This is a genomic window from Microbacterium sp. Soil_C_42 (assembly GCF_057656735.1).
The window spans coordinates 1-55990 of sequence record NZ_JBDGJU010000002.1 but is presented as its reverse complement, the minus strand read 5'-3'; the positions used below and the strand labels follow the sequence as shown (position 1 = coordinate 55990).

55 protein-coding genes, 1 tRNA gene and 1 pseudogene (1 of these 57 cut by a window edge) are annotated in these 55990 nt (G+C 69.4%); 20 read left to right on the top strand and 37 right to left on the bottom strand.

Annotated elements, in window-relative coordinates:
- The 10 genes from AC3A46_RS01875 to AC3A46_RS01830 all read right to left on the bottom strand — a co-directional run.
- Positions 1-1999, bottom strand: the 5' portion of a protein-coding gene (locus tag AC3A46_RS01875) for a lamin tail domain-containing protein (protein WP_487663548.1). 1247 nt of this gene lie to the left of the window's left edge; 1999 of the gene's 3246 nt are visible here — the first part of the coding sequence; its start codon is at positions 1997-1999; its stop codon lies off the left edge, out of view.
- Between the two features lie 79 nt (positions 2000-2078).
- Positions 2079-2795 (bottom strand): copper homeostasis protein CutC, encoded by a 717-nt coding sequence (locus AC3A46_RS01870; RefSeq protein WP_487663547.1) that lies wholly within the window; start codon positions 2793-2795, stop codon positions 2079-2081.
- Positions 2796-2877: 82 nt separating this feature from the next.
- The gene (locus AC3A46_RS01865) at positions 2878-3084 is read right to left on the bottom strand and encodes a hypothetical protein (RefSeq protein ID WP_487663546.1); all 207 of its coding nucleotides are present in this window, start codon (positions 3082-3084) and stop codon (positions 2878-2880) included.
- A 118-nt stretch (positions 3085-3202) separates the two neighbouring features.
- Positions 3203-5038: a 5'-nucleotidase C-terminal domain-containing protein gene (locus tag AC3A46_RS01860; protein ID WP_487663545.1), complete on the bottom strand. Its 1836-nt coding sequence runs from the start codon at positions 5036-5038 to the stop codon at positions 3203-3205.
- A gap of 172 nt (positions 5039-5210) precedes the next feature.
- Positions 5211-6236, bottom strand: a complete 1026-nt coding sequence (gene ilvC, locus AC3A46_RS01855; RefSeq protein ID WP_487663544.1) for a ketol-acid reductoisomerase — start codon at positions 6234-6236, stop codon at positions 5211-5213.
- 92 nt (positions 6237-6328) lie between these two features.
- Positions 6329-6838: an acetolactate synthase small subunit gene (gene ilvN / locus AC3A46_RS01850; protein ID WP_045297961.1), complete on the bottom strand. Its 510-nt coding sequence runs from the start codon at positions 6836-6838 to the stop codon at positions 6329-6331.
- Positions 6839-6841: 3 nt separating this feature from the next.
- On the bottom strand, positions 6842-8647 hold the full coding sequence (locus AC3A46_RS01845) for an acetolactate synthase large subunit (RefSeq protein ID WP_487663543.1): 1806 nt from the start codon (positions 8645-8647) through the stop codon (positions 6842-6844).
- Positions 8648-8694: 47 nt separating this feature from the next.
- Positions 8695-10413, bottom strand: coding sequence for a dihydroxy-acid dehydratase (ilvD, locus tag AC3A46_RS01840; RefSeq protein WP_487663542.1), 1719 nt, complete (start codon positions 10411-10413; stop codon positions 8695-8697).
- Between the two features lie 61 nt (positions 10414-10474).
- The gene (gene otsB, locus AC3A46_RS01835; protein WP_487663541.1) at positions 10475-11266 is read right to left on the bottom strand and encodes a trehalose-phosphatase; all 792 of its coding nucleotides are present in this window, start codon (positions 11264-11266) and stop codon (positions 10475-10477) included.
- Positions 11263-12729, bottom strand: a complete 1467-nt coding sequence (locus AC3A46_RS01830; protein ID WP_487663540.1) for an alpha,alpha-trehalose-phosphate synthase (UDP-forming) — start codon at positions 12727-12729, stop codon at positions 11263-11265. Before AC3A46_RS01830 ends, otsB begins: the two co-directional genes overlap by 4 nt.
- A 136-nt stretch (positions 12730-12865) precedes the next feature.
- Here AC3A46_RS01830 and AC3A46_RS01825 point away from each other — a divergent pair, with 136 nt between their 5' ends.
- The gene (locus tag AC3A46_RS01825; protein WP_487663539.1) at positions 12866-13120 is read left to right on the top strand and encodes a hypothetical protein; all 255 of its coding nucleotides are present in this window, start codon (positions 12866-12868) and stop codon (positions 13118-13120) included.
- Positions 13121-13188: 68 nt separating this feature from the next.
- Here the strand turns inward: AC3A46_RS01825 and AC3A46_RS01820 are convergent, their stop codons facing one another.
- The 3 genes from AC3A46_RS01820 to AC3A46_RS01810 are packed head-to-tail and all read right to left on the bottom strand — an operon-like array spanning position 13189 to position 15825.
- A complete protein-coding gene (locus AC3A46_RS01820; RefSeq protein ID WP_487663538.1) occupies positions 13189-14373 on the bottom strand; it encodes an acetyl-CoA C-acetyltransferase in 1185 nt (394 codons plus the stop codon).
- On the bottom strand, positions 14370-15023 hold the full coding sequence (locus AC3A46_RS01815) for a CoA transferase subunit B (protein ID WP_310291401.1): 654 nt from the start codon (positions 15021-15023) through the stop codon (positions 14370-14372). Before AC3A46_RS01815 ends, AC3A46_RS01820 begins: the two co-directional genes overlap by 4 nt.
- Before the next feature lies 1 nt (position 15024).
- Positions 15025-15825 (bottom strand): CoA transferase subunit A, encoded by an 801-nt coding sequence (locus AC3A46_RS01810; RefSeq protein WP_487663537.1) that lies wholly within the window; start codon positions 15823-15825, stop codon positions 15025-15027.
- 109 nt (positions 15826-15934) lie between these two features.
- Between AC3A46_RS01810 and AC3A46_RS01805 the strand changes: the two genes are divergently transcribed.
- Positions 15935-16723 (top strand): IclR family transcriptional regulator, encoded by a 789-nt coding sequence (locus AC3A46_RS01805; protein WP_487663536.1) that lies wholly within the window; start codon positions 15935-15937, stop codon positions 16721-16723.
- A gap of 83 nt (positions 16724-16806) precedes the next feature.
- Here the strand turns inward: AC3A46_RS01805 and AC3A46_RS01800 are convergent, their stop codons facing one another.
- Genes AC3A46_RS01800 through AC3A46_RS01760 form a run of 9 tightly spaced genes read right to left on the bottom strand, consistent with a single transcriptional unit; the run spans position 16807 to position 25572 of the window.
- On the bottom strand, positions 16807-17727 hold the full coding sequence (locus AC3A46_RS01800; RefSeq protein ID WP_487663535.1) for an alpha/beta hydrolase: 921 nt from the start codon (positions 17725-17727) through the stop codon (positions 16807-16809).
- On the bottom strand, positions 17712-18464 hold the full coding sequence (locus AC3A46_RS01795) for a 3-hydroxybutyrate dehydrogenase (protein ID WP_487663534.1): 753 nt from the start codon (positions 18462-18464) through the stop codon (positions 17712-17714). Before AC3A46_RS01795 ends, AC3A46_RS01800 begins: the two co-directional genes overlap by 16 nt.
- A complete protein-coding gene (locus tag AC3A46_RS01790; protein ID WP_487663533.1) occupies positions 18464-19150 on the bottom strand; it encodes a TetR/AcrR family transcriptional regulator in 687 nt (228 codons plus the stop codon). The genes AC3A46_RS01795 and AC3A46_RS01790 overlap by 1 nt, the downstream gene beginning before the upstream one ends.
- The gene (locus AC3A46_RS01785; RefSeq protein ID WP_487663532.1) at positions 19147-20784 is read right to left on the bottom strand and encodes a class I adenylate-forming enzyme family protein; all 1638 of its coding nucleotides are present in this window, start codon (positions 20782-20784) and stop codon (positions 19147-19149) included. Before AC3A46_RS01785 ends, AC3A46_RS01790 begins: the two co-directional genes overlap by 4 nt.
- Positions 20781-21929 carry a branched-chain amino acid ABC transporter permease gene (locus AC3A46_RS01780; RefSeq protein WP_487663531.1) on the bottom strand — a complete coding sequence of 383 codons (1149 nt, stop codon included), beginning with the start codon at positions 21927-21929 and terminating at the stop codon, positions 20781-20783. The genes AC3A46_RS01785 and AC3A46_RS01780 overlap by 4 nt, the downstream gene beginning before the upstream one ends.
- Positions 21926-22801: a branched-chain amino acid ABC transporter permease gene (locus tag AC3A46_RS01775; protein ID WP_056367694.1), complete on the bottom strand. Its 876-nt coding sequence runs from the start codon at positions 22799-22801 to the stop codon at positions 21926-21928. Before AC3A46_RS01775 ends, AC3A46_RS01780 begins: the two co-directional genes overlap by 4 nt.
- Positions 22798-23541: an ABC transporter ATP-binding protein gene (locus tag AC3A46_RS01770; RefSeq protein ID WP_487663530.1), complete on the bottom strand. Its 744-nt coding sequence runs from the start codon at positions 23539-23541 to the stop codon at positions 22798-22800. The genes AC3A46_RS01775 and AC3A46_RS01770 overlap by 4 nt, the downstream gene beginning before the upstream one ends.
- Complete coding sequence (locus tag AC3A46_RS01765) at positions 23538-24353, bottom strand: ABC transporter ATP-binding protein (RefSeq protein WP_487663529.1); 816 nt, start codon at positions 24351-24353, stop codon at positions 23538-23540. The genes AC3A46_RS01770 and AC3A46_RS01765 overlap by 4 nt, the downstream gene beginning before the upstream one ends.
- Before the next feature lie 19 nt (positions 24354-24372).
- Positions 24373-25572 (bottom strand): substrate-binding domain-containing protein, encoded by a 1200-nt coding sequence (locus AC3A46_RS01760; protein WP_487663528.1) that lies wholly within the window; start codon positions 25570-25572, stop codon positions 24373-24375.
- Between the two features lie 214 nt (positions 25573-25786).
- Between AC3A46_RS01760 and AC3A46_RS01755 the strand changes: the two genes are divergently transcribed.
- A complete protein-coding gene (locus tag AC3A46_RS01755; protein ID WP_487663527.1) occupies positions 25787-26245 on the top strand; it encodes a MarR family winged helix-turn-helix transcriptional regulator in 459 nt (152 codons plus the stop codon).
- Positions 26242-27474, top strand: coding sequence for an MFS transporter (locus tag AC3A46_RS01750; RefSeq protein WP_487663526.1), 1233 nt, complete (start codon positions 26242-26244; stop codon positions 27472-27474). The genes AC3A46_RS01755 and AC3A46_RS01750 overlap by 4 nt, the downstream gene beginning before the upstream one ends.
- A gap of 78 nt (positions 27475-27552) precedes the next feature.
- Here the strand turns inward: AC3A46_RS01750 and AC3A46_RS01745 are convergent.
- Positions 27553-27625, bottom strand: a tRNA-Lys gene (locus AC3A46_RS01745).
- A gap of 94 nt (positions 27626-27719) precedes the next feature.
- Here AC3A46_RS01745 and AC3A46_RS01740 point away from each other — a divergent pair.
- Positions 27720-28547, top strand: a complete 828-nt coding sequence (locus tag AC3A46_RS01740) for an inositol monophosphatase family protein (protein ID WP_487663525.1) — start codon at positions 27720-27722, stop codon at positions 28545-28547.
- A gap of 52 nt (positions 28548-28599) precedes the next feature.
- On the top strand, positions 28600-29178 hold the full coding sequence (locus AC3A46_RS01735; protein WP_487663524.1) for a hypothetical protein: 579 nt from the start codon (positions 28600-28602) through the stop codon (positions 29176-29178).
- 19 nt (positions 29179-29197) lie between these two features.
- Here the strand turns inward: AC3A46_RS01735 and AC3A46_RS01730 are convergent, their stop codons facing one another.
- From AC3A46_RS01730 to AC3A46_RS01715, 4 genes are read right to left on the bottom strand one after another with little or no spacing between them, the layout of a single operon-like run.
- Positions 29198-30769, bottom strand: a complete 1572-nt coding sequence (locus AC3A46_RS01730) for a peptide ligase PGM1-related protein (RefSeq protein WP_487663523.1) — start codon at positions 30767-30769, stop codon at positions 29198-29200.
- Positions 30766-31902 (bottom strand): response regulator, encoded by a 1137-nt coding sequence (locus AC3A46_RS01725; RefSeq protein ID WP_487663522.1) that lies wholly within the window; start codon positions 31900-31902, stop codon positions 30766-30768. Before AC3A46_RS01725 ends, AC3A46_RS01730 begins: the two co-directional genes overlap by 4 nt.
- Positions 31892-32284 carry a response regulator gene (locus AC3A46_RS01720; protein ID WP_487663521.1) on the bottom strand — a complete coding sequence of 131 codons (393 nt, stop codon included), beginning with the start codon at positions 32282-32284 and terminating at the stop codon, positions 31892-31894. The genes AC3A46_RS01725 and AC3A46_RS01720 overlap by 11 nt, the downstream gene beginning before the upstream one ends.
- On the bottom strand, positions 32281-34530 hold the full coding sequence (locus AC3A46_RS01715; RefSeq protein WP_487663520.1) for a hybrid sensor histidine kinase/response regulator: 2250 nt from the start codon (positions 34528-34530) through the stop codon (positions 32281-32283). Before AC3A46_RS01715 ends, AC3A46_RS01720 begins: the two co-directional genes overlap by 4 nt.
- Before the next feature lie 182 nt (positions 34531-34712).
- Between AC3A46_RS01715 and AC3A46_RS01710 the strand changes: the two genes are divergently transcribed.
- On the top strand, positions 34713-35252 hold the full coding sequence (locus tag AC3A46_RS01710; protein WP_487663519.1) for a YaeQ family protein: 540 nt from the start codon (positions 34713-34715) through the stop codon (positions 35250-35252).
- A gap of 9 nt (positions 35253-35261) precedes the next feature.
- On the opposite strand, the gene AC3A46_RS01705 is transcribed toward AC3A46_RS01710, so the two are convergent.
- Positions 35262-35675: an NUDIX hydrolase gene (locus tag AC3A46_RS01705; protein WP_487663518.1), complete on the bottom strand. Its 414-nt coding sequence runs from the start codon at positions 35673-35675 to the stop codon at positions 35262-35264.
- Positions 35676-35724: 49 nt separating this feature from the next.
- Here AC3A46_RS01705 and AC3A46_RS01700 point away from each other — a divergent pair, with 49 nt between their 5' ends.
- Positions 35725-37206 (top strand): SDR family NAD(P)-dependent oxidoreductase, encoded by a 1482-nt coding sequence (locus tag AC3A46_RS01700; RefSeq protein WP_487663517.1) that lies wholly within the window; start codon positions 35725-35727, stop codon positions 37204-37206.
- Entirely contained in the window at positions 37200-37430 is a 231-nt protein-coding gene (locus AC3A46_RS01695; protein WP_487663516.1) for a putative acetyltransferase, read from the top strand. The genes AC3A46_RS01700 and AC3A46_RS01695 overlap by 7 nt, the downstream gene beginning before the upstream one ends.
- A 37-nt stretch (positions 37431-37467) precedes the next feature.
- Here the strand turns inward: AC3A46_RS01695 and AC3A46_RS01690 are convergent, their stop codons facing one another.
- Positions 37468-38445: a zinc-binding dehydrogenase gene (locus AC3A46_RS01690; protein ID WP_487663515.1), complete on the bottom strand. Its 978-nt coding sequence runs from the start codon at positions 38443-38445 to the stop codon at positions 37468-37470.
- Positions 38446-38543: 98 nt separating this feature from the next.
- Positions 38544-38951 (bottom strand): VOC family protein, encoded by a 408-nt coding sequence (locus AC3A46_RS01685; RefSeq protein ID WP_487663514.1) that lies wholly within the window; start codon positions 38949-38951, stop codon positions 38544-38546.
- Positions 38952-39052: 101 nt separating this feature from the next.
- On the opposite strand from AC3A46_RS01685, the gene AC3A46_RS01680 reads away from it, so the two are divergent.
- Positions 39053-39403, top strand: coding sequence for a LysR family transcriptional regulator (locus AC3A46_RS01680; RefSeq protein WP_487663513.1), 351 nt, complete (start codon positions 39053-39055; stop codon positions 39401-39403).
- Positions 39404-39413: 10 nt separating this feature from the next.
- On the opposite strand, the gene AC3A46_RS01675 is transcribed toward AC3A46_RS01680, so the two are convergent.
- The gene (locus AC3A46_RS01675; RefSeq protein ID WP_487663512.1) at positions 39414-41078 is read right to left on the bottom strand and encodes an ABC-F family ATP-binding cassette domain-containing protein; all 1665 of its coding nucleotides are present in this window, start codon (positions 41076-41078) and stop codon (positions 39414-39416) included.
- Between the two features lie 452 nt (positions 41079-41530).
- On the opposite strand from AC3A46_RS01675, the gene AC3A46_RS01670 reads away from it, so the two are divergent.
- Positions 41531-41848 carry a hypothetical protein gene (locus tag AC3A46_RS01670; protein ID WP_487663511.1) on the top strand — a complete coding sequence of 106 codons (318 nt, stop codon included), beginning with the start codon at positions 41531-41533 and terminating at the stop codon, positions 41846-41848.
- Positions 41849-41965: 117 nt separating this feature from the next.
- Positions 41966-43312, top strand: a complete 1347-nt coding sequence (locus tag AC3A46_RS01665) for a vanadium-dependent haloperoxidase (RefSeq protein ID WP_487663510.1) — start codon at positions 41966-41968, stop codon at positions 43310-43312.
- Positions 43313-43374: 62 nt separating this feature from the next.
- Here the strand turns inward: AC3A46_RS01665 and AC3A46_RS01660 are convergent, their stop codons facing one another.
- Positions 43375-44589, bottom strand: a complete 1215-nt coding sequence (locus tag AC3A46_RS01660; protein WP_487663509.1) for an ROK family protein — start codon at positions 44587-44589, stop codon at positions 43375-43377.
- A gap of 117 nt (positions 44590-44706) precedes the next feature.
- On the opposite strand from AC3A46_RS01660, the gene AC3A46_RS01655 reads away from it, so the two are divergent.
- The 4 genes from AC3A46_RS01655 (at position 44707) to AC3A46_RS01640 (ending at position 49594) form a co-directional block, all read left to right on the top strand.
- Positions 44707-45975 carry an ABC transporter substrate-binding protein gene (locus AC3A46_RS01655; protein ID WP_487663508.1) on the top strand — a complete coding sequence of 423 codons (1269 nt, stop codon included), beginning with the start codon at positions 44707-44709 and terminating at the stop codon, positions 45973-45975.
- Positions 45976-45997: 22 nt separating this feature from the next.
- Positions 45998-46930, top strand: coding sequence for a carbohydrate ABC transporter permease (locus tag AC3A46_RS01650; RefSeq protein WP_487663507.1), 933 nt, complete (start codon positions 45998-46000; stop codon positions 46928-46930).
- Between the two features lie 95 nt (positions 46931-47025).
- Positions 47026-47847, top strand: a complete 822-nt coding sequence (locus tag AC3A46_RS01645; protein WP_487663698.1) for a carbohydrate ABC transporter permease — start codon at positions 47026-47028, stop codon at positions 47845-47847.
- Between the two features lie 64 nt (positions 47848-47911).
- Positions 47912-49594, top strand: a complete 1683-nt coding sequence (locus AC3A46_RS01640; protein WP_487663697.1) for a glycoside hydrolase family 13 protein — start codon at positions 47912-47914, stop codon at positions 49592-49594.
- A gap of 102 nt (positions 49595-49696) precedes the next feature.
- Here AC3A46_RS01640 and AC3A46_RS01635 read toward each other — a convergent pair whose 3' ends face one another.
- Positions 49697-50002, bottom strand: a complete 306-nt coding sequence (locus AC3A46_RS01635; protein ID WP_487663506.1) for an NIPSNAP family protein — start codon at positions 50000-50002, stop codon at positions 49697-49699.
- Between the two features lie 543 nt (positions 50003-50545).
- On the opposite strand from AC3A46_RS01635, the gene AC3A46_RS01630 reads away from it, so the two are divergent.
- The 3 genes from AC3A46_RS01630 (at position 50546) to AC3A46_RS01620 (ending at position 52718) form a co-directional block, all read left to right on the top strand.
- Positions 50546-50824 (top strand): hypothetical protein, encoded by a 279-nt coding sequence (locus tag AC3A46_RS01630; RefSeq protein WP_487663505.1) that lies wholly within the window; start codon positions 50546-50548, stop codon positions 50822-50824.
- A 484-nt stretch (positions 50825-51308) separates the two neighbouring features.
- The gene (locus AC3A46_RS01625) at positions 51309-51734 is read left to right on the top strand and encodes a hypothetical protein (RefSeq protein ID WP_487663504.1); all 426 of its coding nucleotides are present in this window, start codon (positions 51309-51311) and stop codon (positions 51732-51734) included.
- A gap of 123 nt (positions 51735-51857) precedes the next feature.
- Positions 51858-52718: an NAD-dependent epimerase/dehydratase family protein gene (locus AC3A46_RS01620; protein WP_487663503.1), complete on the top strand. Its 861-nt coding sequence runs from the start codon at positions 51858-51860 to the stop codon at positions 52716-52718.
- 317 nt (positions 52719-53035) lie between these two features.
- Here AC3A46_RS01620 and AC3A46_RS01615 read toward each other — a convergent pair whose 3' ends face one another.
- The gene (locus tag AC3A46_RS01615) at positions 53036-53374 is read right to left on the bottom strand and encodes a VOC family protein (RefSeq protein ID WP_487663502.1); all 339 of its coding nucleotides are present in this window, start codon (positions 53372-53374) and stop codon (positions 53036-53038) included.
- Positions 53375-53404: 30 nt separating this feature from the next.
- Positions 53405-53962, bottom strand: coding sequence for a helix-turn-helix domain-containing protein (locus AC3A46_RS01610; RefSeq protein ID WP_487663501.1), 558 nt, complete (start codon positions 53960-53962; stop codon positions 53405-53407).
- Positions 53963-53993: 31 nt separating this feature from the next.
- Between AC3A46_RS01610 and AC3A46_RS01605 the strand changes: the two genes are divergently transcribed.
- On the top strand, positions 53994-54974 hold the full coding sequence (locus AC3A46_RS01605; protein WP_487663500.1) for a DMT family transporter: 981 nt from the start codon (positions 53994-53996) through the stop codon (positions 54972-54974).
- 198 nt (positions 54975-55172) lie between these two features.
- Here AC3A46_RS01605 and AC3A46_RS01600 read toward each other — a convergent pair whose 3' ends face one another.
- Together AC3A46_RS01600 and AC3A46_RS01595 are read right to left on the bottom strand one after the other, a co-directional pair.
- Positions 55173-55652 carry a class I SAM-dependent methyltransferase gene (locus AC3A46_RS01600; RefSeq protein WP_487663499.1) on the bottom strand — a complete coding sequence of 160 codons (480 nt, stop codon included), beginning with the start codon at positions 55650-55652 and terminating at the stop codon, positions 55173-55175.
- A gap of 176 nt (positions 55653-55828) precedes the next feature.
- Positions 55829-55990, bottom strand: a pseudogene (locus AC3A46_RS01595) (IS256 family transposase); the annotation flags it as partial.

The following is a 55990-nucleotide window of genomic DNA, read 5'->3' as shown; positions in this document are numbered from 1 at the left end:
GGCCCGTGGCGGCGGCCGCCGGAGCCCACACCGACAGCCGCACCTCGGCCCGCCCGACGGTGCGGCCCTGCCACGAGATGGCGCCACCGCCGTCGGGCAGCCGCACGCGCATCCGCACATACGGCAGGTCATACCTGTCGTCGCGCGCCGTCAGTCCTGCGGCAGAGACCTCCCGCTCGCCTGGTGCCGTCCTGGTGGCGAGCGGCGAAGGCCAGGAGCCGGCGTGGGCGGTCAGCACCTCCAACGGCGTGCCGTCACCGGCCTGCGGGGCGACCGCGACCGCCGCGGCCCGGCCGACGGCCGCATCGACCGCGTCCGATCGGGCATCGTCGAGCGCGCGTCGGATCACGTCGTCCGCAGACGCCGCACGGCGCACGGCGAGCGCGCCCGGGGTCGCGGGGGCGGGGACGAAATCGCTCGCGTCATCGCCGGTGAACGCGGCGCGCTGCAGTGTCTCGCCGCGCATCCGATCCACGGCGAAGGTCGACAGTGCGAGTCCCTTCGTGCAGGGGCTCGGGACGTCCACGCTGCTGTCCATCTCGTTGCGGTGGAAGACGCCGACGCTGTCGACGCGGCGGCCTTCCGCGTCCTGCACCCACACCCCCGCGCCCGCAAGCTCGAGCGGGTCTGGGTACGCCGCGTCGGCGGTGCCGGCCGCCGGTGTTCCTTCGAGGGCGGCGGTCCACGTGTCGTCGGGGCCCAGCACCGTGCCCGCAGCCACGACGGCGAGGTGGTCGAACCTGCGGAAGCCGTCAGCACCGCACGCGACCAGCGTCCAGCCCGAGATGTCGACCTCGCGTGCTCCGAAGTTCGCGAGCTCGACGAAGTTGCGCCGAGGCACCCCGTCGATGTCGGGGTCGGTCGCGATCTCGCTCACCGCCACCCCCGGCCGATCGTCGTACGCGAACGCCGTCGCGATCGAGGAGGCCGCCGAAGGCGACCGCTGCGCGTTCGGGGCGCCCGGCGTGCGCCGCGCGGTCGCGAAGCCGCCATCGGCCTGCCGCTGCCAGCTCTCCCCGGTGCGGTAGTCCAGCGTCGAGGGCAGCTTGTCGCGGCCGGTCTGACAGGCGGTGTCCTCCCGGGAAGACACCCCGACTCCGTCGACCCGGCGTCCGTCGGCATCGACGAGGAGCACACCGTGCACGGGGTCGGCCAGCGACGCCTCGACGCGGATGTCCGCGTCTTCCGCGAATCCGGGACCGCCGATCACCAGACGCTCCCCCGGTCGCAGCGCCGCGCTCGCGCCGAACACGTGCTGCAGCGCCTCGCTCGGGGCGGCCCCGGTGGCGGTGCAGCGGTAGAGCCGCCAGCCGTCGAGGTCCACGACCACCGGCCCGTCGTTCTCGAGCTCGACGAAGTCGTCGCTGCGCCCGGCCGGGCCTGCCGCAGCGATCTCCGACACCCGCACCGGCTCGTCGCCGGCCACGGCGAGCACGTTCGGCCCGCCCGGAGTCGCGACGGCGCGCACCCAGCGCCCGTCGGCGGACGCGCCGGCCCGCTGCCAGCTCTCGCCGAGCGCCGCCGCGGTGGTCACCGGCAGCTCGGCACCCCCGCATTCCGACGTCGTCGGCGCGGGATCGTCCGAGTACGCGGCGAGAGCGTCGACGGTCTCGCCCGACGGGGCGATGACGATGAGCCCGTACCCGCGCTCAGAGAGACGGGTCGTCGGGAACGCCCGCCGCTCCCCCGCCGCGAGGATGACTCCACCCAGGTCGGCCTCGGGATCCGACGGGCGGGACCGCAGCCCCTCGTCGTCGCAGCGGAAGACCGCGTACCCCGTGAGATCGACCGGGCGGTCGCCGGGATTCGCGAGTTCGAAGAACCCGGAAGCCGAGCCGCGAACTCCTGCCGGCGCGACCTCGACGATCGACACCGCGCCCGTCGCCGTGACGATGCGGGGCGATTCCGCCGCACCGGCGGGACCGCCGACCGCGGCCGCGACCCCGACGAGGAGAACGGAGGCCGCAAGGAATGTGGTCACACGTTTCGTGGCGCGCACGCCTCGACGGTGACGCGGCGAGGTGAACCGCCACCGGCGCGGCGGCGATCATCCGGTGTACGGCTGCGGGACGCTTGCCTCAGCCGGCGGCGGCGACGGCCGCCACTACGACCGCAGGGTCGGTGACGTCGTGGCCCGGCGACCCGCCGCCCGGGCCGGACGGCGCATCGTGGCCCGCGCGCGCTCGCGCCGACAGGTGCACCGCGTCGACCCCGGCCGCGAACAGTGCCGGGATATCGGCGGGCTGCACTCCGCCGCCCGCCATCACCTCGACAGCTCCCGAGCGCTCCGCGAAGGCCGCCAGCATGGCGAGGCCGTCGATCGAGCGCGGAGCACCGCCCGAGGTCAGCACGCGGTCGACACCCTCGGCCACCAGCGCGTCGAAGACGGCGGACGGATCGGCGGCGGCGTCGACGGCACGGTGGAACACGAGCGTCGCGGGGCCTGCAGCATCCCGCCATCGGCGCAGCGCCTCGACGTCCAGGCCGCCCGCCGGGGTCAGCGCGCCCACGACCACACCGCCCGCGCCACGATCCACGCACGCGCGGATGTCGGCCGCCACGAGCGCGACCTCCTCGGGGTCGTAGACGAAGCCGCCTCCGCGAGGACGCACGAGCACGTTCACGGTCGCGGGGTCGACGGCTGCGAGCACGGCCTCGAGGGTCGCGAGCGATGGGGTCAACCCGCCCACGTCAAGGGCCTGGCACAGCTCGAGACGGGCGGCCCCGGCCGCGATCGCGGCGCGGGCCCCTGCAGGGTCTTGGACGGCGATCTCGACAGGGCGCGGTGCGGACATGCCGTGAGCCTAGTCCGACGGTGCTCCCCGCCGCAGACATGGTGAGACCCGCCGCGCTCCCGGGCGGCGGGTCTCTACGGATTCACGCGAATCGCAGCTGCCGCGGCCTCATGAAGAGGTGCCGGAACCACATGCCGATCCCGGCTGAGACGCGTGACGCCGGGCTCTCGGGTGTGATCGTCGCGCCGCGGTCGGCGATGCTGCGGAGAATCTCGTTCTCGCGATCCAGGGCGGCCGCCCGCTCGCGATCGAGCCGGTCGGCCGTGAAGGTCAGGGTGCTCCCGCCCATGGCCGTTCCTTTCATGATCCTCGCCCGGGTTGGCGAGTGTTGTGTGTGGGGAGTCGCGGTCGCGGCGCCGTGATACGCCGGACACGCCCTCGAAGGAACGGACTCTGAGCGACCAGGGTCAGAACGCCGGCGCTCCCGCACGCACCAGCCGCCAGTTCTCGACGTGGAAGTCCGCGGGGTCGATCACTCCCGTCGCCGAGGCGTACGCCACGATCGCCTCGCGGATCGCGACCTGCGCGTTGTAGACCACGGGCGCCGTCGCGACATGCGGGAACCCGCCGCCACCTGACTGCCGGTAGTTGTTGATCGCCACCACGAACCGCTGGTCGGCCGCCACCGGCGCCCCGCCGAAGGCGAGGTTCCCGATGCGCGAGCCCCGCGGCTGGGAGATGTCGATGTCGTATGTGACGCCCGAGAACTGGTCGAAGTTGTAGTCGGGCGTGTTCAGCGCGTTCGTCCAGGTCGCGGGCGCGACCGGAGCGTCGGGTGCCACCTGCTGGAAGTACTTCGCCGAGTACTCGAGGTAGTCCCTGATCTGGGCGCCGGTGATCACCGACGCGAGCAGCGTGTTGTCGTAGATGTACAGCCCCGCGACGTCCTTGATCGTGACCTGCCCGGCCGGGAACGTCGCGGCGCGGTTGAACGGCGCCGCGAGGGAGATCAGCGGAAGGGATGCCTCGGCGGTGCCTGCGATCGCCTTCGACACGGTGTCGATCTGCACACGGTGGATGTAGTCGAGGATTGCAGTGTCTTTCCAGCACGACTCGGCGGCGGAGAGCACCTCGGTCGACGTCGCGACCGGCGTGTTGACGTACGCGACGACGGCGTCGTGCTGCGCCTTGACGACCTGCACGAGGGCGGGGTCGTCGGCGACCGTGTTCGTGTTGACGGTGAGGGATTTCGCCCCGGTGACCGCCCACTTGCCACGGTCGATCGTGAGCGTGAGGTCGAATACGCTGAGGCGCTGACCCCAGTTCTTCGGCTCGCTCATGACGACCTGCTTGCCCGTGGCCTTGTTCATCACGAACCGCTGCGGGACGTCCTGGTGGGCGTGGCCGAAGAGGACCGCGTCGATGCCGGGCACCTGCTCGGCCAGCAGGGCCGACGCGTTCTCGACCGGGATGTCGCTCCCGTACGACGACAGGCCGCTGTCGCCGGCGTGGACGCTCACCACGACCACGTCGACGCCTTCCGCGCGCATGACGGGCACCCAGCGGGCGGCGGTCTCCACGACGTCGAGCACGTCGATGCGTCCGCTCACGTTCGCCTTGTCCCAGAGGACGACGCCGGGGTTGGTGAGGCCGAGCACGCCGACGCGGATCGGCTTGTAGCCCGGGATGTTCATCTTCTTGACGACATAGGGCCGGAACGCGGGATCGGTCGTGCCCGCGTGCACGGCGTTCGCCGCCAGGGCCGGGGCATCCAACTGCGAGATCCAGTTGTCGAGGAAGTCGAGCCCGTAGTTGAACTCGTGGTTGCCGAGGGCCACGGCGTCGTAGCCGATCGCGTTGAACGCGGCCGCGATCGGATGAACCGCGCCCGATGCGGTGACCGGGTCGACGGTCGCGTAGTAGAAGCCCAGCGGCGACCCCTGGATCGTGTCGCCGGCGTCGAACAGCAGCGTCCGGCCGCGCCCGCGGTCAGCGCGGATCTGGTTCACCAGGCTCGACACGCGAGCCAGCCCGATCGTGTTGCCCGCGCTGTCGCTGTAAGCGGCGTCCTTGTAGTAGTCCCAGTTGAGCGCGTTGGCGTGGATGTCGGATGTGCCCATGACGGTGATGGTCACGGACTTCCCGCCGGGTGCGGCCGACGCCTGCGGCGACTGCACCCATCCGGCCGCGGCGAGCACGCTCGCCGCGGAGACGCCGACGAGGAAATTGCGGCGACTCAGACCCGAGCGGGGCGGGTTCTCCGCCGTGGTCCCGAGGTCGCGGTCAGACGCGTGATCAGGCATGTTTTCTCCCATGGCGAGGATCGAACCACGCTCGCGGGCGCGGCGACAAGAGTTCGCGGATGAGGAAACTCTCAGCAACCTCTCCGCCCGCCCGGTACATGCCGAGAGCCCGGCCCCTCTCGGGACCGGGCTCTGCGTGACGATCGCGCGTGGCGCGGTCAGCGGGTCGGGATCAGCGCGCGGCCGAGCCCTCGACGTAGTCCGCGTCCTGCTGCTTCCATGCGAAGAGCGAACGCAGGTCCTTGCCGACCGACTCGATCGGGTGGGCGGCGGCCTTCTCACGGAGCTCGAGGAACTCGACGGCGCCGTTGTCCTGGTCGTCGATGAAGCGCTTGGCGAACGCGCCCGACTGGATGTCGGCGAGCACGGCCTGCATGTTCTCCTTGACGCGCGGGTCGATGACGCGCGGGCCCGACACGTAGTCGCCGTACTCGGCGGTGTCGGAGACCGACCAGCGCTGCTTGGCGATGCCGCCCTCCCACATGAGGTCGACGATGAGCTTGAGCTCGTGCAGCACCTCGAAGTAGGCGATCTGCGGCTGGTAGCCCGCCTCGGTCAGCGTCTCGAAGCCGTACTGGACGAGCTGCGACACACCGCCGCAGAGGACGGCCTGCTCGCCGAACAGGTCGGTCTCGGTCTCCTCGGTGAAGGTCGTCTTGATGACGCCGGCACGGGTGCCGCCGATGGCCTTCGCGTACGAGAGCGCGGTCGCCCAGGCGTCACCGGTGGCGTCGCGCTCGACGGCGATGATGTCGGGGATGCCGCGGCCCGCGACGTACTCGCGGCGCACCGTGTGGCCCGGCGCCTTCGGCGCGACGAGGATGACGTCGACACCCTCGGGCGCCTCGATGTAGCCGAAGCGGATGTTGAAGCCGTGCGCGAACGCCAGCGTCTTGCCCGGGGTCAGCTTGTCCTTGATGCTGTCGTTGTAGATCCCGCGCTGGTGCTGGTCCGGCGCGAGGATCATGATGACGTCGGCCCACTCGGCCGCGTCGGCGACCGACTTGACCTCGAAGCCCTCGTCCTGCGCCTTCTCGATCGACTTGGAGCCGTCCTTGAGCGCGATGACGACCTCGACACCCGAGTCGCGAAGGTTCTGGGCGTGTGCGTGGCCCTGCGAGCCGTAGCCCACGATCGCCACCTTCTTGCCCTGGATGATGCTCAGGTCGGCATCGGCGTCGTAGAAGATCTCAGCCATCTTCGTGTTTCTCCTTGATTGATTTCGGTCGTTGTTGTTCGTTGAGCGAGCTTGCGCGTCGAAACGCAGAGACGAAACGCTCGGAGGGTATGTCAGCCGCGCAGCACGCGCTCGGTGATGCTCTTGCCGCCGCGGCCGATGGCGACGAGGCCGGACTGCGCCAGCTCCTTGATGCCGAAGGGCTCGAGCGCGCGCAGGAACGCGTCGACCTTGCCCTTGTCGCCGGTGACCTCGACCACGAGCGCGTCGGGCGCGTAGTCCACGATCTGGCCGCGGAACAGGTTCACGACCTCGAGCACGTTCGAACGGGTCTGGTTGTCGGCGCGCACCTTCACGAGCATGTGCTCGCGCTGGACGGATGCCGCGGGGTCGAGCTCGACGATCTTGATGACGTTGATGAGCTTGTTGAGCTGCTTGGTGACCTGCTCGAGGGGCAGCTCGTCGACGTCGACCACCACGGTAATGCGCGAGAGTCCGGGGACCTCGGTGACACCCACCGCAAGCGACTCGATGTTGAAGCCGCGCCGGGCGAACAGGCCGGCGACGCGCGTCAGCAGACCCGGCTTGTCCTCCACGAGGAGGCTCAGCACGTGACTCGTCATGACTCAGTCCTCCTGCTCGTCGAAGGCGGGCGAGTGGTCCCGCGCGTACTGGACGAAGCTGTTGCTCACGCCCTGCGGCACCATCGGCCACACCATCGCGTCGGCGCTCACGACGAAGTCGATGACCACCGGACGGTCGTTCGTCTCGAGCGCCGTCTGGATCGCAGCATCCACGTCCTCTTCCTTCTCGACGCGGATCGCGAGGCAGCCGTACGCCTCCGCCAGCTTCACGAAGTCCGGGATGCGCACCGTGCCGTGGCCGGTGTTGAGGTCGGTGTTCGAGTGGCGGCCGTCGTAGAACAGCGTCTGCCACTGGCGCACCATGCCCAGCGACGAGTTGTTGATGATCGCGACCTTGATCGGGATGTTGTTGATCGCGCAGGTGGCGAGTTCCTGATTCGTCATCTGGAAGCAGCCGTCGCCGTCGATCGCCCACACGACCCGGTCGGGTTCGGCGACCTTCGCACCCATCGCGGCCGGGACCGAGTACCCCATCGTGCCCGCGCCGCCCGAGTTGAGCCAGGCGTTCGGGCGCTCGTACTTGATGAACTGCGCGGCCCACATCTGGTGCTGGCCCACGCCGGCGGCGTAGACGCCGTCGGGGCCGGTGAGCTCGCCGATGCGCTGGATCACGTACTGCGGTGACATGTGGCCGTCGGTGGGCTGGGTGTAGCCGAGCGGGAACTCGTCGCGCAGCCCATCGAGGAACGACCACCACTCGGCGATGTCGGGCGCGGTGCCGCCGCTGACCGCGCGGAACGCCACGTCGAGGTCGACGAGCACGTCCTTGAGGTCGCCCACGATCGGCACGTCGGCGGTGCGGATCTTCGAGATCTCGGCGGGGTCGATGTCGACGTGCACGACCTTCGCGTGCGGCGCGAACAGGGCCGCCTTGCCGGTGACACGGTCGTCGAAACGGGCCCCGAGGGCGACGATGAGGTCGGCCTCCTGCAGCGCGAGGACCGCCGGCACCGTGCCGTGCATGCCGGGCATGCCGAGGTGCTGCGGGTGCGAGTCCGGGAACGCACCGCGAGCCATCAGCGTGGTCACGAGGGGCGCACCCGTCGTCTCGGCGAGCGAACGGAGCTCCTCGGAGGCCCGGGCGCGGATCACGCCGCCGCCGACGTACAGCACCGGCTTCTTGGCGTCGGCGATCAGCTGAGCCGCAGCCTGGATCTGCTTGCCGTGCGCCTTCGTGACCGGCCGGTAGCCCGGGAGGTCGATGTTCGGCGGCCACACGAACGGCGCCTCGGCCTGCTGGGCGTCCTTCGTGATGTCGACGAGCACGGGGCCGGGGCGACCGGTCGCGGCGATCTCGAAGGCGGCCGCGATGGCACCCGGGATGTCTTCCGCGCGCTTCACCAGGAACGAGTGCTTGGTGATCGGCATCGTGATGCCGACGATGTCGGCCTCCTGGAAGGCATCCGTCCCCATCAGGGTGGAGAAGACCTGGCCGGTGATGCAGACGATCGGCACGGAGTCCATGTAGGCGTCGGCGATCGCGGTGACGAGGTTCGTCGCGCCGGGACCGGACGTCGCGATCGCGACGCCGACACGACCCGATGCGGCGGCATAGCCTTCGGCCGCGTGCCCGGCGCCCTGCTCGTGCCGGACGAGGATGTGGCGCACGGACTCGTCGTCCATGAGGGGGTCGTACACGGGCATGATGGCGCCGCCCGGGAGACCGAAGACATCGGTCACCCCGAGCAGGTCGAGAGAACGGACGACCGCTTCCGCGCCCGTGAGCACGGGCGTCGAGGCGGTGCGGGCTGGCGGCCGGGGAACGGCCGCGGCGGTGTCGGCTGACATGGTGATTTCCTCTGAAATGGGTCGGAGGCGGATGTCGGAAGCCAGGCTCAACCGGTGGTCGCGCCCTCCGCAGCGGAGCGCACGAGTCGGGAGTACTTGGCAAGGACGCCACGGGTATAGCGCGGGGGAAGCGGCTCCCAGCCAGAGCGGCGGGAGTCAAGCTCAGCCTCGTCGACGAGTAGGTCGAGAGTGCGAGCCGCGATATCGACCCGTATCAGATCACCATCGCGCACGAAGGCGATGGGACCTGCGTCCACCGCTTCGGGTGCTATGTGGCCGATGCACAGGCCGGTTGTGCCGCCTGAGAATCTGCCGTCCGTCAAGAGTAGTACATCTTTTCCGAGCCCCGCGCCCTTGATGGCCGCGGTGATCGCGAGCATCTCGCGCATGCCCGGGCCGCCCTTCGGGCCCTCGTAGCGGATCACGACGACGTCGCCGGCGGCGATCTCACCGGCCTCGAGCGCGTCCATCGCGGCACGCTCGCGCTCGAACACGCGGGCAGGTCCTTCGAACACGTCGGCGTCGAAGCCGGCCGACTTCACGACCGCGCCCTCGGGGGCGATCGAGCCGTGCAGGATCGTGATGCCGCCCTTGGCGTGGATCGGGTCGTCGAACGAGTGGATGACGGTGCCGTCGACAGGGTCGGGATCCAGGTCGGCGAGGTTCTCGGCCAGCGTCTTGCCGGTGACGGTGAGCGCGTCGCCGTGGAGCAGACCCTCGTCGAGCATCGCCTTCATGATCACCGGGATGCCGCCGTGCCGGTCGACGTCGTTCATGACGTACTTGCCGAACGGCTTCATGTCGGCCACGTGCGGCACCTTGTCGCCGATGCGGTTGAAGTCGTGCAGGCTCAGGTCGACATCGGCCTCGCGGGCGATCGCGAGCAGGTGCAGCACGACGTTGGTCGAGCCGCCCAGCGCCATCGCGAGCGCGATCGCGTTCTCGAACGCCTCCTTGGTGAGGATGTCGCGCGTCGTGATGCCCTGACGCAGCAGGTTGACCACGGCCTCGCCCGAGCGGTGCGCGAAGTAGTCGCGGCGGCGGTCGGCCGACGGCGGCGCGGCCGAGCCGGGGAGGCTGAGTCCGAGCGCTTCGGCGACGGAGGCCATCGTGTTGGCGGTGTACATCCCGCCGCACGCACCCTCGCCCGGGGCGATCGCGCACTCGATGCGCTTGAGGTCGGCCTCGCTCATCTTGCCCGCGAGGCACGCGCCCACGGCCTCGAACGAGTCGATGATGGTGACGTCCTTCTCGGTGCCGTCCGAGAGCTTGACCCAGCCGGGCGCGATCGAGCCGGCGTACAGGAAGACGCTCGAGAGGTCCAGGCGCGCCGACGCCATGAGCATGCCGGGGATCGACTTGTCGCACCCGGCGAGCAGCACCGATCCGTCGAGGCGCTCGGCCATGATGACGGTCTCGACGGAGTCGGCGATCACCTCACGGGAGACGAGCGAGAAGTGCATGCCCTCGTGGCCCATCGAGATGCCGTCCGAGACGGAGATGGTGCCGAACTGCAGCGGATAGCCGCCGCCGGCGTGCACGCCCTCCTTGGCGCCCTGCGCGAGCCGGTCGAGGCTCAGGTTGCAGGGGGTGATCTCGTTCCAGCTCGAGGCGATGCCGATCTGCGGCTTGTCCCAGTCCGCGTCGCCCATGCCGACGGCGCGGAGCATGCCGCGCGACGTCGTGGCTTCGATGCCGTCGGTGACGACGCGACTGCGGGGCTTGATGTCGATGGAGTTGTCAGCGAGCGAATCGGGCTGGGCCATTGACTCAGTGTATTCCCGTGTCACGACCCGCTCGCCCCGAGTGACGGAGCCCGGGCGATCTTTAAGCCCGACGCTGCGAGCGCTCAGCGGCCAGGCGCTTCAGCAAGGCGGCGAGCCCCGCGATGTCGGGCGCACGCACCGCTGCGGCGGTCTCGCCCTCCCCCACCCGCACGCCGAGGTCGCCGTCTCCGAGGCTCGCCAGCGCGTCCTCGTCGGTGACGTCGTCGCCGGCGAACAGCACCGCCGTGGCGCCCACGCGCTCGCGCAGCTCGGCGATGGCGGAGTCCTTGCCCTCATGCCGGAACGCGAACTCGACGATGTTGTGTCCCGTGCGCCGGCGCCAGTGCGGGGCCTCGGCCGCGACGATCTCGTCGACGACGCGGTTCGCCTCGGCCGCGGCCTCGGCGGTCGCCCGGCGCGTGTGCACCCCGAACCCGAAGGTCTTGGGCTCGATCCAGACGCCCTCGAGGTGCGCTGTGGCCTGCTCGGCATGCCCGCGGAGGGCGTCGCGCAGGGCGACGTCGGCGTCTTCTTCGCCGTGGCTCGCAAGGCCCTCGCCGGGGAGCCAGAACTCGGCGCCGTGCGACCCCGCCAGCAGCACCTGCGACGAGTCGTCGTGCTCGGCGATCACGCGGAGGTCGACGAGGCTGCGCCCCGAGACGAAGGCGACGATCGTGTCCGGCGCCGCGACCAGCGCGCCGACCGCTTCGCGCGCAGCGGGCAGCATCCGTGCGTCCATCGGCTCGTCCTCGAGCGGCGACAGCGTGCCGTCGAAGTCGAGGGCTGCAAGAAGGCGATCGGATGCTGCGAGCTTGTCGATCGCCGCGGCAGCGGCGCGCGAGTCGAGGGTCATTCGCGGGACCCCGCAGCCTTGTTGAGCGCGGGGAACCTGTTGCGCTCGCGCGCCCCGTCGAGCGCGTCGAGGAACGACTGCGACCATCGCGCGACATCGTTCTCGAGCACCTTCCTCCGCAGCGCCCGCATGCGACGCCCCTGTTCGGCCGGCGGCATCTCGATGGCCCGCATGAGGGCGTCCTTCATCCCGTCGATGTCATGGGGATTGATCCGCACCGCGCTCGACAGCTCGTCCGCGGCGCCGGCGAACTCGCTCAGCACGAGCACGCCGCGGTTGTCGATGCGCGCTGCCACGTACTCCTTCGCGACCAGGTTCATGCCGTCGCGCAGAGCGGTGACCAGCATGACGTCGGCAGCCATGAACAGGGCCACCATCTCCTCCCGCGGGTACGCCTGGTGAAGGTAGCGGATCGCGGTGTGCCCCATGGTGTCGTGGTCGCCGTTGATGCGACCGACGGTGAGCTCGATCTCGTCGCGCAGCTGCATGTAGGCCGCGACCCGCTCGCGGCTGGGGCTCGCGACCTGCACGAGCGTCACATCCTCGACCGTGATGCGGCCGTCCTCCAGCAGCTCGCCGAAGGCCTTCATGCGGTGACGGATGCCCTTGGTGTAGTCCAACCGGTCGACGCCGAGCAGGATCTTCTTCGGATTCCCCAGGCTCTCGCGGATCTCCTTCGCGCGCGCCTTGACGTCATCGCGCTGAGCGAGCTCCACGTACGAGGAGGCATCGATCGAGATCGGGAACGCCTTCGCCAGCGCGCGGCGGGTGGTGCCGTCGGGGTTGGGCACGGTGATCCCGGACGCCTTCGTCTCGTAGCGGAACTGCCGGCGCACCGCGCGGGCGAAGTTCCCGGCGTCGGCGACACGCTGGAATCCGATGACGTCCGCCCCCAGCAGTCCTTCAAGCACCTGCCGGCGCCACGGCAGCTGCGAATAGAGGCCGTATGCCGGGAAGGGAATGTGGTGGAAGTACCCGATCGTCAGGTCGGGTCGCACCTCGCGGAGCATCTGTGGGACGAGCTGAAGCTGATAGTCCTGCACCCACACGGTCGCGCCCTGCGCCGCGACCTCCGCGGCCGATTCCGCGAACCGCCGGTTCACCTTGACGTACGAGTCCCACCACACACGCCGGTACCGGGGCTCGGCGATGACGTCGTGGTAGAGCGGCCAGAACGTGTCGTTCGACATGCCCTCGTAGTAGAGCTCGACGTCTTCGGCGCTGAGCTTCACGGGCACCAGGTACGTGCCCTCGAACTCGAAAGGATCGACCTCGATGTCGGGCTGCCCCGGCCAGCCGACCCACGCACCGTCGGTGCGGCGCATCATCGGCTCGAGCGCCGTCACGAGGCCGCCGGGCGAACGCCGCCAGCCCGGCTCGCCGTCTCCGTCCACGACACGGTCGACCGGCAGCCGGTTGGCGACGACGACGAGTTCGGCGGTGTGGGCGGCGGGCTCTGTCACGCGGTCTCCTGACGGTTTCGTGGACTCGGCACGCCCAGGCTACCGCGCGCCGGGTCGCGTCCGAGTCCCCTTGACTCATCGGACGGCCCCATGTCAAGGCGCGCGGCGCCCGCATGCCCCGCGCTAACGTGGCCCCATGCGCAAGTACCTCTTCGGCACCGGCCTCCTCACCGCGATCACCGGCGGGCTGACGTTGATGAGGGGACTCCGCGAGAACGAGCCGTTCACGTGGCGCATGGCGCTCGGGTGGCTCAGCTGGGGCATCTCCCTGGCCCTCGCGATCGGCGCGATCGTCGACGTGCGCCGCGCCGCGCGCGGCGAGCTCATCGCGAACGACTCCCCCGTCCACGGCCGTGAGAAGAAGCTCCTCAAGCGCCGCATCCAGCCCTGACCTGCACAGGCCAGCGCCACGTTACCCATCCGGGTCCCGTGGCGCTTCCGTTCGGGGGTCGGCGGTGATCAGCGCGTGAGGATGAGCGCGTCGCCCTGACCGCCGCCGCCGCACAGCGCCACCGCCGCCGTGCCGCCGCCGCGCCACACGAGTTCGTGCACGACGTGGACGACGAGGCGGTTGCCGGAAGCCCCGATCGGGTGTCCGATCGCGATGCCGCCGCCGTGCGGGTTGACGACGTCGTCCGAGAGGCCGAGCTCGGCCTGCGAACGCACCACCACGGCGCCGAACGCCTCGTTGATCTCGACGATGTCGAGGTCGCTCGCGGCGAGGCCCTGCTTGGCCAGAGCCTTCTCGATCGCGCGCGCGGGCTGCGAGTGGAGCGAGTTGTCGGGGCCGGCCACCTGCCCTGACGCGCCGACGACCGCGAGCACGTTCCAGCCGTTCTCGTCGGCGTGCGAGCGCGTCGTCAGCACGACCGCGGACGCGCCGTCCGAGATCTGCGACGAGTTGCCCGCGGTGATCGACCCGCCGGACGCGAACGCCGGGCGCAGGCCCGCGAGCGTCTCCACGGTGGTCTCGGGGCGCACGCCCTCGTCCTTCGTCACGACGACCGGCTCGCCCTTGCGCTGCGGGATCTCGACCGGCACGATCTCGGCGTCGAGGCGCCCCTCGGCCTGCGCGGCGGCCGCGCGCTGATGCGACCGCGCGGCCACAGCATCCTGAGCCTCTCTCGTCACCTCGAGCCGTTCGTTGTGTCGCTCGGTGGATGCGCCCATGCTCTCGCGGTCGTAGGCATCGGTGAGCCCGTCGAACGCCATGTGGTCGAGCACCTCGATCGAGCCGTAGGCCCAGCCGTCACGCGAACCCATGAGCAGGTGCGGGGCGCGCGTCATCGACTCCATGCCGGCGGCGACCACGACCGTCGCGTCGCCCACCGCGAGCATGCGCGCGCCGTCGATGATGGCCGTGAGGCCGGAGAGGCACACCTTGTTGACCGACCCGGAGTGGACGTCCCACCCGATCCCGGCGCCCACCGCCGCCTGACGGGCGGGGTTCTGCCCGCTTCCGGCCGCGAGCACCTGGCCGACGAGGACGGCGTCGACAGCGTCGGCGGGGATGCCGCCCTTCTCGAGTGCGCCCTTGATCGCGGCGCTGCCCAGCTGCACCGCCGTGAGCGGAGCCAGCTGGCCCTTCAGCCGCCCCTGCGGAGTGCGCGCAGCGGCGACGATGACGACGTCGTCGTGGTTCATGCTTCGATTCTCTCTCCGACGGCGACCGTCAGCTCCGGTTCGGTGGCCGCGATGACCTCTTCCACAGTGACGCCGGGGGCCGTCTCGACCAGCACGAGTCCGGCATCCGTCACATCGATGACCGCCAGGTCCGTGATGATGCGGTCGACCACGCCGCGTCCGGTAAGGGGCAGCGAGCACTCGTTCACGATCTTCGCCGAGCCGTCCTTGGCGACGTGCTCCATCAGCACGATCACCTTCGCGGCGCCGTGCACCAGGTCCATCGCGCCGCCCGGCCCCTTCACCATCTTTCCGGGGATCATCCAGTTGGCCAGGTCGCCCGTCGCCGACACCTGCATCGCGCCGAGGATCGCGGCGTCGATCTTGCCGCCGCGGATCATCCCGAAGCTCGTCGCCGAGTCGAAGAAGGCGGCCCCGGGCAGGGTCGTCACCGTCTCCTTGCCGGCATTGATGAGATCGGGGTCGACGTTCTCCTCGGTCGGGTACGGCCCGACACCCAAGATGCCGTTCTCGGACTGCAGCACCACGGTCACGCCTTCGGGCACGAAGTTCGGCACCAGGGTCGGCAGGCCGATGCCCAGGTTGACGTAGGCGCCGTCGGCGAGCTCCTCGGCCGCGCGGGCGGCCATCTCATTGCGGGTGAGCGGCATGTCAGGCTCCTTCCGGCATCTCGCGCGCGGCGGCCTGTGCGACCGAGACCGTGCGCCGTTCGATGCGCTTGTCGATGTCGGATCCGACCTCCACGATGCGGTGCACATAGATGCCGGGGAGATGGATGCTGTCGGCCTCCAGCTCTCCCGGTTCCACGAGCTCCTCGACCTGGGCGATGCACACGCGCCCCGCCATCGCGGCGAGCGGGTTGAAATTGCGCGCGGACTTGTTGAAGACGAGGTTGCCGTGCCGATCGCCCTTCAGCGCGTGGACGAGCGCGAAGTCGGTGACGATCGCCTCCTCGAGCACGTAGTCGCGCGCGGCGCCCGAGACCTCGAAGCTGCGGACGTCCTTCACGGGCGACGCGACGGCGATCGAGCCGTCGGCGGCGTAGCGACGGGGCAGCCCGCCCTCGGCGACTTGGGTTCCGACGCCGGTCTGCGTGTAGAACGCGGCGATGCCCGATCCGCCGGCACGGAGCTTCTCGGCGAGCGTGCCCTGCGGCGTCAGCTCGAGCTCGAGCTCACCCGAGAGGAACTGCCTCTCGAACTCCTTGTTCTCGCCGACGTACGACGACGTCATCTTGCGGATGCGCTTGGCGTTCAGCAGGATCCCGAGACCCCAGTCGTCGACGCCGCAGTTGTTGCTCACGATGCTGAGATCGCTCGTGCCCTGTGCGAGCAGCGCCTCGATGAGGGCGATCGGATTGCCCGAGAGCCCGAACCCGCCCACCGCAAGAGACGCCCCGTCGGGGATGTCGGCGACGGCTTCCGCCGCCGAGCCCCAGGTCTTGTCGATCATTGTGCTCCTTTGCAGTCAGGTCGCTCCGCCTCCATCGTCCGGCTCGATGGGGCTGCACCGCCACCTTGCCGCTTGCCATGTGGCCACTGTGCGCCGTAGCGTCCATATTGTGGACACCGCAGCCAAGCGCACCGTTCCCGGAGCCCAGTCGATCGCCCGCGCCGCCCAGCTCCTGCGACTGGTGACCTCGGGAGGAGACGAGGGGATGCCGGTGGCCGAGCTCGCCCGCCGCGCCGAGCTCACCCGCCCGACGACGCATCGACTCCTCACCGCACTGCGCCACGAGGGCCTGGTCGATCAGGACGAGCGCACCGGCCGCTGGATGCCCGGACCGGAGCTGTACCTGATGGGCACGGTCGCAGCATCCCGCTACGACATCACCACTGTCGCGCGCGACATCGTGCGCTCATTGGCCGTCCGCACCGAAGAGAGCGCGTTCCTGTCCGTCCGACGGGGCGACGAGACCGTGTGCCTGCTGCGCGAGGAGGGCAGCTTCCCGATCCGCTCATTCGTGCTGTCGGAGGGCGTGCGGTTCCCGCTCGGCGTGGCGTCCGCGGGGCTCGCGATCCTGTCGTTCCTGCCTCCCCACGATGTGGACGCCTACTTCGAGCGTCACCCCGAAATCTCACAAGGGTGGGGTGCGGCCCACAGCGAGCCGCGGCTGCGCACGCGCCTTCGCGACACCCAGGAGCGCGGCTACGCCGTCAACCCCGGGCTCATCGTCGAGGGCTCCTACGGCATCGGGGCGGCGGTCTTCACGCGCGAGGGCCACCCGCAGTGGGCCCTGAGCCTCACCGGCGTGGAGTTCCGCTTCGGCCCCGAGCGCCTGCCCGAGCTCGGTCGCACACTGCTCGCCCACGCGCACCAGCTCACGACCCGCATCGCCGCGTCGCGCTGACCAGCTCGATCCCTGCTATCCCCGCGATCCCACTCACCTGTCGCGACGTGCCTGAGCACGCGGCAGATCGTGACCCGCGAGCGTCAGCGGGTGGGGGCCGCCGCGAGCTCCTCGCGCACCGCGGCGGCGACCACATCCGCCCCATCAGGCGACATCACGATCGTGTAGTGGTTGAAGCCGTCCACGCGCTCGTGCTCGACCGCGGGGTACTCCAAAAGCAGTCGTTCGAGGTGGTGCGGGGCGTACAGCCCGGGCGGCTCGTTCTGCAGGCCGCGGGGAACGGTGATGAGGCGGGTCGGATGCTGGAGCCCGGCCAGCGCCGCCGGCAGCGCGTCGCCCGCGTTCATGTCGAGGGTGTCGTCGGCGGTCGTCGCGTAGCTCGTCGCTGGGCGGAACGCGCCCGTCCCGTCGTCGACCAGGTCGTACGCGAGATAGCGTTCGAGCTCGGGCGTCCAGGCGCCGGCGAAGGCCGGATGCTGCTGCCAGAAGTCCATGTACTCCCCCGTGTCCGCGAACCTCATCGACAGCCGCGCCGCGGTCGGGCCGAGGATGCCGGCGACGAGTTCGTCGGTGCTGAGTCCTGCCGGGACGTCGAGCGGCAGCCCGCCGTCGACGAGCAGCAGCCGCGAGACGCGCTCGGGGTACCGGTGCGCGAACACGACGGACACGAACCCGCCCATCGAGTGCCCGACGACCACGGTGCGGTCGATGCCGAGCGCATCGAGCAGCGCCCTGAGGTCCGCCGCGTGTGCGGCCATCCCCGCGGAGCCGCCGATGCCGTTGCTGCGCCCGCGGCCTCGCAGATCGGGCGCGACGATGCGCACTCCCGGCAGACGGTCCACGACGAACGGCCACGCCAAGTGGGAGGCCGTGACGCCGTGCACCAGCAGCACGGCCGGCGCGTCGGCGGCGGCGTCTATCGGGTCCCAGACTCCTGCCCGCAGCGGCCCGCCGTCGACGGGCACGTCGACCGTCCGATACTCGTGGCTCACCGTGCCGTCCATCCGCCGTCCATCGTGTACGAGGCTCCGGTGACCATGCCGGCCTTGTCGGATACCAGCCAACCGGCCAAAGACGCGACCTCGTCGGCTTCGACGAGCCGCTTCACCGCGCTCTCGGTCAGCATGATCTTCTCGACGACTTCGCTCTCCGCGATCCCGTGCACGGCGGCCTGGTCCGCGATCTGCTTCTCCACGAGCGGAGTGCGCACGTAGGCGGGGTTGATGCAGTTGCTGGTCACGCCGTGCGGGGCGCCCTCGAGCGCCGTCACCTTCGACAGGCCTTCGAGCCCGTGCTTCGCGGAGACGTACGCCGACTTGAACGCGCTCGCCCGCAGGCCATGCGCGCTCGAGATGTTGATGACACGCCCCCATCCGCGCTGGTACATCGCCGGGAGCGCCGCACGGATGAGGAGGAACGGGGACTCCAGCATGAGCCGCACGATGAGCCGGAACGCCTCCGGATCGAACTCCGTGATCGGCGCGACCCGCTGGATGCCGGCGTTGTTCACGAGGATGTCGACGTCGAGGGCCAGGTCGTCGAACGCGGCGGTGTCGGCGAGGTCGACGGCCCACGACTCACCGCCGACGGCGGTGGCGGCATCCGTCGCGGCATCCGCGTTCAGATCGGCGATGATGACGTGCGCGCCTCGCGAGGCGAACTCGTGCGCGCAGGCGAGGCCGATGCCGCTCGCTCCGCCGGTGACGAGTGCGCGCTTGCCGGCGAGGTCCTTCTCCACCATCAGGATTCCTTCCGTGCGTCGTCCGCTCGCGGCGCGAGGGCGTTGTCGATGAAACGGGTCATGCCGGCGAACACCACCGGGTCGAGCTGCGCAGGCGGGTTGCCCTCGGCATCGCGCTCCCACAGCAGGAACCGCATGCCGATGAGCTCGCCCATGCCCATGAGGGCCCACGCGGTCGTCTCGGGATCGAGGGCGCGGTCGACGTCGCCCGTCGCCTGCGCGGCGCGCAGGCCTGCCTCATACCCCTCGACGATGCGCGTGTAGTGCGTGCGCAGCACCTCGGGCGAGACGAACTCCGCCTCGCGCACGACGCGGTAGAGCGCAGGGTGCTCCGCGGTGAACCGGAAGAACCCGGCGAACCCCGCACGCTCCGCCTCCAGGCGACCGGATGCGCCGACCATCGCCTCCGACATGGAATGGCGCACGCGGCGGTTGAGGTCGAGTACGAGCGCCTCGAAGATCGCCTGCTTGCTGTCGAAGTAGAGGTAGAAGGTGCCGAGGCCGATCCCCGCGCGCTCGGTGATCTTGACGATGGATGCCTCGTGGTACCCCTGCTCGGCGAACACGATCTCCGCCGCCTCGAGCAGGCGGCGCCGGGTCGCCTCACCGCGCTTGGTGAGGGGGCGTCCGGTGGCGGAGGACACCAGCTCCTCTTCCCGGTCGACGAGTTCGTCGGACATGCTCATCGGAAATCCCCCTTCGCACGCTCGCGCACCACTCGGTGCGCGCGCTCACCAGCACGATCTTCCTGCTCCCGCCGCAGTTCGACCAGCAACCTGGCCTCTTCGCGCAGACGCGATCGTGCGAGCTTCTCGATGGTCGACCGCGGCAGCGCGTCGACGAACTCCACGTGGACCGGGATCTTGAAGGCGGCGAGGTTGCGCCGCGCGTGAGCCAGCACCTCGTCGACCGACAGCGCAGCCCCCGTCACGGGCACCACGAACGCGACGCCCCGCTCCCCCCACACTGCATCTGGTACGCCGACGACGGCGGCCTCCTCGATCAGCGGGTGCAGACACAGTGCGTGCTCGACCTCCGCAGGAGCGACGTTCTCGCCACCCGAGATGAAGATGTCCTTCAGACGGTCGACGATTCGGTACACGCCCGCCGCGTCCCGCGACGCCAGATCGCCGGTGCGCAGCCACTCGCCGCTCATCGCTCGGGCCGTCGCATCGTCGTCATCGAGATAGCCCGCGAAGACGCTGGGGCCGCGCACCCACAGCTCGCCGGTGGCCTCGCCCTCCAGCACGAGCCCCGAGGCGGGGTCGACGATCCGCACCGACACATGCGGGTACGGCCGGCCGACGGCGCCCGGCGCCTCGATCGACTCGGCAGCCGGCAGGTGCAGCACGTTGGGTGCCGCTTCGGTGAGCCCGTACCCCTGCGTGAGCGGGATCCCCCGCGCTGTCCACTCCTCCTGCAGCTCCACCGGCATCGTCGCGCCCCCGACGAGCGCGAGGCGCAGGGATGAGGCTGGGGCCGTGGGGACGGTCCTGCGCCACTCGCGGTCGCCCGCGAGCAGCGCGTACTGCGTCGGCACGCCCATCATCGCGGTGACCTTGCGGTCGGCGATGAGCTGCAGCACGCGCGCCGGCTGGAACGACCGCTCGAGCACGACCGTCGCGCCGACCCACCACGCGAGCAGCGGCTGGCAGTTCCACGCCGCGACGTGGAACTGCGGCAGCATCGCGAGCACGACATCGTCCTGCGTGAGCGGCAGCGCCTGCGCCAGGGCCAGGTTGTTCCAGAAGCAGTTCGCGTGCGTCAGCACGACGCCCTTCGGCGCGGCTTCGCTTCCCGACGTGAAGATCACGAGCAGCGGGTCGTCGTCGCGCACCGGCCGGCGAGTCCCCGGGTTCGCTGCGCGCGGCACGGATGCTTCGACCCCTGTCGTGCCGAGACCTGCGACCGGCGCTGCCACCGCCGCGATCCGCAGCGCTTCGCCCGCGAGCGCGGCGTGCTCGTCCTCGATCAGCGTCAACGCCGGCCCGGAGCGGGTGAGCACGTCGGCGAGCTCGCGCGGCGTGAGCCGCCACGACAGCGGCACGAAGGCGATGCCCGCGATCGCGCACGCGAAGAACGCGACGACGTGGTCGGTGGAGTTGCCGGACACGGTCGCGATGCGGTCACCCGGCCCGTAGCCCGCCCGGCGCAGTCGGTCGGCAAGCTCCGAGGAGCGGGCGGCGAGGGTGGCGTAGTCCGTCGTGACTCCGCGGTCGTCGATCGCGATGCGCCCAGGCGAGCGGGTCGCGCGGTCCAGGATCCACCGGCCGACCGTGTGCGGCCCGTCGTCGATGTCGGGGTCGGCGGTCCAGCTCATGCGCGCACCTCGGCCGGCGTCTCCACGGAGTCATCGGCGTCGTCGAGTCGGCGGAGCGACCCGCGGACCTTCTCCCCGCGCCGACGGCGGACGGCTGCGTCGATGGTGCCCGCGATGCCGCCCGGGAGGAACATCACCACGACGATGAACAGGACGCCGAGGAGGAACAGGGGCTCCGACAAGGGAATCCGCAGCACGTCGGGAAGCCCGGCGATCGCCTCGGAGCCCGCGAGCACCGTGAGCCGCTGATCGAGCAGCGTGTAGAGCACACCGCCCACGATGGCACCCCAGCGGAATCCGACGCCACCCAGCACCACCATCACCAGAACCGTGATCGTGAGGTCGGCCGAGACCGACCGCGGAACCGTGCCCGACTGCAGGAGCATGTACGCGACTCCGGCGAGGCTCGCGAGCCCCGCCGCGATGACGAACACGATGAGCCGGACGCGGTAGGGCGACAGACCCAGCACACGCACGCGCTGCTCGTTCTCGCGCGTCGCGCGGGCGAGGTGACCCAGACGCGAGGTGTCGACCCACAGCACCACGAGGTACACCAGGACGAGCACGACGAGCGTGAACCAGTACAGGTTGCGGGTGTTCACGACCCCGATGAGGAAGTCGGGCACCTGCGCCGTGTTGAGGCTGAGCCCTTCCTCCCCGCCGGTGACCTGCGAGTTGCGGCGCACCAGCACCGAACCCGCCTGCGCGAACGCCAGCGTCACCATCGCGAAGGGGATGCCCGAGACCCGCATCGACACCGCGCCCGTCACGAGCGCGATGACCATGCCGCCGATCAGCGCGATGAAGACGCCGGGCCACAACGGCACGCCGAAGTGCTCGAGCGCGATGCCCAGTCCGTACGCGCCGGCGCCGAAGTAGAGCGCGTGGCCGAACGACAGCATCCCACCCGAGCCGAGCAGCAGGTTGTATGAGAGCGCGAGCGCGGCGAACACCATGCAGAGGGACAGCAGGGCAAGGGTGCCGGGCATGTACGTCGGCGTGGGCAGGATGCCCGGGAGCGAGAGGTTGAGCAGCGGCAGCATCGCCATGAACGCGACGAGGACGACGCCCACCACCGCGGGAAGCAAGCGCCGGATGCTGCGCTCCTCGGCCGCCCCGCGCCCCTGAGCCTGTCGAAGGTTCATGCCTTCCTCCCCAGGAGTCCGGTCGGGCGCACCAGCAGCACGAGGGCCAGCAGGATCACGACGATGAAGTCCCCGGTGCCGCCGAGGTAGAAGTTCGCGAACTGCTGCAGCACCGCGACGAGGACGGATGCCACGGCCGCGCCCGTCAGCGAGCCGAGGCCGCCGACGACGGTGACGATGAACGCGAAGATGAGGAGGGTCTGCCCGAGGTGCGCCGACACGAAGGTCGAGTAGTGCATCGCGAGCACACCGCCGATCCCCGCGGCCGCGCCGCCGATGGCGAAGACGAGCGTGAACGAGCGTCGCACGTCGATGCCGAGCGCCGTGACCATCGAGCGGTTCTCGACGCCGGCCCGGATGATCATGCCGTACCGCGTCTTCTGCAGGAACAGCACGAGGGCCGCGAGCACGAGCACGGCCGCGATCATCAGCACCCAGTACGTGTTGGGGATGCGGGCGCCGAGCACGTCGGTCGTCTGCTTGAGCCACGGGGGTCCTCCGATGTGGATCGGGTCGGTGCCCCAGATCCCCTCGAACAGAGCCACGGCCGCGAACGACAGACCGACCGTGACGAGCACCTGCTCGATGTGCCGCTCGTACAGCGGCCGGATGAGCACGAGCTCGGTGAGCGTCGCGAACACGGCGCCCACGCCCGCGCCGACGAGGACCGACAGCAGGAAGGATCCCCACGAGTCGGTGCCGAGCGCCTGCGCAACCATCCAGCCCATGAACGCGCTCAGGGTGAGGAAGGCGCCGTGCGCGAAGTTGAGCACGTGCATCAGGCCGTAGATGAGGCTCAGGCCACTGGCGACCAGGAAGTAGAGGGCGCCGAGACCGACGCCGGTGATGAGGGTGAGGATCAACGTGCTCATGCGGCGTGCTCCACGTGGACGCCCAGCAGGCGGCGGGTGAGGTCTTCGTCGTCGAGGATGTCGCGCGCCTTGCCGACGTGCGCGACGCGACCGCCGGCGATCACGATGGCGTCGTCGGCGAGCCGGCGCACAACCTCGAGGTTCTGCTCGACGAGGAGGATCGGCACGATCTTCGACGCCTCCTGGAGCGCGTCGGCGACCTCGGCCACGATCTTCGGCGCCAGGCCCTTCGTCGGCTCGTCGACGAGGAGCAGCCGGTTGTCGTTGAGCAGCGCGCGTGCGACCGACACCATCTGCTGCTGGCCGCCCGAGAGCGTGCCGGCCTGCTGGTCGCGGCGCGCGACGAGGTCGGGGAACAGCTCCGCGACGAACTCGCGCCGCGGGTTGCGCTGACGTTCGGCCAGAGCCAGGTTCTCGGCGACGGTGAGCTTCGAGAACACCTCGCGGTCCTCCGGCACATACCCGACGCCGCGCCGCACGATGCGATGCGTGGGCAGAGCGTCGATGCGCTCGCCCGCGAGTCTCACCTCGCCGCGACGGGAGATGAGTCCGAGGATGCCGCGCAGCGTCGAGGTCTTGCCGACGCCGTTGCGGCCGAGCACCGCGGTGATGCCGGTGGCGGGCACGTCGAACGACACGTCCTCGACGACCTGCTGGCCCGCGATCGTGCAGCGGAGCTTCCGGACGGTCAGGATGGGCGTGCCGGGGGACGCCCCGGTTCCAGAAGAAGCCGCGCTCATGCCGCTGCCTCCCCCGCCGATCCCGTGCCCAGGTAGGCGCTCTGCACGAGAGGGTTCTCCATGATCCGCTGCGGCGTGTCATACGCGATGATCGTGCCGAAGTACATGACTGCGACCTTCTCGACGAGGCCCATCAGCACGTCGATGTGGTGCTCGACCATGAGCAGCGTGCAGCCCTTCTCGCGCTGCATGTCGCGGATGTTCTCGACGAGCCCGGCGACGTCGCCCGAGGCCACGCCCGCCATCGGCTCATCGAGCAGCACGATGCTCGCGTCCGTCGCCAGCAGCACCGCGATCTCGAGCTTGCGCTTGTCGCCGTGCGAGATGTCGCCCGCAAGCGAGTCGCGCTTGTGACTGAGCCCCACGATCTCGAGCTTCGTCATCGCGAGCTCGGTGGCGGCATCCGTCCGCTTCGGGAAGTGCAGGAGAGAACCCGAGCCGCCCAGCGACACCTGAGCCGCCAGGCGCACGTTCTCGAGCACCGACAGCTTGGGAAAGAGGCTCGACGTCTGGAAGGTGCGACCCAGTCCCGCCCGCGCCCGCGCCGGCACCGACGCCTTCGTGATGTCTCGGTCGTCCAGGACGACGCGGCCGGCCGTGGGCTTCATGAGCCCCGAGATCACGTTGAAGAGCGTGGTCTTGCCGGCGCCGTTCGGACCGATGACGCCCACGAGGGAGCCGGCGGCGACGTCGAGCTCGACGTCTTTGAGGATCGTCGCGCCGCCGATCTGCAGGCCGAGGCCCTCGATCTTCAGCGGAGAGCCGCGGCGCGCGGTCTCCGCGTCGGGCGCGGACGGGACTGTGGTGCTCATCGTTTCGCGAAGCCCCGGATCACTCGGCTTCGGCGGGGGCGACGTCGTCGGCCGAGACCGTGTCGACGAGCTCGGGCACGAACGTGCCGTCCTTCGCGACGAGCTTGGCCTGGTACATCTCCTGGATGAGGGCGTGGTCGCTCGCGCGAACCGTCATCGTGCCCTTCGGGCCCTCGAACTCGAAGCCCTCGAGCGCCGCGACCATCGCGTCGACGTCGCCCTGGCCCGACTCGATGGCGTGGACGATCATGATCGCCGCGTTGAAGCCGTCGGGGCTGAACAGGTCGGGCGTGCCGCCCGCCTCTTCGATCGCCTGGACCATCGCGGTGTTGACGTCGTTGTCGGGGGCGCCCGGGAAGTAGTGGTTCAGGAAGCTGATCTTCTCGGATGCCTCGCCGTACGCACCGAAGGTCGCCGAGTCGCCGAGGCCCGTCACCACTGGGATCTCGTCCATCACGCCCTGCTGGCTCATCGCCTGCCACATCGCGCCCGAGGTCGCACCTGCCCATGCCACGAACACCAGGTCAGGGGCGCCGGCGAGCACCTGCTGCGCGAACGGCGTGAACTCGGTGGCGTCCTCCGCGACGAGCACGGAGCTGACCGTTGCACCCTGGCCGCCGAGGATCGCCTCGACCGCAGCGACGTTGCCCTGGCCGAACGCGTTGTCCTGCGCGAACACGGTCACCTTCTTGCCCTCGATGTCGTCGAGGAAGGTTCCCGCGGTCGCGACGTCCTGAGCGCTCTGGCGGCCGGAGCGGAAGGTGTAGTCGTTGATGCCGGTGATCGCATCGGCGGCGGCGGGACCGGAGACGTAGAGCACCTTGTTCTGCTCGGCCTGCTCCGCGACGGCCAGGGCGACGCCCGACGAGGCGGTGCCGGCGATGATGTTCACGCCGGCGCCGATGAGCTCCTTGACGGCGGTGACAGCCTTGTCGGGGTCCCCGGCGTCGTCGCGGTACTCGACCGAGATCGTCGTGCCGTCGATCTCGCCCGTGCCGTCGGTGGCGTAGTCGAGACCGGCCTTGAACGCGTCGAGGTACTGCTTGCCGTAGCCGGCGAGCGGACCCGACTCGCTCGTGACGATGCCGACGGTGACTTCGGACGGCCCGGCGTCGTCGGTGGACCCGGTGCCCGGGTCGGCGGACGGCGCGCACGCCGCCAGGGCGAGCGCTGCCGTGACGACCACGGAGCCCAGGAGCAACTTCTTCGTAACCCGCATGTGCGTGCCTTTCCCCATTGGAAGGATCTGGTGCCTGAATCGGTGCTTCGCTCACAAACATGAGATCCGATTCAGGTTCTTGCAATGTAGGAAAGGAAGTCGTGCAGGTCAAGTCGGCCAGCCCGCTGCCGCCTCGTCGTTACCGAATCGGGACGCACTCTCTGGCGGTGGCGATTCGCATACCTGCGGTATATACCCGAGGTATGCTTTCTGAGTGACCCACGATCAGGACATCGAGACCCTCATCGTCGCCGCCCACGCGCTGACCCGCGTCGCGGCGCTCGAGACCGCCAATGAGACACCCGCCGCGCAGTGGCGCACCCTCACGATCCTCCGCGACCACGGCGCGCTCCGGATCGGCGAGCTCGCCCGCCTCAGCCGCGTGACCCAGCCCGGCATGACGCGGCTGGTCGGCCAGATGGCCGACCACGGACTCGTGGCGAAGACGACGGATGCCGCGGACTCGCGCGCGACGGTCGTGGAGGTCACCCCGCTCGGCCTCGAAGCACTCCAGACCTGGCTGCTGCAGCTCACCGCCGCCCTCGCGCCCCACTTCGACGATCTCCGACCCGAGGAGTGGGACGCGCTGCGGACCACCGCATCCGTCCTCATGCGCAAGCTCGACCACACGCGCACCGCGCCCGCCGGCGAGACTGCCGAGGCCACCCGATGAGCGCCCACGGCAGCGCCACGGGCTCGGTGTGGCGCCAGCCCGCGCAGGTGTGGGCCGTCGCCTTCGCCTGTGTCGTGGCGTTCATGGGGATCGGCCTGGTGGACCCGATCCTCCCCGCCATCGCGGAATCGCTGCAGGCGAGCCCCGTTCAGACCGAACTCCTGTTCACGAGCTACCTGCTGGTGACCGGGCTCGCGATGCTCGTCACGAGCTGGATCTCGAGCCGCATCGGCGCGAAGGCGACTCTGCTGATCGGCCTCGCGCTGATCGTCGTGTTCGCGCTCCTGTGCTCGCTGAGCGGCAGCGTCGATGCGATCATCGGCTTCCGCGCCGGCTGGGGCCTCGGCAACGCGCTCTTCATCTCGACCGCCCTCGCCACCATCGTGGGCTCGGCGTCCGGGGGCAGCGGCGCGGCCATCGTGCTCTACGAGGCCGCGCTGGGCCTCGGCATCGCGATCGGTCCGCTCCTCGGCGGTCTGCTCGGCGAGATCAGCTGGCGCGGACCGTTCTTCGGCGTGGTGGTGCTCATGGCCATCGCCTTCATCGCCGTTCTCGTGCTGCTGCGCGGGCCGAGCAAGAAGCCGGTGCCGGTACCGCTGTCGGCGCCCTTCACGGCGCTGCGCATCCCGTCGCTGGCTGTGCTCGCCGTCGCCGCCCTGTTCTACAACATCGGCTTCTTCGTGCTGCTCGCCTTCTCGCCGTTCCCGCTCGGGTTCGGCGCCATGGGCATCGGCTTCACATTCTTCGGCTGGGGCGTCGCGCTGGCAATCACCAGCGTGTGGGTAGCGCCGCTGCTGCTGCGCTTCATGGCCCGCACCACCGTCATGCTCCTGACCCTGCCCCTGCTCGCGGTCGACCTGATCATCGCCGGAATCCTCGTCGAAGACACCACGGCCCTGGTGGTCTGCATCATCGTCGGCGGACTGCTCCTGGGCGTCATGAACACGGTGCTCACGGAGTCCGTGATGGAAGCGACGGATCTCCCCCGCTCCGTCGCGTCCTCGTCGTATTCGGCGGTCCGCTTCCTCGGCGGCGCCGCCGCTCCCCCGCTCGCCGCGCTCCTGTGGCACCTGTACGGCCCGACCGTGCCCTACCTCTTCGCCGCGGGATCCGTCCTGATCGCCACCGCCACGATCCTCTTCGGCCGGCGCGCGCTCGCCCGCATCGACGAGAACGAGGCGGATGCCGCCGAGGAGGCCGCGGCGGTACTGGTGGGCGACGCGGCCTGAGACGGCGGGCGAGGCTCGGAGCGGACACCGCGCCGGACAGCAGAAAGGCCCCGGAACATCCGGGGCCTTTCTGGTCGGTGCACCCCCTGGGACTTGAACCCAGAACCCACTGATTAAGAGTCAGTTGCTCTGCCGATTGAGCTAGAGGTGCGTTGTTCACTTACGAGGCGAACGAGGATCAACATTAGCATCACGATCGCGTCTCGTGAAATCGAGGCGGGAGCGCCCCGGCTATCCTGGATTCCGTGACCTCCCCCTCCCCCGTTTCGACGTTCGACACGCCGTTCGAGGGAGACCTCCGGGCCGATCTCGATCTCGCTCTGCGGCTGGCGGATGCGGCGGACGCGGCATCCATGTCCCGCTTCGATGCGGTCGATCTCGACGTGCGGCTGAAGGCCGACGCGAGCCACGTCACCGAGGCGGATCTCGCCACCGAGCGGGCCCTCCGCGACCTGCTGGAGACAGAGCGTCCGGGCGACGGGGTGTTCGGCGAGGAGTACGGCGTCACCGGCGATTCGGCGCGGCAGTGGATCATCGACCCGATCGACGGCACCGCGAACTATCTCAAGGGCATCCCGATGTGGACGACCCTCATCGCCCTCGCCGTCGACGGTGTGCCGCGCGTGGGGGTCGCGAGCCAGCCGGCGATCGGACGCCGCTGGTGGGCCGCGAGCGGCCTCGGCGCGTGGACGAACACGCCGACGGGCGAGACGAAGCGTCTCGCCGTGTCGGCGGTCGACACGATCGCCGAGTCGAGCGTGAGTTTCCAGAGCATCGGGCAGTGGCGCGACGCCGGCAAGCTCGACGCGCTCGAGCGCCTGACCTCGTCGGTGTGGCGCGATCGCGGGTACGGCGACGCGTGGCCGTACATGCTGCTGGCCGAAGGTCGTCTCGAATTCGTCGCCGAGTTCGGCGTCAAGGAGTACGACATCGCCGCCCTGGTGCCGATCGTGACCGAGGCCGGCGGCAAGTTCACGTCGTTCGAGGGCAACGACTCGCTCTCGGATCTCTCCTCGCTCGCGACCAACCGCGTGCTCCACTCGGCCTATCTCGACCTGCTCCACACCGACTGATCCCGCACCGCCTGACACCCGGCCGCCTCCCATCCCCCACGGAGACTCTCTGATGCCCGCCCCCCGCATCCTCGGCACCGCCGCCGCCCTCGCCCTGTCCGCCGTGCTCCTCTCCGCTTGCGCCGGAACGCCCGAGGCCGCGCCCGAGGTGACCGGCAACGCGCAGACGCCGACCGCGGCCGCGCCGGAGCCTTCGGCGACGCCCGAGCCTGCGCCCGCCTCCACCGAGGACCCGACCTGCACCACGATCATCGGAGAGTCGGTGGTGGCGGACTTCGAGAGCCTCGGCTGGAGCTCGCAGGCGTCGCCGCTGTACATCGGCAGCACCGAGATCGAGGACGGCCTGCAGTGCATGTGGGCGGACTTCGAGGGTCCCGCCGGCGACCACGGGCAGATGTTCGGCTGGGCGCCCGTCTCCGACGCCGACGCCGCCGACCTGCAGGAGGAGCTCGAGTCCCAGGGGTGGCTGCGCGAGGAGGATTCCGCGGGCGTCTACATCACCGAGAGCGCGGACACCGCGATCGCGACGGATGCCGAGGGCTACGGCATGACGTACCTCTTCACGTCCGGCCAGGTGAAGGTCGCCGACACGAAGCAGGGCCTTCTGCTGATCGAGTGGCCGAAGAGCTGAGGCCCGTGGTGCGCGGGGGTCATTCGGGCAGCACGCGCTCGGTCCGCGCCCGGGCGGCCTCCTCCAGCACGATCCGGCCTCCGCGCTCGTAGAGCTCCATCGCACGCTCGCGCGTGTCACCGACCGCCGTCATGCCGATGCGGCCCTGTTCGGTGATCGAGCTGATCATGTGGAACACGATCCCCTCCTGCCGCGACCGGTCGAAGTGCAGGTCGTGGCGCGCTACGGCGTCGAAGAGGTCGCCCACAGAAAGCGCGCGCAGGTCGTCGCCCTCGAGGTGGTCCGTCGCGACCAGGTGCTTCGGCACGCCCTCCGGGGTGAGGAACGCGCCGTCCTCCCCGTCATAGCGGCCGTCGGTGAGGAACTGGAGGGTGAGGAACGGATGCGTCGTGCCGCCCTTGCGGAGGTTGAGCTCGATCGCCCACGAAGACCATTCGCCCGCAGCATCCCGTACGACGACGAAGTCCAGCGCGAAGCGCCCGCGCACTCCCATGTCCGCCAGCCGCCGGGCGACCGCGAGCGCCGGCTCGCTGATGAGCCGCGAGTACGCCGGATCGGCGGGGAAGACGCAGCCGAGGTAGCTCTGTCCGCTCGGACCGCCGAGCAGCTGGTCGTGGGTCGACAGCAGCTCGATGGTGCGGTCGGGAAGCACCCGCAGCTGCACGCTGGGGCTCAGGATCTCCTCGCCCACGATGCGCTCCTCGACGATGCCGTGCCGGTTCGCGAGGGCGTCGAGCATGTCGACCGGGGTCAGGGTCTCGACCTCCGGCTGCATCGCCTGAAGTGCCTGGACGATCGCGGCGCGGCGGGCGTCGCCCACGAGCTCGCCCACGCCGGCGAGGTCCACGAGAGCGTTGCCCGACCCCGACACGCCTTCGTCGAGCTTGAAGATCATCTGCCGCACCGTCGGCTTCTCGTCCAGCACCGTCTCGATCGCCCGTACGGCGTCGTCGCGGCTGCGCAGATCCTCGACGCCGAGTGGATGCTGCACGCCGACGTCGCGGAACAGCCGCCGGCATCCGGTCTTCGTGCCGAGCGGGGCGAGACGGTGGTCGGCGCCGTACATGGGGATGCCCAGCACCAGCGCGAGATCGCGCTCGCGCTCGGTGGTGTTGTACGGGATCAGGTGGCACCGCTCGCGGTCCGGGATGCTGCGCGCGATGCGTGCCAGCACGCGCGGACGCTCGAGCACCTTCTCGCTGAGCGTGCGGTGGGTGCCGTCGCCCACCGAGACGAGCGTGAGCCGCGCGAGGGCGTGGCTCGGGATGACTCCCGGAAGGAGCGCGAGGTAGTACTCGATGATGCGGGGGTCGATGGGCTGCGAGGTGACGTAGGTCATGCGCAGCATGGGCTGGCGCAGCAGGAGGAGCAGAAACAGGAACCGTTCCTCGTACGCCTGCACCATCGCCGCCGAGGTCGCGCGGCTGCCCACCGTGAGAGAGGGGACGACGACGACCGATTCGTTCTCGAGGTTCTGCTGCATCGATGCCCAGACCCCCGGCATCCGTTCCTGCAGGCGGTCGAAGCGGTCATCGCGCTCGGCGTCGGAGAGCGACGAGAGCGTCGCGGGCGCCGTGTCTGTGAGGGTCATGGTGCGACTCGATTCTCGGGATGACGGATGCCGTCCACGGCGTACGCGCGGACGGCCCGGCTGAAACCGCGGACGTCGAGCTCCCCCACCGGGTTCGCGGCGATGTGGTCCTCGACCGCGGTGAACGCGCGCTGCGCCACCAGGATCTGCCCGGCGGCGGCGGCCCCGCAGAGGCGGGCGGCGAGGTTGGTGACGCTGCCGATCGCGGCGTAGTCGAACCGGCCCTCGAACCCGATCCGGCCGAGCGTCGCGTACCCCTGCGCCACACCGATGCCGATGCCGAGATCGATAGCGCGCCGGTGCCACGCGGTGGTGAGGTCGCCCACCCTGTCGCGGATCTCGATCGCCATTTCGATCGCGCGGCGCGCCGGGTCCTCGAGCGGCAGCGGGTCGTTGAAGAACACCATGACGCCGTCGCCGGTGAAACGCTCGAGCGTTCCCTCGTAGCGTTCGATGAGCTCGCCGAGCACCGCGTGGTACTCCGACAGCACACCCATGACCTCTTCGGGCTCACTGGCCTCGGCGAACGGGGTGAAGCCCCGCAGATCGCAGAAGACGACCACGATGTCTCGCCGGTGGCTCGTCAGCACGGCCTCGTCGCCGTTGTCGAGCACGACGTCGACGACCTGCCGTGACAGGAAGCGCCGCAGGCGGTTCACCCGCTCGAGCTCGTCGACCTGGCTCGCGACCCGGGCCTCGAGTTCGACGTTCCAGCGGGCGAGCTCGGCGGCCTGCCGCTCGATCGTGTCGTGGTACCGCTTCAGGCGTGCGAGCGACGCGACGCGCGCGATGAGCTCTGCCTGATCGAACGGCTTGCTCACGAAATCGTCGGCGCCGGCTTCGAGCGCATGCCGCTTCTCCTGATCTCCGCTCGCGGTGATCATCACGACGGGGAGGAACCTCCAGCGCGGCACCGCACGGATGCGACGGCACACCTCGTACCCGTCGATGCCCGGCATCATGATGTCGAGCAGCACGAGGTCGATGTCGTGCCGCTCGAGCTGCTCGAGGGCCTCTTCTCCTGACGCGGCGGTGACCACGCCGTAGCCCCGCGGGCTCAGCACCGCGTCCAGCAGCCGCAGGTTCTGCTCGAGGTCGTCGACCGCGAGCACGAGGATCGGGTCATGAGCCATCGGCGCGGCCCCTGCCGATGAATGCGTCCACCTGCCCGGGCAGCTCGCGGATGCTGATCGGCTTCTCGAGGTACCCGTCGAAACCCGACTCCTTCGCCCGGTCGCGGTCCTCGCGCATCGCGAACGCGGTCACCGCGACGACGGGTATGGCCTTCAGGGCGGGATCCTCCCGCAGGCGCCGCAGCGCCTCATACCCGTCGAAATCGGGCAGCTGCAGATCCATCAGCACGAGGTCCGGCTCGCAGGTCGCCGCGAGCGCGACCCCCTCCTCGCCGGTGACCGCAGGCAGCACCTCATAGCCAGACGCCGTGAGCACGTCGCGCACGAGCTTGAGGTTGAGCGGGTTGTCTTCGACGACGAGGACCCGGTGCCCGGTGTTCACGGCGTCTCCCCTCCGCCCGCGCTCGCCGCGATCGCGCCGGCGAGGGCCCCGACGTCGCGCAGCGCCCCGACGAGCGCGTCGCGACCGACGGGCTTCACGAGGTAGGCCGAGGCGCCCATCGCCAGCCCGCGCGCCCGCTCGTCCACGATCGACACCACGATGACCGGCACCGCGGCGGTGGCGTCATCCGCTCGCACGCGTCTCAGCACCTCCCAGCCGTCCGTCCGCGGCAGACGGATGTCGAGCAGCACCGCCGCGGGCACGTGCCGGCGGATCGCCGACAAGCCCTCATCCCCGTCGCGCGCGATCACGACCTCGACCCCGAGCCCGTCGAGGTACGCCGAGGTGAGATCGAGCGACGCGCGGTCGTCCTCCACGACGACGATCATCGGCCGTCCCGCCTCGTCGTCCGCCGCGGGCATCGTGAGCGGCACACGCCGCGGGATCGTGAACCCGAAGGTGCTGCCGGCGCCGACCTCGCTCTCGAGCCACATCGTGCCGCCGAGGATGGCCACGATCCGCCGGCAGAGGGTGAGGCCGAGGCCCGTGCCCTCTTCGCTCTGCAGTCCCCGCCGGCCTTGCTGGAAGGACTCGAAGATCCGCTCGCGGTCGGCGGGCGCGATGCCGATGCCGGTGTCGACGACCGCCACGGCGATCTCGTGCTCGCTTCCCCGGGCGGTCACCGTGACGCTGCCGCCGTCCGGCGTGAACTTCACGGCGTTGCTCAGCAGATTCACGAGCACCTGCTTGACGCGCAGCTCGTCGGATTCGACCGTGTCGAGTTCGGCGTCGACATCGATGGACAGACGGATGCCGTGCCTCGCTGCCCGCTCGCGCACCATCGACGCGCCGTACTCGAGTGCCGAGCGCAGCGAGAACGTGGACGGCTCGAGCTCCATGCGACCGGCTTCCACCTTCGACAGGTCGAGGATGTCGTTGAGCAGCTGCAGCAGATGGCGGCCGGAGCCGAGGATGTCGCGCAGGTACTCGTCCTGCCGGTCGTTGAGCTCGCCGAACATGCGCTCGAGGAGCACCTCCGAGAACCCGATGACGGCGTTGAGCGGAGTGCGCAGCTCATGCGACATGCTCGCGAGGAACTCGGATTTGTGGCGGCTCGCGATCTCCAGCTCGGCGGACTTCGTCGCGAGCTCGCGGAACAGCTGCGCGTTCCACACGGCGAGCGCCGACTGGCTCGCGAAATTCTCGAGGAAGTCCATCGTGTCGGCCGAGAACTCACCCGGCGTGCGTCGGCGCACCACGAGCGCGCCGACGATCCGATCACCCCGGAGGACGGGCACGGCGACCATCGACCGCCAGCCGTCCTCGTGCAGGAGGCGCAGATGGATGTCGAGTTCGACATCGTCGAGATCGGCGACGGCGATGGGGTGGCGTTCCCTGGCGGCACGGCCGACCAGGGTGGTGTCGAGGTCGACCTTGATGCCGCGCAGCCGCTCGAGGAGTCGGTCGCTGGCGTAGGCGCTGCGCACCGTGAACGCGTGCTCGTGCTCGACGTACTCCATGATCGAGCCGCCGTCGCAGCCGGCGAAGCGCACCGCGTTCATGATGATCGTCGTGAGCACCTCGTCGAGCACGAGGCTCGAGCTCACCGCCTCGCCGACCTCGCTGAGGGCTTCGAGCTGGTCGACCTTGCGCGCGAGCTCCACGCTGCGGTCTTCGAGCGCGCGCACCAGATCTATCTGCCGCACCACGACAGCCGCCTGGGCGGCGAACGCCTGCAGCGCGGCCTGCGCGCTCTCATCGAACGGTGCCACATGGGTGCGCCACAACGAGAGGACGCCCACGACTTCGTCATCGAGGAGCATCGGCGCAGACATCAGGGTGCGATAGTGGCCGAGCTCCTGCGCGTCTTGCCGGCCGTACTCGGCGTCGCTGAGCACGTCCGGAATCTGTTGAAGCTTGCGATCCCGGGCAACGCGTCCGAGGAGGCTGGCCCGATCGATGCGGAACGGATGGGCTGTGATGTGCTCGACGAGCGCGGAGGGCACCCCCACCCAGGACGACAGCGCGAAGTTGTCCCCGTCGACGAGGTAGACCTGAGCGGCGTCGCTGCGACAGAGCCGTCGTGCACTCTCCACGATCGTGTCGAGGGCCGCGTCGGGATCCGAAGCCGAGCGCCCGAGCGCAAGCAGCACTTCGTTCATCGCTGCGAACTGCTCGGTGGCGTCGGTGTAGCCACGCTGGAGGGTTTCGAGCTCCCCCTCGCCGGCTCCATCCGAACGCTCCACGGGTGGCCTCCTCCCAGTGAGACCTCGCGTTCGCCGCGATGACAGGCCACATTTTCCTCGCGCCCGGGAGCGCTTTCAAGACGGGAAGGTTCAGCGGTGCGCACGCCCGGGAGGTTCGGGGCGACCACCTGGGCGGCGCAGTCGGCGAGGAAGTCCCGCCACACGTCGTAGGCTCGATTCCCATGGCGATCGGCGTGACGATGTACACCTTCGATATCCAGCTGGCCGACGTCGATCGGGGCATCTACGAGGATCTCTCGGTGCGCGTGGCGCGGCATCCGTCCGAGACCGACGCCTTCATGCTGACCCGAGTCCTCGCGTACGCACTCGAGTACGAGGAGGGCATCGCGTTCAGCGAGGGCATCTCGGCCACCGACGAGCCGGCTGTGCTCGTACGCGACCTCACCGGCGCACTGGTGGCGTGGATCGAGGTCGGGGCGCCCGATGCCGCACGCCTGCACACCGGCAGCCTGGCCGGCGCGCGCGTCGCGGTGTACACCCACCGCGACCCGGTGAAGGTGGCGGCGCCCTGGGCGGGGAAGAAGATCCACCGCGCCGAGGAGATCAGCCTCTACAGCTTCGACTCCGGCTTCTTCGACGCGGCGACGGCGGTCCTCGAGCGCCGCAACACGATGACCGTGTCGATCACAGAACGCCGGCTGTACCTCGACCTCAACGGCTCATCGTTCGAGTCCGACGTCCACGAGGTCGCCGCCGGCTGACGCGGCGGGTCAGGGCAGGAAGTTGTCCCGCGCGAGCGGCGCGACCTCCAGCTCCCGTGCATCAGCGCGCGAGACCCACCGCAGCTCCTCGATCTCGGCATCGGTCACGGGCACCTGGTCACCGATGTCGGCGACGAACACGTCCGCCACGACCAGGAAGCCCGGTTCGTTGGCCGCTGCCGCCGTGTACAGGCCGAGCGGCTGCAGCGCACCCGGATCCACCGAGAGCCCCAGCTCCTCGAACAGCTCGCGGCTCAGCGTCTCGGCCGGCGTCTCCCCCGCCTCGGGCTTGCCGCCCGGCTGCATGAACGCCGTCGTGCCGGCCTTGCGCACGAGCAGAAGCTCGTCGTGGTCGTTCAGGATGACCGCGGCCGACACATGGATGCTGCGCGTCGACGTCGATGCCGGGTTCGAGGTGCTCACGAAGGCACGCTAACAGCAACCGCCGAACCGGCCCGGCGTAGAATCACGTGTGCTTCCCGATTCCCCCGACCCCTCCGACCTGCCGCCGAGCGGCATCGACCCGGAAGATCTGGCGACCACCCTCCGGGTGCTCGCGATCATGCCGGGCGTCGACGAGTCGCACCCCGACTACGTGGCCGTCCGCCGTGCCACCGCCGCGATGTTCAAGGCCGTGAAGAAGGTGCGGCGCCGCGAGATCCGCGAGGCGATCGCCTCCGCCGATCGCGCGGTGGTCGCCGCCACGGCCACCGGAGCGCCCGACCGGATCGACGACGAGACCCGCGGCATCCCGATCAGCTCGTCCACCATGGCGGCCAGTGCCGGCACCCTCCTCAAGCCCCGCGCCTGCTACATCTGCAAGCAGCCGTACACGGTGGTCGACGCGTTCTACCACCAGCTCTGCCCCACGTGCGCGGCCATGAGCCACGCGAAGCGCAACGCGCGCACCGACCTCACCGGCAAGCGCGCGCTGCTCACCGGCGGCCGCGCGAAGATCGGCATGTACATCGCTCTGCGCCTCCTGCGCGACGGCGCACACACGACGATCACAACGCGCTTCCCGCGCGATGCCGTGCGCCGCTTCAGCAGTCTTCCCGACTCGCCCGAATGGATCGACCGCTTGAAGGTGGTCGGCATCGACCTGCGCGATCCTGCCCAGGTGATCGGTCTGGCGGAGGATGTCGCGGCCGCCGGTCCCCTCGACATCCTCATCAACAACGCGACCCAGACCGTGCGCCGCTCGCCGGGCGCGTACCAGCCGCTCGTGGACGCCGAGCTCGCGCCGCTGCCCGATGGCCCGCTGCCGGAGCTCGTCACGTTCGGCCACACGAACGACCGCCACCCGCAGGCGCTCGAGCGCTCTGTGACGGCGCACCCGATCCTCGCCGCGGCGGCCGCGCGCGCCGACGAGCTGACGGAGCAGGCCATGGCCGCGGGTTCCAGTTCGCTCGAACGTCTCGCCGCCGGCACCGCCATCGACGCCGGCGGGCTGATCCCCGACCTCGACCACACCAACTCCTGGGTGCAGAGCGTCGAGGAGGTCGACCCCCTCGAGATGCTCGAAGTGCAGCTCGCGAACACGACCGCGCCGTTCCTGCTCGTGTCGAAGCTGCGCGCGTCACTGGCCGCCAGCCCGGCACGCCGCACCTACGTCGTCAACGTCAGTGCGATGGAGGGCGTCTTCAATCGCGGCTACAAGGGGCCGGGGCATCCGCACACCAACATGGCCAAGGCAGCGGTGAACATGCTGACGCGCACGAGCGCCCGGGAGCTGTTCGAGACCGACCGCATCCTCATGACCAGCGTCGACACCGGGTGGATCACCGACGAGCGCCCGCACCCGACGAAGGTGCGGCTCGCCGAGGAGGGCTTCCACGCACCGCTCGATCTCGTCGACGGCGCCGCCCGCGTCTACGATCCGATCGTGCGCGGCGAGGCGGGCGAAGACCTGTTCGGTGTGTTCCTCAAGGACTACGCACCCGGCCAATGGTGAACCTGCCCGAGCCGGGTCACCGGGTGGTCGTGCGCTACATCCTGCCGACGGGCCAGGCGACGGACGCCCTCGGCGAGCTGCTGAGCGCGGATGCCGAATGCGTCGTCGTCGACGGCAAGCGCGGCATCGAACGCATCCCGCGCGGCGCGATCATCGCCGCGAAGGAAGTCCCGCCGCCGCCCGCGCGCCGCGCGCCGCGGCGACGGGCGGCCGACGAGCTCTGACCCGCGGGGAAAGACCTCGCCCCGTCGCGAACCCAGCTCAGAACCGCAGCAGCACCTTGCCTGCGCGGCCGGGCACGGCACTCGCGGCCGCTGCCGCGCGCGCCTGGTCGAACGGGAACACCTCGTCGACCGCCAGCGACACCTCACCCGAGCCGATACGCTGCACCAGCTCGGCGAACAGCGCACCGCGGGTGGCGGCATCCATCGTCTGACTCACCTTGCTGCCCCAGAAGCCCTTGACCGTCGCCTGCTTGAAGATGAGGTCACCCGCCGACAGCTGCAGTGTGCTCGAACCCATCGATCCGAACGACACGAGGGTGCCGCCCTCGCCGAGCAGCGAAAGCAGGTCGCCCGCGGCCTCGCCTCCGACCGAGTCCACCGCCGCGCGCGGAGCGTTCTCGCCGAGGATCTCCGCGGCCCGTTCCCGCCAGTCGTCCGACGCCGTCGACACGACGTCACCGATGCCGAGCCCGGCCAGTTCGGCGACCCCCGCATCGCGGCGCACCAGCCCGAGAACATGAACGCCGCGCGCCGCGGCGAACTGAGCGACCAGCTTGCCGACGGCGCCGTTGGCCGTGTTCTGCACGATCCAGTCGCCCGGTTGCACGTCCAGGAAGTCGAGCAGGCTCAGCGCACTGAACGGCATCGAGATCAGCTGCGCAGCCGTCTCGTCGCTCACCGCATCAGGTACGGGGACGAGTCCGGCTGCCTTCGCGACGAAGAACTCGCTCCACACGCCGAATGTTCCGCCGGTGGCGACGCGCTGCCCCACCTTCAGGGAATCGACCCCGTCGCCGAGCGCGTCCACGACTCCGACCGCCTCGGTCCCCGAAGCGGCGGGCAGCTCGGGCTTGTAGCCGTACGTGCCGCGGATCGTCCAGAGGTCGTGGTTGTGGATCGGCGAGAGGACCGTCCTCACCCGCACCTGCCCAGGACCCGGCTCAGGCAGAGGTCGCTCCGCGACCTCCAGAACCTCGGTCGGATCGCCGAAAGCAGAGTGGATGAGTGCGCGCACGGTGGTGCTCCTTGGTAGATCTCCGGCCGCGGGTGCGCGGCCCCCGAAGGTAAACCCGCATCCCTGCCGCTCGCATTCCCAAGCTCAGCACTGCGGGATCAGGAGCCCTGAGCTTTCGGCGGGTTGTGCATGAACTCGATGCGGATGCCGTTGCCGTCCTCGACGAAGGACGCGTAGTAGCGCTCGCTGAAGCGCGGGTACGGCTTCGGATCGCGCACCGCGCTCCATCCGGCGGCGAGCGCGACGGCGTGGAGCCGATCGACGTCGTCGCGGGAGTCCACGGCGAACGCGAGATGCTGCCAGCCGACCGAGCCGTGGACATGGGGGCCGGTCCCCGGCTCCCGCGCGGAGAAGAGGATCAGTTCTGTCTCGCCTTCGACGTACCAGGCGACCCCGTTGTCGCCGTCGCTGCGCTCCATGCCGAGCGCCGTGAGCACGGGATCGAACTGAGCGACCGCGCGGGGAAGGTCTTCCACGGTGATGCCGAGGTGATCAAGGAGGGGCATCCGGCCAGTCTCCTCGATGCCGGCGCGTCCGCTCCGAGCGACGCGCCACCGCTCTCGCTGGGGCAGACTTGACCTGTCCCTCGATGCACGGAAGGTCGCCAGTGAAGATCAGTGAGCTGCAGCGGTTCGTCGCCGTCGTCGACGAGGAGCTGCACGTCCCGCGCGCCGCCGATGCGCTCGGGGTCCCGTTGGCGTCGCTCTACTCGACGATCGACAAGCTCGAAGCAGAGGTCGGGCATCCGCTCTTCACTCGCAGCAAGCCGAGCTGGTCACTGACCCCGGCGGGCGCGCTCCTGCTGGAAGAGGCCAGGACTCGGATCGCGCAAGCCCCGGCTCCCGCCACCGCACCGAAGGCTCCCGGGGGCGGCAAGGCGAAGGCCTCCAAGGGCAAGGGCCGTGCGCCCATCGTGAAAGGCCAGCCGAAGCCGTACAAGAAGCGCCAGGGGCGCTGACGGGCCGTGACTACAGCTCGGTGACGCGCCCGCCCTCGACGCGCCAGTGGCGGTCGAGCTGCACGGCGTCGAGCATCCGCCGATCGTGCGTCACCAGCAGCAGCGTCCCCCGGTAGGAGTCGAGCGCCTGCTCGAGCTGCTCGATCGCGGGCAGATCGAGGTGGTTGGTCGGCTCGTCGAGCACCAGCACGTTGACGCCGCGAGCCTGCAGAAGCGCCAGCGCGGCCCTCGTGCGCTCACCCGGCGAGAGCTCGTCGACCGGTCGGCCGACGTGATCTGCTTTCAGACCGAACTTGGCGAGCAGGGTCCGCACCTCGCCGGACTCCATGTCCGGCACGAGCTCGCCGAATGCCGCCGCGAGCGGCTGCGACCCCACCAACAGCGACCGCGCCTGGTCGATCTCGCCGATCTGGAGGTTCGCGCCGGCGCTCGCCGTGCCCGCATTCGGCGCCTGCCGGCCGAGCAGAGCCCGCAGGAGGGTCGACTTGCCCGCACCGTTGTGCCCCGTGATGCCGATCCGCTCCCCCGCATTCACCTGCAGCGACACGGGTCCGAGTGTGAACGAGCCCTGCTCGAAGACCGCCGAGCTCAACGTGGAGACGACGGTGCTCGACCGTGCTGCCGTGCCGATGGTGAACTCGAGCTGCCACTCCTTGCGCGGCTCCTCGACCTCCTCCAGGCGCGCGATGCGACTCTCCATCTGCCGCACCTTCTGTGCCTGCTTCTCGCTGGACTCCGTATTCGCCTTGCGTCGGATCTTGTCGTTGTCGGGCGACTTCTTCATCGCGTTCCGCACGCCCTGGCTCGACCACTCACGCTGCGTGCGCGCCCGTGCCACCAAATCGGCCTTCTTCTCGGCGAACTCGTCGTACTTCTCCCGCGCATGCCGACGAAGCGTCGCGCGCTCCTCGAGATACGCATCGTAACCACCGCCGTACACGCGGTTCGAATGCTGTGCCAGGTCGAGCTCGAGCACGCGCGTCACGCAGCGAGCCAGGAACTCACGGTCGTGACTGACCAGCACGACACCGCCACGGATGCCGCGTACGAAGGCCTCGAGCCGCTCGAGCCCGTCGAGGTCCAGGTCGTTGGTGGGCTCGTCGAGCAGCGCGATGTCGAATCTCGAGAGCAGCAGCGCCGCGAGCCCGACGCGAGCGGCCTGCCCGCCCGACAGCCCGGTCATCGTCGCCTGATCCGGAGGCGTACCACCGAGATCGAGCCCCAGATCGGCGAGAACGGCCGGCAGCCGCTCCTCGAGGTCGGCGGCACCACTGGACAGCCAGCGGTCGAGTGCGCTCGAGTACATGTCGGCGGGATCGACGCCGTGCGGAGCGAGCCCGGGGTCGCCGAGCGCGGCGGCCGCAGCATCCATGTCCCTCGTCGCCTGTGTACACCCCGTTCGACGAGCGATGTACTCGGCGACGGTCTCGCCCTCGACGCGTTCGTGCTCCTGCGGAAGCCAGCCGACGAAGGCGTCGGCGGGCGAGAGCGAGATGGTGCCCGCCTGCGGCTCGTCGATGCCGGCGAGCAGGCGCAGCAGCGTCGACTTGCCGGCTCCATTGGCGCCGACCACGCCGACGACATCGCCGGGCGCGACGGTCAGGTCGAGGGAGTCGAACAGTGTGCGGTGGCCGTATCCGCCGGCCACGCCGCGCGCCACGAGTGTTGCGGTCATCAGCCCATCCTCTCAGCGCCTGTACGCTGCGCTGACCCGGCGGATGCCCGCGACGCTGCCCTCCGGCTCACGCCGGGCGTTGAGCCCGATCCTGTTTCCCTCGCTGTCCTCATCGCGCGCGATCAGGACAGATGCTGTTCGCGATGCGGTACCGGAGCGGTATCGATCATCTTGTGCGCACGGGGCGACGGGTCTAGCGTCACGAACAAGTGGAGATGCCCGTGCGCGCCTGGGGTCGATGGGTCGTGTTGCTGGGGGCGGTACTGCTTCTGGCAGGCTGCAGCGCGCCGTCTCCGGCGAATCCACCCGAGCCGCTTCCCCTGCGCGCAGTCTCGGCGCCTCCGCCCACCGAGAAGGCGACACCGTCTCGGTCCCATCCCACCGGCTCGGCCCTCGTCACGATCGACCCGATCGGCTTCGGCCTCCGGCCCGGCGCCGGGTCGCATCGCCTGGTGGCATGGGCGACGCAGTACTGCGAAGCGGCCGGGCTGTCGCCCTGCTCGGACATCGCCGATCGCGCCGAGCGCCTCTGCATCGAGCGCTGGGACTGCCACCCGGCGCTGCTCGTGCCCTTCAGGGAGGGCACCGCCGCGTTCCTGTCGGGCGGACGCTTCACCTCGCCGGTGGTCTATGCCGTGTGGCTCTCGGAGAACCCGATGGTCGCCGTGGCCGGTGGCAGTCGAAATCTCCTCGAGTCGTACCTGCTCACCGTCGGCGTGTGTCCCGACCAGGGAGGCGGCTACCCACGCGGACCGGCGTGCCCGGCGTAGGAGGAGAGCGCCGTTTCTCCCTAAGGCCTATGCCCAATCGACGCAGGCGCGATGCGGTGGGACAGTGAGGCAGGCTACCCGAGCCTGTGCCTCAGATCCCCGCTTGTGAGGTTGGTCATGAACACTCGTCGATCCATCGCCATCGTTGCGGCCGCACTCATCGCGTCGGTCTCACTCGGAGCCGCCGGAGCCTCGGCCGCACCGCCGACAGCGGCGGACGCCACGGCCGTCCTCCAGTGGAACGAGGTGGCGGCGAACACGCTCGCCGCCGTCCCCGGGCCGAACGGCGGCGCGCCGCCCGCGTATCAGGTGAACATGGGCATGACGCAGGGCGCCGTGTACGACGCGGTCATCGCGATCGGACCCAAGCAGTACCAGCCCTACCTGCTCACGCAGCGCTTCGGCGCCAAGGCGTCGGTCGAGGCGGCCGTGGCGACGGCCGCCTACGAGGTGCTCACGAACCTCGTGTCCACGGCGCCTGCGATCGCACCGTTCCCCGGCAGGGCCGGGCTCCTCGCGAGCCTGGACACCCAGTACGCGACGTCGCTCGACGCGATCGTCGACGACGCGTTCAAGAGGCAGGGCGTCGCGGCGGGCCATGCCGCGGCCGCTGCGATGCTCCAGGCGCGGCAGGACGACGGACGATTCGGACCGTCGCAATGGGTTCGCGACCCACGCGCCGGGCACTGGTCCCCGCTGCTCAACGCTGCCGGCCAGGAGATCCTCGACCCGACGCCTTGGGTGGGCGGCGTCGAACCGTTCCTCGTGGAGAGCGCGAAGCAGTTCCAATCGGCGCCGCCACTCGCGCTCGACAGTCCCGAATACGCGGCGGAGGTCAACGCCGTGCAGACGCTCGGCAGAGCGACCGGGTCTACGCGCACGGCCGACCAGACCTACGCCGCGAAGTGGTGGCAGTGGGCCCCGATCCTCGCGTGGAACGAGGTCGCCCGCCAGCTCATCTCGCAGGGCGATCTCGGCGCCGCCGACGCAGCGAGGCTGCTGGCACTGCAGAATCTCAGCGGTGCAGACGCCGCGATCACCTGCTGGAGCGACAAGTACGAGTACGACTTCTGGCGGCCGTGGAACGCGATCCCGCGCGCCGGCGAGGACGGCAACGACGGCACGACGCCCGAGACCGGGTGGGCCGCACTGATCACCGCGCCCTACCCCGAGCACCCGTCCGGGCACAACTGCCTCGACGGCGCGCACGCCGCCGTCCTGCGCATGCACTTCGGCGACGTCATCCCTGGTGGGTTCAAGATGACGAGCACCTCCACGCTGCTCGCGGCCGGCGAACCGAAGGAGCGCACGTTCCAGACGTTCTCGCAGCCGCTGTCCGAGTTGATCGACGCCCGCATCTGGGCCGGTCTGCACTTCCGCCACGGGGACATCGAGGGCCAGCGCCTGGGAGTGAATGTGGCGCAGTACGCGGCGGCCCACTATTTCCAGGCGGTGGGTCACTGAATCCCCGCGCGTAGGGTGACGGGTCTGCACCGTCGTCGATCGACTCAGGGACTTCTGGCGCGTCAGCCGGCCGGCGCGAAGCGGGGCAGATCCAGCGCACCCGTGCGCGCCGCCTCGACGGCGGCGCGCACGGCTCCGACCGACACGATGTCGGCGCCCAGGTCGGACGCGACGATCTCGGGTGCGGGCAGGTCCAGCTCCTGCGGCAGGGCGTCGAGCGCCGCGTCGATCACCGGCCCCGCACCGGCGGCGACGGCGCCCGACACGATGATCCGTCGGGAATCGAAGAGGCTCCCCAGCACGCCGGCGATGACGGCGAGGGTTTCTCCCACCTGCCGCGCGACGACCACCGCGCCCGCGTCGCCTTCCGATGCGAGCGTGAGCACGGTCTTGGCGTCGATCTGGGCGGAGTCCAGTCCCCGCAGCGCACTCGACGATGGCAGCGATCCCTTCGCCAGCGCGCGACGCGCCAGCTCGGCCGCCCGGTAGCCGAGCCCCCACGCCCCTTCGACGCCCGCGACGTGGTCGAAGGCGACCATCTCCGCGGCGCCGCCATGCGCACCGCGGAGCGGCGTTCCGTCTACCCACACCCCGGCGCCGAGGCGCTCTCCTGCGAGAAGCGTCACGAAGTCGTCGTAGCCGACGGCCGCGCCGACGGCCCGCTCCGCCACCGCCGCCAGCGACGCGTCGTTCTCGACCCGCACGATCGGCGCCCATTCGCCGAAGAGGTCGCCGAACGACGGGTTCATCCGACGCCAGAAATCGTCGCGGTGAGGAGGCGACGACCCGTTGCGGTCCACGGGCGCCGGAACACCGACGCATAGCGCAACAACGTCGGCCCGCGTGATCCCGGCCGCTGCCAGCGCATCATCGACCACACGCGCGGCGTCGCGACGCCGATCTTCGGGCGAATCGTGGGACGCATCGGCTGTCAGATGGCGCACCGCCCGCGTCGCGCCCCGCAGATCCGCGACGGTCGCCGTGAGGTGGGCGCGACCGGCGTCCAGCCCGACCACGAATCCGGTGTCCGCGCGGAAGGCGAACCGCCGAGCCGGTCGCCCCTTCTGGTACTCGCCCACCGCACGGGCGTTCGGCAGCTCGGCGAGCAGGCCGCGCTCGACGAGTTCATCGACGACGTCGATCGCGGTCGACCGCGTGAGCCCCACGTGTTCGATCACCTCCGAGGCTGTCAGCGCGTCCGCGTCCCAGGCGAAGCCCAGGACAGCGTCCAGGCTCGCGCGACGCAGTGCCGTCGGGGTGAGCAGCGTTTGTGACATCGAGGTCTTGACCTTTCACGCGTTCCTCAGCATTATGGTCCATACCTACTTGATTCGATGAGTAAATCTACTAATCGAACCAACAAGTTCCCCAACCCACGGAAAAAGGACAACGACGTGCCTGCAGCATCCGTCTTCCTCCGCCGCGCGAGCGCGGCGGGCGCCGTCATCGCGATCCTCGGCACCTGCCTGGTCGCGTGCTCCGGCGCATCGACCGGGCCGGCCGAGGTGAGGTTCCATCTCAGCAAGCCCGAGGCGATCCCCTACTTCCGCGATCTCATCACGGAGTACAACGCGAGCCAGGACGAGGTCGAGGTCGTCTTCGACACGTCTTCGAACCTGCAGGCGGGCTTCCTTCGCGGCAACCCGCCGGACCTCGGTCTGCTGAACTACAACATGGAGATGGCGCGCTTCATGGAGCGCGGCGCCCTCAGCGACCTGAGCGACATGCCCGAGGCCGACCGCATCCTCCCCGAGGTGCAGGATCTCGTCGACCAGTACGCCACCTACCCCGGGCGCACGAGCGTGCTCCCGTACTCGGTGATGGCAGCGTCCGTCATCTACAACAAGCAGATCTTCGAGGAGCATGGTCTCGAGGTCCCCACGACGTGGGATGAGCTCGTCGAGGTCTGCGACGCGCTGAAGGCGGCCGGCATCACGCCGTTCTACGCCACCTTCAAGGACCCGTGGACCGTCGGCCAGGGATGGTTCGACTACGCCGTCGGCGGCCAGGTGGACGTCGCCTCGTTCTACGACGAGATGAACGAGCTCGGCACCGAGGTCGGCCCGGACTCGCCGGTGTCGTTCGAGAAGACCCTCGCCGAACCCGTCGAGCGGATGACGCAGCTCACGAGCGAGTACACGAACGCGGATGCTGCGAGCCGGGGCTACGGCGACGGCAACCTCGCCTTCGCGAAGGGCGAGGCGGCGATGTACCTCCAGGGGCCGTGGGCGTTCGGCGAGATCGACAAGACGAACCCCGACCTCGACCTCGGCACCTTCCCGCTGCCGATGACCGACGACCCCGATGACAACAAGGTGCGAGTGAACATCGACCTCGCCGCGTGGATTCCCGAGGCTTCCGATCAGAAAGAGGGTGCGCGCGACTTCCTGAGCTACCTGTTCCGCAAGGACGTGATGGACGAGTACAACGCGGCATTCCTCGGTTACGGCACCACCACCGACTCCGCGCCGGTCACCGACGAGCGCATCCTCGGCATGAAGGAGTACTACGACTCCGCGAAGTTCTACCAGGGCGCCTCGAAGGCGATCCCGCTGACCATCCCCACCGACAACTACATGCAGGGCATCGTGACCGGGTCCGACGTCGAGAGCACACTGCGCATCCTCGACGCCGACTGGGCTCGGCTGGCACTGCGCCAATAGCAGACACGAAGGGAACGCACTCATGGCAACCAACACGGCCACCCTCACGGTGCCCAAGACGGGCAGGCGCTCCGGCTCGGCGACGATGCCGCGCACGCACCGACGCGTGGAAGGGGTGTACTACCTCTTCCTTCTCCCCGTCCTCGTCCTGTTCACTCTCGCGATCACGATCCCGGCGGTCATCGGCATCTTCTTCAGCTTCACCGATTCGATAGGGTTCGGCGACTGGGAGTTCGTCGGGCTCATCAACTACGTGGCCGTGTTCAGCGACCCGGCGATCCTGCAGAGCTATCTGTTCACTTTCGGCTTCGCTGCCGTCACCGTCATCGTCGTGAACGTGCTGGCGTTCCTGCTCGCGGTCGGGCTGGTCTCCCGCGTGCGGCTGAAGGCCGGGCTGCGGGCGATCTTCGTGATCCCGATGGTGATCTCGGGCATCATCATCGCGTACGTCTTCAACTTCCTGTTCTCCAACTCCGTGCCCGCGCTCGGGCAGGCGTGGGGCCTCCCGTGGCTCAGCGAGAGCATCCTCGCGAATCCGGATCTCGCGTGGATCGCGATCGTGATCGTCACGGCGTGGCAGGCGATCCCCGGCACGCTCCTCATCTACATCGCGGGGCTACTCTCGATCCCCGGCGACGTGTACGAGGCGGCCGACATCGACGGCGCCGGCAAGACGCAGCAGCTCCTGCGGATCACGCTGCCGCTGGTCGCCGGGTACGTCGTGATCAACGTCATCCTCGGCTTCAAGAACTTCCTCAACGCCTACGACATCATCGTCGGCCTCACCAACGGCGGCCCCGGCACTGCCACCCGCAGCATCGCGATGACGATCTTCACCGGCTTCTCGGGCGGCGACTACGCCTATCAGATGGCCAACGCGACGATCTTCTTCGTCATCGCTCTGATCCTCTCCCTCCTCCAACTCCGTCTCACTCGCGGAAGGAACGTGTTCTGATGACCACGCAAGCAGCCCTCGCCGTCGAGGACGTCAACGCCGAACGCGTGCTCGACGGCGACGCCGTCCGTAAGCCCGCCCGCTCGCGCTTCGCGATGGAGCGCGTGAACTGGCCAGGCACGATCGTGCTGATCCTGTGCGCCGTCACCGTTCTCATCCCGCTGTACGTCACCATTTCGATGGCGTTCAAGACGCAGGGTCAGGCCGTCGACGGCAACGCGTTCTCGCTTCCGGCACCGTGGAGCATCGAAGGGTTCGTCGCCGCCTGGGAGCTGACCGACTTCCCACGGGCGTTCACCATCTCACTCCTCGTGACGGCGTTCACCGTCGCCGGCACCATCATCCTGGCCGCGCTCGCGTCCTTCGCCATCTCGCACAACTGGGACCGCAAACTCTTCCGCTACTCGTTCTACTACCTGCTGGCGGCGATGTTCCTGCCGTTCCCCGTGGTGGCGCTCCCCCAGATCCAATTGACGGGACTCGCCGGACTCGACAATCCCGTGGGCGTGACCATCCTGCACATCATGTTCCAGCTGAGCTTCAGCATCCTGCTGTTCACGGCGTTCCTGCGGTCGATCCCTGGAGAGCTCGAAGAGGCCGCCCGCATCGACGGCGCCACGACGTGGCAGACGTTCTGGCGGTTGATCTTCCCGCTGCTGGCTCCCATGAGCGCCACTGTCGGGATCTTCGCATTCCTGGCATCGTGGAATGACTTCATGATGCCGTCGCTCATCATCTCGGACCCGGCATCGCAGACGCTTCCGGTCGTCCAGAACATCTTCCAGACCCAGTTCAGCAACAACTACAACGTGTCGTTCGCCTCGTACCTCATGGCGATGGCGCCCGCGATCCTCGTCTACCTGTTCACCCAGCGATGGGTCATGGAAGGCGTGACCCAGGGAGCCGTCAAGGGCTGAGGCCGCGGCATCCACTCTCGCACCGAAGAATCATCTCGAAAGGAAACGCGTCCCCGTGACGACTGTGCACTCCGCACCGCTGACCGCAAAGCTGAATGACCTCACGACCCCCGATTGGTGGCGTCAGGCGGTCGTCTACCAGGTGTATCCGCGGAGCTTCGCGGATGCCGACGGCGACGGCATCGGCGACATCCGAGGCGTCACCTCGCGCGTGCCCTACCTGAAAACGCTGGGGATCGACGCGGTCTGGCTGAGCCCGTTCTACCCCTCGGCCCTGGCCGACGGCGGCTACGACGTCGCCGACTACCGCGACGTCGACCCTCGCCTGGGCACGCTCGACGACTTCGATGAGATGCTCGCAGCACTGCACGGCGCGGACATCAAGGTGGTCGTCGACATCGTGCCGAACCACACGTCGGATCAGCACGAATGGTTCCAGGAGGCACTCGCGGCCGGCCGCGGCTCGGCTGCTCGTGCACGGTACATCTTCCGCGACGGATCCGGACCGGATGGCTCCGAGCCACCCGCTGACTGGGTGTCGGTGTTCGGCGGCTCGGCCTGGGAGCGCGTGGCCGACGGGCAGTGGTACTTCCACAACTTCGCGGTCGAGCAGCCTGATCTCGACTGGTCGAACCCCGAGGTGCGGGCCGACTTCGTCAAGACGCTCCGTTTCTGGTCGGACCGGGGTGTGGACGGCTTCCGCATCGACGTGGCGCACATGCTGACGAAGGATTTCGTCGATCCCCTCCCCTCGCAGGCAGAGCTCGACGCGATGCCGCGCGACGGCAACCACCCGATGATCGACCGCGACGACGTGCACGAGGTGTACGCGGAGTGGCGCGAGGTGTTCGACTCCTACGACCCGCCGCGCACCGCCGTGGCCGAGGCGTGGGTCGAGCCTTCCCGCATCCCGCTGTATGCGCGCGCCGAGAGCCTGGGCCAGGCCTTCAACTTCGACCTGCTCGAGGCCGACTTCGACGCCGCGCAGTTCCGCCGGATCGTCGGGGACAACCTCGCACTCGCCGAGAAGTCGGGCTCGTCGACGACGTGGGTGCTGTCGAACCACGACGTGGTGCGTCATGCCACGCGATATGGACTGCCCGACGCCGAGCGCGATGACAAGGGACGCCCCACACGCAAGCACGGCAACGAGTGGCTGCTGTCGGGCGGTGCGTCGCCGGTGCTCGACACCGAGCGCGGACTGCGCCGCGCTCGCGCCGCGACGCTCTTCGTGCTGGGTCTGCCCGGTTCGGCATACGTCTACCAGGGCGAAGAGCTGGGCCTGCACGAAGTGGCCGAGATCCCCGACTCGCAGCGCCAGGACCCGACCTTCTTCCGCAGCCCGGGCGAGGACATCGGACGCGACGGATGCCGCGTTCCGCTGCCGTGGTCGGCTTCGGGGTCCTCTCTCGGTTTCGGCGACGGCGGCGCCCACCTGCCGCAACCGGAGTGGTTCGCGGACTTCGCGGTGTCGGCAGAGGAGGACGACCCGCGGTCGACGCTCGCGCTCTACCGCCAAGCCCTCGCGCTGCGCCGGCTGCTGCAGACCGGCGAATCACTGGAGTGGATCGACACCGGCCGCGAGGACGTGCTGGCTTTCCGCCGTCCGAACGGGTGGACGATCTTCACCAACTTCGGCGAGACACCGTACGAGCTGCCCGACGGAGGCGCGGTGTCACTCTCGAGCCACCACGCCGAGGGTCGCCAGCTCCCGGGCGAGGCGACCGTCTGGATCTCTGGGGCCTGATCCCCCCTCCCGGCGCAGGGCAGCGGATGCCGCGGCAGGCGAGAGCCGCGGCATCCGCGTCTTCTCGTCACGAATGGTCGACGGCGCCGTGTTCAGCGACGGCTAGGAGAACACCGGTGCGAGGAACCGACGCTCGTAGCGGCGGATGCACTCAGTGGTGCGCGCGAGCTCGAACGCCTCCTGACACTCCGGATCTGTCTTCGAGGCGTTCCGGTAGAGCTCGTACTCGGCCAGCGACGGAAAGGTGAACAGCGCGAACGCCTCGTCGCTGTCACCCTCGCTGGGCATGAAGTAGCCGTGGTGGGTGCCCCCGAGCCGGTTGACGAGTCGGATCCACGCACGGCCGTACTCGGTGAAGTCGTCGAGCTTGTCGGGGTCGATCTCGTAGCGAAGATGAACGGTGATCATCGAGTTCCTTTTCGATCAGGCGTATCAGGAGTCTCCTCGACGAGAACGCGGCACGGCATCGATCACGGCCCCGCGTGCGAAGAGTGGCGGAGAAAGTTCGGGAACTTGGCAGAACAGCGCGGGCGCAGCGTCATCCGGACCAGCGACCTGTGGCCGGCCGGCAACCGCGCCGACGGGTCCGCTCTCGTCCGCCCGCGCATCCTGGCCGCCTGAGGGACAACGCGTTCACACCTTGAGACGACGTCTTCACCCAGGGCGCACGGACCTTCCGCGAAGAAGGACGTCTGGCGGGACAGGACTCGAGGCTCGCGCGGATGAATCGAGCCATCCACACAAAGAAGAAGCCCCGACTGTTACCACACAGCCGGGGCGAGACGAATGAGAAGTTCGCCTATCCTGCCCAGAGTACCGCGCGCACCTGGGAGGTGACTGGACCTACTGCCGCGTCGAGGAAGCCGTCGGGTGGCATGTGTTCTACAGCGAGAAGGTCAATCGCAACAACGGACGCGTCTTCGTGTCCTTCCTGGTCTGTATCGTGGCGTCATGCGTCGAATCTCGGTCGGACTCGTCACCGCCGCGATCATTTCAGGTTTGCTCGTGCTCGGCGGCGTGATGCTGTTCATTGCGGCGAGCCCAACAGGCACCGCGTCATTCGGCTGGTTCGCCTATCAGCCGATCGCTGGCGCGACCTTCTTTCCAGGCTCGCTTGTGGTGCTGACTCCGCTCACCGCGGCGGGAGCCGCCACCTGTGTCGCAGGTCTCGTGGGTCTTGGCGCGGTCGCGGGATTTCTCCTCGGCCGTCGCCGCCCGATCAGCCGGTGAGGGACCGGCATGCGCGCGTTCGCCGACCTTGCTGCGAGTGAGCGGCCGGTCATGGTCTGCGCGGTCGCCGGCGACGCCCTGCCCTTGACGAACGGCCTCCTAGGATAAGCGCCACGCCCGGCGTGGTAGCGGCAGGATGGCTCTGATGTCAACGCCAGACGATCCTCACGTCGAGGAACTCCGTGCCCTTCGCACCCGAGCGTACGGACCGCACGCCGACATCCTCGAGGACGCAGCCGCGCTGGCTCGGCTCCGCGAACTCGAAGCACGCGCCACCGGCGCGGTCGCCGATCCTTCGATCCGAACGCCAACCGCTGAATCAGGCGCGCAGCGGACGACGGCTGGAGCATCGCCCCCCGCAGACGACAGGCACACATCGGCGGCGTCGGGTGGCGACGCCCCGAGCGGGCGCGCCTCTGCTGTGGAGTCGCCGGCCTGGTGGCGCAGGCGCATCTCCGTGCTCTGGACTGCCGCAGGCGTCTTCGTGGGTGTCGTGCTCGGCGCCGGATTGATGTTGCTCGTGCAGCCAACCCCACCTCAACAAGTCGCGACGCTTCACGCAGATCCCGACGCCGAGTGGCCGAACCAGATGTTCGGGGCGCGCCCCGAGGACGGCCAGCGCTACAACGGGTTTCACGGACTGACCGTGGTCACCTACGACCAGAGCAACGGCGACGGCACCTCGCGGCCTTGCCTCGCCGTGCTCACTACTCCGAACGGTGCGGGCTTCGCCGCGGGGGGCTGCGGCGCAGGGGCGTTCCCGGCCACCGTTTCGTTGCAGATCACTTCGCTGCTGCCCCAGGAGCTGCGTGACGAGTTCCCTGAAGGAACCTCGCTCCAATTCGTGCACGACGCTGCGCGAGTGCAGGTCTACGCGGCACGACCGATCACCGCGGGACCGAACCCCTGAGCATTGCCGGTCCGGTCCTGCGCAGCGCGGTCGCCGCGTTCGCCGATGTCGTCGTCGAGTAGCAGCGGGGCGGAAGTCCGTCGAACGACGGCCAAATGAGCCGTCGCGCCCTAAGGTCGACGCATGAGGCGATCCACTCCGCAATCATCGACGGCCGCCGCGCCCGAAGCCCCGGTGGTATGGGTGAGTGGTTCGCAGGGCAAGCTCGGGCGCGAGGTCTGCCGCCAGTTGCACACGGCCGGCGTCCGCGTTCTGGAGGCCGACCTGCAAGGACCATCCTCCGTGGATCTGGTCGACGCGGACGAGGTGGCGCGTTCGATGCAGGGCGCGACCGCGATCATCCACTGCGCCGCGATCCCATCCCCGGAACACACCGAGCCCAGCGAACTCGTCCGCAACAACACGATGGCCTGTTTCAACGCACTGGAGCAGGCGTGGGAGGCGGGCATCCGCACCGCCGTGCTGATTTCGAGCGGCGCCATCTACGGCACGTCATTCTCGCCTGAGCCGCTCCTCTTCTCGTCCGTTCCGGTGAACGAGTCGACGCCGCTCGCCTTTGTCGACCCGTACGCGCTGACGAAGGACTTCACTGAGCGCATGGGCGAGATGTACGCGCGACGCGGAATGACGGTCACGGCGCTGAGGCCGCACTGGATCCTCACTTCCGGCGAGGCCGAGCATGTCGCCCGTACCCGCACTGACGCTGACGGCGCCGCGAGCCTGTGGGGCTGGATCCACCTCGAGGACGCCGCTCGAGCATGCGTGCTCGCGCTGCAGCCTCGACCCGAGCACCGCGGATACGAAGCGGTCGTGATCACCAGCGACGACACGCTCTCAGAAACTCCGACGAGCGACTTGCTGTCCCGCCACCTCCCGGGCGCGACTCGCCACGGGGACTTCCCAGACCACAAAGGCGGGTTCGACACCTCGCGCGCAGCCACCGTTCTCGGCTGGCATGCGACGCGCTCGTGGCGACATGGCTGATGCCCCAGCACGAATCCCTGGCCCCGCCGAGGTTGAACGACAGGCAGTCATCGACCGGCTACTGCGAGATGCGCCCGGGCCGGTCGGGTCGCTGCCGGGCCGCCCCGCATCATCCTGTGCACGATCCACCTGGTTATCGGAGCCGTCGGCGCTCTGACCGTGGGACCGATGGTCATCCGTCGCGCTGTCGTGCGGAATCGGCCTCACGATCGTCGGGACGGCGCCCAGCACGGCATCGGAATCGCGACGTTGGTCTCGGCCGCGATGCTGACAGCTCGGGCAGAAGCGCGAGAAGAGGCACGGCGAGCGTTCGGAACCTACCCGCTGGTCCCGCCGAACGACAGTTCGTTTCCGTCGGGGTCTCGATACACGACTTTGCGCATGCCCGCGTCGTACGGCTCGATTCGGAGCGGCTGGAGTCCCCGCGCGGCAATATCGGCAACCCGCACGTCGATGTCGTCGACCATCACCATGCTGAGGGATCCGCCCGCCTGGTCGGGGAGAACTTCGAAGTAGACGTAGCAGTGCTCGCCTACCTCCCACACAGCCTCGCGGTCGTTCGGGTGAAAGCTCGGATCGCTTCCGAACACCTGCCGGTACCACTCGAGCGAACGGTCGTAGTCGGATACGGGGAATCCAGCGAACAGGTCCACCATGGTGCGATGGTACGCCCCGTAGGCGGCGCGTCAGCTCACGACGACGCGCACGAACCGGACCGGCGCCGCGCCGTCATTGACGTATGAGTACCTCTGCGCGCTCGAGTACACGACGTGCCGCCCGGCTGTCAGGTGGGCGACGCCATCTTCGCGCTCGACGCGCAACGCCCCTTCGGTGACGAGGATCATCTCCTGCCAGCCGGCCGGATCCGCGTTGGCGTCGTATCGCTCTCCAATCCCGAGCGTCCATGTCCACAACTGCGCCTCCCTGGTGGCGTGCGCGGATCCGAGCAGGGTGCCGACGCTGTCTGTGGAGTCGCCCCGCCACGCCACTTCACGGATCGCGTCGCGTGGCACCGATGGCGCGGCGACGAGATCGACGAATGTCACCCCCAGCGCAGCCGCGATGTGGTCCAGCGCCGACAAGCTGACGTTCGCCTCACCGGCCTCCAGATTGATGATGGTACGCCTGCTCACACCGGACTCCATCGCGAGGGCAGCCTGACTCATGTCGGCGGCGACCCGGAACCGCCGCACGTTCGCGCCCACATGCGCCAGTACTTCACCTCGGGACCCATCGAGTTGCATGTGCACAATTCTGCACTATACGATGTGCAACATGCTGCACATTCGCGATGTCTTGGGTCGGATCCGGTGGGGTCGTGCCGAGCTGGCTCTCATCGGCATCACGATCGTCTGGGGAGCGACGTTCCTCGTCGTTCACCTGACTCTCGAGCACACCGGACCGTGGTTCTTCGTCGGCATCCGCTTCCTCACCGCCGGCCTGCTCAGCGCCATCGTCTTTCACCGCGTTCTGCGCGGCCTGCGCTGGAAGGAGCTCGCCGCAGGGTCGGCGATCGGCGTCACGATCTATCTCGGCTACGGCCTGCAGACCGTGGGCCTGCAGACGATCGACAGCAGCACATCCGCGTTCCTCACGGCCCTTTACGTCCCCCTCGTGCCGGTGCTGCAATGGCTGGTGTTCCGTAAGGCTCCGACCCGGATGGCGCTGGTCGGCATCGCGTTGGCATTCATCGGCCTGATCCTCCTCACCGACCCCGGCAGCGTCGGCCTCCGCTGGAGCACGGGCGAGATTCTGACTCTCCTCAGCACCGTTCCCATCGCCGCAGAGATCGTCCTCATCGGGCTGTTCGCCAAACGCGTGAACGTCGGACGCGTCACCGTCATCCAACTCCTCGTCGCCGGAATCCTGGCGTTCCTGACCATGCCCATCGTCGGCGAGCAAGCGCCCGCGTTCTCCTGGGTGTGGCTGGCGTCCGCGCTCGCCCTGGGCGCCGCGAGCTGCCTCATTCAACTCACGATGAACTGGGCGCAACGCTCGGTCAGCCCTACCCGGGCGACCATCATCTACGCAGGCGAACCAGTCTGGGCCGGCATCATCGGCCGCATCGCGGGCGACCGCCTCCCACCTATCGCCATCCTCGGCGCCGCACTCATCGTCATCGGCTCACTCGTCAGCGAACTGCGTCCTCCGCGCCCCGCGGATGACCAGAACCCCGCCGACGCTACGCCGCACAAGGGCGTCACCTCCTTCACCGAGGCAGCAGACGCGCACCAGTCCGCCCCGGCCGCCCGCTGACCGACAGGGAATCGCGCGTCAGGTCGAGTTGCGGACGCAAGCCGGCCACACCAAGATGAAGCTCACTGCGGGCGGCGACATTTCACAGATCGAGACCCTCCTCGCCTGGGCAACTCTCCACAATCACTCCACCCGCCCGGCCGTCAGTCGGAAGCGCGCTGTCCGCTGAGCCGCGGAGTGGGCAGGCCGGTCGAGCGTCTATTCGCGGCGCACGCCATTGCGTGCGATGACGGTGATCCACCGCTCAGAGGACGCTGATCGGGTGGACTCGGACACCCTCAGGGGGCGCCAGCCGGCGGCGCGCACGATCGTGTCCAGCGCGTTCTCCCGCCAATAGGTGAAGTGCCGGGGAGCATCGAGTTTCCGATGGGACCATTCCTCCCCGTCGCCCTTCTTGAACGAGGCAGCCAGGACCCCTCCGCGCCTGGTGGCGCGCCTCGCCACAGTGAGCACGCTCCGCAACCGGTCACGCCCCACGTGAAGAAGCACAGCGTTCGCGAGGACCGCATCGTACGGGCCCCCGAAGTCCTCCTCATGGAGGTCGAGGATTCGGGCGCGGTGACCAGCAGCCACCAGCGCCTCGACAAACGCATGAGCACCGTCGGTTCGGTCGACGAGCAGACCCGCTTCTTCGAGCGCCGCGGCGTCCCGACCCGGTCCACTGCCGAGCTCGAGCACCTGGGCGTTCGGTGCAACGAGTGCGAGGAGGTTGTCGACGAGTGGTGACCGAGCTGTCGAGGTGCGATCGATGTATTGCGCTGCGTAGCGCTCATATGCCGTGAGCGTCAGCCGCGCAGGGTGACGTCCCGCTTGTTGGTGGAGTTTCTCGACACCGTGCGGGTCAGCTTGTTTGATTATGCCGCGGTCAGTTCCGGGATGCTCACCTCCTCGCTGTCGGCGAGGAGCAGGGCCATGGAGTGCTCGCTGAAGTAGCGGCGGTCGGCGCCGTCCCATTCGTCATGCTGCTCGATCAGGACGTGCCCGGCCAGGCGCAGCAGCGCGGCCGGGTTGGGGAA

Bases quoted from the DNA above. Each gene is read 5' to 3' on its own strand.
- AC3A46_RS01845 (WP_487663543.1), bottom strand. From the start codon at position 8,647: ATGTCAGCCGACACCGCCGCGGCCGTTCCCCGGCCGCCAGCCCGCACC.
- AC3A46_RS01785 (WP_487663532.1), bottom strand. From the start codon at position 20,784: ATGAGCTGGACCGCCGACCCCGACATCGACGACGGGCCGCACACGGTC.
- AC3A46_RS01770 (WP_487663530.1), bottom strand. From the start codon at position 23,541: ATGAGCGCGGCTTCTTCTGGAACCGGGGCGTCCCCCGGCACGCCCATC.
- AC3A46_RS01610 (WP_487663501.1), bottom strand. From the start codon at position 53,962: ATGCAACTCGATGGGTCCCGAGGTGAAGTACTGGCGCATGTGGGCGCG.
- AC3A46_RS01815 (WP_310291401.1), bottom strand. From the start codon at position 15,023: ATGCCGCTCACCCGCAATGAGATGGCCGCCCGCGCGGCCGAGGAGCTC.
- AC3A46_RS01820 (WP_487663538.1), bottom strand. From the start codon at position 14,373: ATGAACCACGACGACGTCGTCATCGTCGCCGCTGCGCGCACTCCGCAG.
- AC3A46_RS01810 (WP_487663537.1), bottom strand. From the start codon at position 15,825: ATGATCGACAAGACCTGGGGCTCGGCGGCGGAAGCCGTCGCCGACATC.
- AC3A46_RS01735 (WP_487663524.1), top strand. From the start codon at position 28,600: ATGCCCGCCCCCCGCATCCTCGGCACCGCCGCCGCCCTCGCCCTGTCC.
- AC3A46_RS01675 (WP_487663512.1), bottom strand. From the start codon at position 41,078: ATGACCGCAACACTCGTGGCGCGCGGCGTGGCCGGCGGATACGGCCAC.
- AC3A46_RS01800 (WP_487663535.1), bottom strand. From the start codon at position 17,727: ATGGACGGCACGGTGAGCCACGAGTATCGGACGGTCGACGTGCCCGTC.
- AC3A46_RS01615 (WP_487663502.1), bottom strand. From the start codon at position 53,374: ATGGTGGACCTGTTCGCTGGATTCCCCGTATCCGACTACGACCGTTCG.
- ilvC (WP_487663544.1), bottom strand. From the start codon at position 6,236: ATGGCTGAGATCTTCTACGACGCCGATGCCGACCTGAGCATCATCCAG.
- AC3A46_RS01775 (WP_056367694.1), bottom strand. From the start codon at position 22,801: ATGAGCACGTTGATCCTCACCCTCATCACCGGCGTCGGTCTCGGCGCC.
- AC3A46_RS01730 (WP_487663523.1), bottom strand. From the start codon at position 30,769: ATGACCCTCACAGACACGGCGCCCGCGACGCTCTCGTCGCTCTCCGAC.
- otsB (WP_487663541.1), bottom strand. From the start codon at position 11,266: ATGACCCTCGACTCGCGCGCCGCTGCCGCGGCGATCGACAAGCTCGCA.
- AC3A46_RS01795 (WP_487663534.1), bottom strand. From the start codon at position 18,464: ATGGTGGAGAAGGACCTCGCCGGCAAGCGCGCACTCGTCACCGGCGGA.
- AC3A46_RS01725 (WP_487663522.1), bottom strand. From the start codon at position 31,902: ATGGCTCATGACCCGATCCTCGTGCTCGCGGTCGACGACCTCGAGCAG.
- AC3A46_RS01760 (WP_487663528.1), bottom strand. From the start codon at position 25,572: ATGCGGGTTACGAAGAAGTTGCTCCTGGGCTCCGTGGTCGTCACGGCA.
- AC3A46_RS01650 (WP_487663507.1), top strand. From the start codon at position 45,998: ATGGCAACCAACACGGCCACCCTCACGGTGCCCAAGACGGGCAGGCGC.
- AC3A46_RS01780 (WP_487663531.1), bottom strand. From the start codon at position 21,929: ATGAACCTTCGACAGGCTCAGGGGCGCGGGGCGGCCGAGGAGCGCAGC.
- AC3A46_RS01635 (WP_487663506.1), bottom strand. From the start codon at position 50,002: ATGATCACCGTTCATCTTCGCTACGAGATCGACCCCGACAAGCTCGAC.
- AC3A46_RS01860 (WP_487663545.1), bottom strand. From the start codon at position 5,038: ATGCCTGATCACGCGTCTGACCGCGACCTCGGGACCACGGCGGAGAAC.
- AC3A46_RS01790 (WP_487663533.1), bottom strand. From the start codon at position 19,150: ATGAGCATGTCCGACGAACTCGTCGACCGGGAAGAGGAGCTGGTGTCC.
- AC3A46_RS01695 (WP_487663516.1), top strand. From the start codon at position 37,200: ATGGTGAACCTGCCCGAGCCGGGTCACCGGGTGGTCGTGCGCTACATC.
- ilvN (WP_045297961.1), bottom strand. From the start codon at position 6,838: ATGACGAGTCACGTGCTGAGCCTCCTCGTGGAGGACAAGCCGGGTCTG.
- AC3A46_RS01630 (WP_487663505.1), top strand. From the start codon at position 50,546: ATGCGTCGAATCTCGGTCGGACTCGTCACCGCCGCGATCATTTCAGGT.
- AC3A46_RS01750 (WP_487663526.1), top strand. From the start codon at position 26,242: ATGAGCGCCCACGGCAGCGCCACGGGCTCGGTGTGGCGCCAGCCCGCG.
- AC3A46_RS01665 (WP_487663510.1), top strand. From the start codon at position 41,966: ATGAACACTCGTCGATCCATCGCCATCGTTGCGGCCGCACTCATCGCG.
- AC3A46_RS01620 (WP_487663503.1), top strand. From the start codon at position 51,858: ATGAGGCGATCCACTCCGCAATCATCGACGGCCGCCGCGCCCGAAGCC.
- AC3A46_RS01825 (WP_487663539.1), top strand. From the start codon at position 12,866: ATGCGCAAGTACCTCTTCGGCACCGGCCTCCTCACCGCGATCACCGGC.
- AC3A46_RS01645 (WP_487663698.1), top strand. From the start codon at position 47,026: ATGGAGCGCGTGAACTGGCCAGGCACGATCGTGCTGATCCTGTGCGCC.
- ilvD (WP_487663542.1), bottom strand. From the start codon at position 10,413: ATGGCCCAGCCCGATTCGCTCGCTGACAACTCCATCGACATCAAGCCC.
- AC3A46_RS01605 (WP_487663500.1), top strand. From the start codon at position 53,994: ATGCTGCACATTCGCGATGTCTTGGGTCGGATCCGGTGGGGTCGTGCC.
- AC3A46_RS01765 (WP_487663529.1), bottom strand. From the start codon at position 24,353: ATGAGCACCACAGTCCCGTCCGCGCCCGACGCGGAGACCGCGCGCCGC.
- AC3A46_RS01865 (WP_487663546.1), bottom strand. From the start codon at position 3,084: ATGGGCGGGAGCACCCTGACCTTCACGGCCGACCGGCTCGATCGCGAG.
- AC3A46_RS01710 (WP_487663519.1), top strand. From the start codon at position 34,713: ATGGCGATCGGCGTGACGATGTACACCTTCGATATCCAGCTGGCCGAC.
- AC3A46_RS01685 (WP_487663514.1), bottom strand. From the start codon at position 38,951: ATGCCCCTCCTTGATCACCTCGGCATCACCGTGGAAGACCTTCCCCGC.
- AC3A46_RS01870 (WP_487663547.1), bottom strand. From the start codon at position 2,795: ATGTCCGCACCGCGCCCTGTCGAGATCGCCGTCCAAGACCCTGCAGGG.
- AC3A46_RS01660 (WP_487663509.1), bottom strand. From the start codon at position 44,589: ATGTCACAAACGCTGCTCACCCCGACGGCACTGCGTCGCGCGAGCCTG.